Raw genomic sequence first — 55,957 nt, 5'->3', positions numbered from 1 at the left:
GCGTGAGGTCAAGCACAGCAAGGAGCTCCTTGAACAGAACCCTACCTCTGGGGAGGAGGTAGAGCATTACCGCGAGTCTCGTTGGATTTCCGAGGACGTGGTTCTTCGCGAGCTCCTTTAGGTTCATGCTATCACCGCTCTATGGCTTTGAAGGCCGAGTATAGGTAGAGGAGCACGGTGAGTCCGTATGAAAAGGCCACGACGAAGCCCGCCCACACCATCGCTCCTTTCTCCATGTTAACTGCCACGGGTATCACAAGGAGCGGGAAGAGGAAGGAGGGTATCATCTCATAGTGCCCCTTTCCACCGCCCATCACCAGCCACTGACCGAGGAGGGAGACGCCGATGAACGTGAGGAAACCTACCGCCAAGCGAGCCCCAGCGTTCACCCCGATGTTTGTCATACTTGGAATTACCCACCAGCCTATGATTGAACCAACCGCCCAAGACAGGCCTATCATCAGCGCCCCCACTCTGCTTCCTCCCTGGGGGCCTGCAAGCCTTTCTATTCTCTCCCAGAGCTTTATGCTCACGTAGATTCCGAGGATTATTGCCGTTCCCCAGTAGGCGACGCTGACTCCGGGACCAGCTCCTGCTAAGCCAATGATGACGAAGAATAGGCTCATTGCAACGAGCCAGAAGGCGAAGTTCATCGCCCCGTAGACGTTTGCCGCGGCAATTATCTTCCCCTCTACCCTCTCAAGGGCCTCTTTGAGTTCCCTAACCTCCTCCATAGGCATCACCTCAATTTAAAGTAGGCACCGTAGTATTTATAGCGTGGACTCTCTCTGAATTTCAGAGTATCGGTTTAGAGGGGAGTTAGCGTTAAATACCACGACGTCCATACTCCGAAAGGTGATGGGACAATGAAGGTTCTCAGCACTGGTATTCCCCTCTTGGACGAGGCCCTCGGTGGAGGCCTCCTTGAGGACAGCAATCTCTTGATAATCTACGACACATATTCCCGGGGCTGGGCCCTGGGGTTCGAGATAATGAGAAGAAGAATCGATATGGGCGACTTTGGAGTTATACTCGATTCCGTGCTTCCCATAACTCCACTCAGGATGGAGCTGGGGGCAATAAACTTCGACATAGACCGGCTGGGTAATGAAAGAAAAATCACGGTGATTGACATCTTCTCATCCTTCCACGGACTCAAATACCCAGAGGACTACATATACACTGACCCGACGATGGACGCGAGTACGTTCCTTCCCAAGTACGACAAGCTTTACAAGAGGGTTCTACGGGAGAGAATAGGGGATAGAAGACCCGTGGGAATCGACGTAACCGTTGATGGAATGGCCTTTCTCCTCGGGGAGAAGAACTTTATACGTGTATTCCAGCGTCTTATGGCCCTTAAGGAGCGAGCCAGAATAGCTGAGAAGAGGAAGAGGCCGATCAACATACTGCTCCTCAACAAAAACAGGGCCTCAGAGGAGCTCGTATCATGGATGGCCCTGTACAGCCAGTACGTTATCGAGTTCGAGCCAGCCGAAAGTCCCGGGGAGGACAGACTCTTTGTTAGAGGCTCCCCGCTACCGGAGTTCATCCCCTCAGAAAAGGGCTATATCTTCCGCCTCATCCGGGGCAGGGTGGAGATAGAGAAGGCAGATTAGTGGGTGGACCTTTAACCTCCCGCCCTTGCCACCATAAGTTTTTCCATAAAGCGCTCGATTTCGGGAATAGCGCCCCTTATTAGAACAACGTTAAGGGGTATGCCGTTCCTCTCGACCTTTTCGAGGAAAACGAGCTCAACATCTGCCCCGCTTTTCTCGCGGATTTCGTTGAGTTCTCTTAGTGGAATTGGAGTTTCAATGATTCTCAACGGAAAACCTCCACTCTTTACTCCACCCTGAAGGTTATTCCCTTCTCCTTCGCCTTCTTCTCGACCTGGAGGCGGAACTGGCAGGCCTTGCATATCTCTCCCGTTGTCGGCTGGCCGCATATCTTACAGCGGTTGAGCTCGCTCGTCTTTTTTGTGTAGGTCTTCGCGATGAGGGGGAAGAGCTTGTCGTAGCTCCTCAGTATCTGGTACTTCGTTCCAGGGTGCTTCTCCTCCATCTCGTTGAGCCAGTCCCTTATCTCCGCCCTGAAGGCCTCTACCGCATAGGGGCACTCGCTTAAATCGACTTCAATGTCGTTCAGGACAGCGTAGAGTACTATCTCCTTCTCGGGAATCTCGCGGAGGGGCTTTATCCTCGGGACGAGCTCGGGGTGTATCTCCTCGTAGTAGGGACCGGTTCTGCCCAGTCTAGCTATGTCTCCTCGAAGGATGTTCATGAGGAACATTTGAACTTCATCGTCTAAGTTGTGGCCTACCGCCAGTTTATCCGCCTCAACGTCCTTGGCCGCGTAGTTGAGGAGCCAGCGCCTCCAGACGCCGCAGTAGGAGCAGGCACCAACCCTTTCGCCCTTCTCGAAGCTCCCCATTATTTCAACCGTCTCGTCGAGAGTGAAGCCGATGTACTCCTTGAAGGAATATATCCTGTGCTCTATTCCGAGCTTTTTCGCGTTCCTCTTCGCTATCTCAACGCTAGCCGGCCTGTAACCGGCTATTCCCTCGTCAATCGTTATCGCAACCAGCTCGAAGGGGAACCTCTCGCGGAGCTTAGCTAAAAGGTGGAGCAGAACGACGCTGTCCTTTCCACCGCTAACGCCTACGGCTATTCTCTCGCCCTTCTCGATGAGGCGGTACTTCTTCACGGTCTCCTTGAACTTCTTTTCAACCATCTCGTTGAAGTGCTTGTGGCAGTAGTACCTTCCGGTGTAGCGCGCGTGATAAACCGCTGGCCTTCCGCACTTCGAGCACTTCATGGGTGACCCATCCGAGAAAGCCCTTTTAAAATATGGAGATTATCCACCGAGGTTTGCGAGGGCTGGAATTATGTTCAGCGCCAGCAGGACTAGGCCAATCCCTATGGCGGTATACCTAACTGGCCTCGCTATCCCCTGGGGGAGGTACTCCTTGACGACGTCGTCGAACATCCTGCCACCGTCAAGGGGGACGAGGGGGAAGAGGTTCATCAGGCCAATTCCCACGTTCAGGACGTATATCCAGTAGAGGCTGAAGAATATCGGTAGAACCACGCCATCATAGCCTATCTTTGAGATCACGTGTTGCCTCGGGTAGATGCCTATGTAGCCTTTCCCCTTTCTCTGAGGATGTTCCCCTAGTGTGAGGCTCAGCCGAACTTCCTTTCCGTTCCTCAGAACAGTTAAGGTAACCATCTCCCCGGGCCTCGTCCCGTTCATAACCTTGAGGAACTGTTCTATCGTCTTCGTCTCGTGGCCGTTTATCGAGATTATCACGTCGCCCCTGTGGAGGACACCGTAGGCAGGAGAGCCCTTTACGACGTCCGAAACCTCAATTCCGGCCGGGACGAGAAGGGGTGAGACCGCGTAGGCCATAAGGAGGGCTGTGAGTATTGCGGTCACGATGTTGGCCATTGAACCCGCTCCGTAGACCCTCAGCCTGCTCCTCAGGGGAGCCTTTCCGAGGGCCTCTTCGTCGGGCTCGACGAAGGCCCCCGGTATGACTGCGAGGAGGACGAGACCGACGGACTTGAGGGGGAGCCTCTCGGCCCTTGCAACGACTCCGTGGCTGAGCTCGTGGACTATCATGACCACAGCAAGCCCGACGAGACCGTACCACAGGGGTATCGTAACGCCCGGGATTACGAGCTGAACGCCTCCTCCCTTCCCTGTCTGGAGGGTCTTCATGGCTGTTTTTGCAAGGGCGTAGAAGACGTAGGCCATGCCGACGAAACCTACCGCTACCCCTATGTCCGCGTAGACCTTCCAGAACTTCCTGTTTATCCTTGAAAGTCTGTCTATGAAGCCTAGGAGTCTCTTAGTGCGCCACATGGCTATGAACAGGTCAACGCTCAGCCCTTCCTCTTTCTCCTCCTTTCCGAAGAACACATAGAGGAGAGTCCAGAACAGTGTGATTCCAGCGATTAACCATATCCACGTGCTGTTCATGGCCAACACCCTTCAGCCCATTAACCCTCGGGAGGATGGGCTTATAAACGTTCCCGGACAAGAGTGAGGCGATGAGCCTGAGGATAGCGTTCGTTTACGACGTGGTTTACCCATGGGTCAAGGGCGGGGTGGAGAAGAGGATATACGAGCTGGCCAGGAGGCTAGCTAAGGAGCACGAGGTCCACGTATACGGCTACAAGCTCTGGGAAGGAAGGGACGAGATAGAGCGGGAGGGAATCGTCTACCACGGGACGGTGGGAGTTGACCTTTCGAAGCTCTACGTCTCTGGAAGGCGCTCCCCGCTCCCGCCAATCCTTCACTCCCTTAAGTTGCCCCTCCGGATGAAGGGAGAGAGGTTTGACGTCATAGACTGCCAGGCGAGCCCTTACCTTCCCTCCTACGCCCTGAGGTTACTTGACATGGAAAACGTCCTAATAACCTGGCACGAGTTCTGGGGCGACTACTGGCTCGAATACCTAGGACACGCAGGAAGCCTCGCGAGGGAAGTTGAGAGGGGTCTCTTCTCCTTCAAACGGCACATAGCGGTCTCCAGAAAGACGGAGCTCGACCTTCTGGAGGCAGGCCTGAGAAAACCGATAAGAGTTGTCCCCAACGGCATAGACCTCCCGCTCGTTAGGTGGATAAGGCCTGCCGAGCTTGAGTCCGACTTCATCTTCGTCGGCAGGCTCATCCGGGAGAAGGGCGTTGATGCCCTCATAAGGGCCCTCGCGGAGGTAAAAGATGAACTCCCGGACTTCAGGGCAGTCATAGTTGGAGACGGTCCGGAGAGAGCCCGTCTTGAGCGTCTTGCTGGTGAGATGGGCCTCGGGGAGAACGTCATCTTCACGGGCTTCCTGAGGGACTACTCCGACGTGATTGCGCTCATGAAGTCCTCCAGAGTCTTCGCTTTCCCCTCAAGGCGGGAAGGGTTCGGGATGGTTGTCCTTGAGGCAATGGCCTCGGGCATTCCCGTCGTCACAAGCGACCACCCGATGAACGCCTCCCGCTTTCTCGTGGAGGACGGCAAGACCGGCTTCGTTGTCAGCGACAAGAAACTCTCGGGGGCGCTAATTATGGCCCTCGAAAGATGGAAGCGCATGGGGCACTTCGCCTCCCGTCGCGCCGGGGCCTACGACTGGGACAGAATCGTTAAGGAGCTCCTGAGTGCCTACGGGGTGGTTGGATGAGGGTATGCATCATCGTGAGGAGGCTTGACAAGAGGGCCGGTGGAATAGCGGTGTACACCTCGAACCTCATCAGAAGGCTGAGGTGTGAAGGCCATACGGTTGAACTCTCTCCCCCAGAGGGGAGGTCGTACTTTCTCTGGCAGTTCTTCAGGATTCCACTCTGGCTCCTCCGTTCGAAGTGCGACGTTTACCACGCCGCTGGCGTCATTGAGGGAATAACCCTTCCCCTTTTCAAGCCGAAGGCCGAGAAGAGGGTGACCATCCACGACCTAATCCCCCTAAAATACAGGAGGAGGGGACTTAAGGGGTTCTTTGAGCGCTTTTTCATCCGCCTTGGCTTGCTATCGGCCAGAAGGGCCGATGTGGTCTACGCCGTCTCTCACCTCACGAAGCTCGACTTAGTTCGCTTCGCCGGTATTCCCGAGGGCAAGATTCGCGTCCTCCACCAGCCGATAGACGAGCGCTTTTTCACCGAGCCGAAAAAGCTGGGGAAGTTCAGAGAGCCGGGGACGTTCACAGTGGGCTACGTCTCAAGGATGGACTACCACAAGAGGCACGCCCTCCTCGTGGAGCTCTTCAAGGGCTGGCGCAATTCCCGGGCAAGGCTCTTACTGGCCGGGACAGGGGAGGAGTTCGAGAGGGTCAAAAAGCTAGCCGAAGGTGACGAAAGAATAAAACTCCTCGGCTTCGTCCCCGATGAGGAGCTCATCGAGTTCTACGACTCCCTCGACCTCTACATTCACGCCTCCAAATACGAGGGCTGGGGTCTGCCGATAGCGGAGGCACTGGCCAGGGGAAAGCCCGTTGTTGTCTTTGAGGACGCGGAGATACCCAGGGAAATTCGTCAGTGCTGTGAGGTCGTTTCGCCCGAAGAACTGGGCTCTCTTTTGGATGACCTTGACACGAAAAGGCTAATAAAATCTGGGGTTATCTCCCGGCGGAAACTGATGAGACTACTGAGGGGGGCAGAAGAATGAGGATACTCCTCGTGACCTCGGGGTATCCCCCCGAAAAGCTTGGTGGGGCCGGTCTCTACGTCCATTACCTGGCTCTCGAACTGGCCAAACACCACGAGGTTCACGTCTTTACGGTCTCCAGAAGGGGAACCGAATGGAGGGAAAACGGGATACACTATCATGCAATCCCCCCCATCTCCTCTCCATTCAGGGCTCTCTTTATCAACAAGACCTACAAAAACGACCGTGTTGAGAAGAGGTTTCTGGAGGTTCTTGAGGAGATTGGGCCACATGTTGTCCATTTTCATAACCTCTGGGCCTTTCGCAGCGGTCTCCTCCCACTTCTAGCTTCGGAAAGGGGTTATCCAACCGTCCAGACCCTCCACGATTATTGGTTCATATGCCCGATAAACATAATGAGCTTCAGGAAAGAGGGGCCCTGTCCCAGCCCTGAGCCGGCAAGGTGCTCCGAGTGCTGGAACTATGTAATGGCCTCCTACCTATCAAGAAGAGGCATCCCACTGGGAGTATCTACAAGAATCCTTAAACCGTTTAATAACCCCTCTAGGTTTGCCTCTAGGAACGAAGTCCTTCTCAGAGTTCTCAGCTCTGTAGATGTGATAATAGCCCCTTCGAACTTTCTAAGAACGAAATTTATCGAGGCCGGAGTTGACGGGGAGAAGATAATGCACATCAGGAACGGCTATCCCCATTCTATTTTCAGGGGGTTCAAAAAGAGAAGGAAGGGTAATAAGGTAGTCTTTGGCTTTGCTGGGGTTCCAAGTTATCAAAAGGGTGTCCATGTCGCCGTTAAAGCGGTCAAATTCCTTGAAGGGGACTTTGAGCTTAGGATATATGGTGGAGGAGGCGATCCGAACTACGTATCTATGCTGATGAAGCTTGCTGGAGAGGATGAGCGGGTTAGATTTATGGGGCGGTTTGAAGATATCCGTGTTCCCTACTCTTCCATAGATGTTCTCCTGTTCCCCTCTCTCTGTTACGAGAATAGTCCCCTTGTTCTAGCCGAAGCTGCCCTTTCTAGGACACCTGTGATAGCATCAAACCTTGGGGCAATCCCAGAGTTTGTTACCCATGGAAAGACAGGTTTCCTTTTTGCTCCTGGGGATCCCCGTGACCTAGCTAGGTGGATGAGAGTCTTTCTTGAACGTCCGGAGCTGGTTGAGGAGTTTAGCAAGGCTCAGAGGCCTCCTGAGGACATGGATGAGCACGCTATGCGCTTAGTTGAGATTTACAAAGGCCTTCTGTAGGGCTTTTATAAAAGCCTGTGCTCCTAGGATGCTTCTTGAATATCTTTTCCCGGATTTTTTGACTAGTCTCTTTATTTTTCTCAGCGTTTTGGGGTTTGAAATTAGTTCCTCTAGAACTCTTATCAAGCCCGCCCAGTCCCCGGCTTTAACAACAAAACCCGTTTTTCCATTCTCTATAACCATAGATGCCCCCGCCGCGGTCGTTGTTATTACTGGGGTTCCATAGTAGAGGGCTTCGTTAACGACGAGACCCCATGAGTCCCTTAGCGTGGGGAGAACGAAGACATCTGCCATCCTGTAGAGGCAGGGTTTTTCATTTTCGCTGGCGTAACCGTAGAAAACGACTTTTTCTGAGGAAGAATACTTCCGCTCAAGCCTTTCCTTTAGGGGCCCTGTCCCAACGATGAGGAGACAGGCGTCAATCTCGGAAGAAACGAAGGACTGTATGAACTGCTCTATTCCCTTCTCCGGCCTCAGGTAGCCTAGGTAAAGTACTGTCCTTTGACATCCTCCCACTCTTCCTTTAAACCCTTGGCATTCCCCACTAGGAAGAACCTCCTCCGGCATTACCTGCAGTCCCTGGAGTATCTTACCCGGAGACACACCCCTTTTCAGAAGGTATTCCCTCGCTTTCTTGCTGTAGGCCACAATTACATCGGCCAGCGAGAAAAGGACCTTTTCATGCAGTTTTAGGAGGATCCCCTTCAGAAAAGATCTGTCCACTACTTTTCTGTTCCAAGGGCTGTCTATTTTCTCCGACCAGACTATCAGTGGTTTCCCTGAAATCTTTGAAGCAATTGCAACCATCCAGGTTGCGGGGATGTTCTCAACGTTGTCCGCTATCAGGTAGGCATCCCATCCCCGGAGAGCCCTGAAGAGCAGGGCTGGGGTATTGAGTATTATATTTCCAACCCTCATCCCCCTCAGAACTTCCCAGTCAAAGGTGAACTCTCTGAGAAGCTCGGTTTTCCACATCCTGTCCTTGGACTTCAGCTCACAGAAGTATACTGTGATGTCAAAGTTCTCCTTCAATCTTTCGAATACAGGCAGTCGATAGGGGGCAACCTGGTTGTGGAGTAACAGCACGCGGAGCCTTTTCATATCCGAATTCCCCTCCCTATCCCAGACACCATGAGCATCTTTAGCTTCCTCTCCATTTCCTCTACATGGTCCTCGTTTTCTATGGGCTTTGTATCCCGGGGGTCTGAAACGTAGTCGAAGACCCACTTCACACCGTCGCCGGGGGCGTGAAGGAGTTTGTGTTTCCCATCTATGAGGGCCTTTTTCTCGTATCCCGATGAAACACCCTCACTTAAGACCGGCGTCTTTCTCTTCTTAAAAAGGGAAACTCCATCAAAAAATCCCCTTGGGTAGCCTATATCTAGAGTGTCCAGAATGGTAGGAACTATGTCCACGAGGCTCCTCGGAGTGCCCGTTCTTACGGGACTCTCAACGTAACCCCCAATGAGAAGTGGAACGTCTATTATCTCGGCGAAGACGTTGTGGCCGTGTGATATACCGCTCCATCCCTTTGCATGCTTGAAGTGTTTTGCTTCTACCTTTGCGTGCTCCCAGAATTCTTCCCCGTGATCTGCAGTGATTACAACAAGAGTATCGTCCAGAAGTTTTCTCTTTTCGAGCTCACCAACCAACCGTTCCAGAGTATCGTTGACGTATCTCAAAACATTGTCGTACAATAAAACCCGATAAAACCTATATTTCTCAAAGCCTTTGGGATCCTGCTCGCGTTCTTGCTGGAAATTGTAGTTCCAGGTGTCTATGTTTGGCAGATTTTTGACTTTTCCGAAGTAGTTGCGGTATTCTTTTGGCGGGTTGAGTGGTTCGTGGAGGTCGCCAAGGTGCAGGTAGGCGAAAAACGGTCTCTCACCCTTTGAGGTCCACTTCATAAACCTCTGGAATACCTTCTCAGCTGGGGTTAGATAGTGGTGCTGTACTATGTCAACCCTTCCCCTCAGGGAGTATGACACGGGGTCTATTGCCGTTGCCACGTATATCCTGTACCCCCCCATTTCAAGAACGTCCGTTATGAGCGGAACTGAGGATTTCAGAGGCTTTAAGGAGCTCAGCTTTGTAAAGTTCTTGAACTCCCCCCTAAGAAAGGCACCGTGCCTGTGGGGATATAGACCGCTTAGAATTGAGGGGACTGAGGGATATGTCCATGGGGCGGGGGCATGGGCCTTTATGAACTTTCCAAAGCTATCAAATAAAGGCGTTGTGTCCCGCTCGTACCCCGACTGGGATGTGCTCCAGTACCTGAAGCAATCAACAGCGATTACCAGCACGTTTTTTGATGCCCTTCCCATCTCAAAGTCCTTTAAGCTTTTTTCCACACTCCTATTGGGTTTCTTTGCCGGTATTACCTCCTCTTTACTTCCAAGTTTATACTTCAGGAGCATTGCCCTTCTTCTTATCTGATATTTCGCCCATTTCTCCATGTTTTTAATGAGCATAAGTCTCACTCTCGCCCACCCTTTTAGTCCCTTCCAGTTGAATCTTTGAGAGGAGTGATTTGAGTTTTCTCTCCATGATACTTACGGCTTCCCTGTCCGTTATCGGGTTCTCCTCCCAGGGATCCCTCTTTAGATTGAAAATCCACCTAACGTTGTCGTCCGGTGCGTAAAGAAACTTCAGGTCGCCGAGGTATAGGGCCTTTTTCTCGTATCCATACCCGGACGCCTCTATCAGTATTGGTCTCCCCCTCGGTTCCCTTTCCTGGAGGGGAACCCCGTCCAGTGGAAAGAGCGGTTCAACCCCGAGCTCCCTCAGTATAGTGGGTGTTATATCGGTTGATGAGATGGGCTTCCTCTCTTTCAGCCCACTGAAGCCGTGAAGAACCACGGGAACTTCTGCAACCTCCCTGAAAACGTTGTGGCCGTGGCCGTAGCCGGTGCCCTTCCTCGTGTCGTAGAAGTACTCTGCCTCTGTCTTTGCGTGCTCCCAGAACTCTTCCCCGTGATCTGCAGTGATTACAACAAGAGTATCGTCTGAGAGCCCAAATTTTTCAAGTCTGTCAAAGAACAGCTCAAGCCGGTCGTTAACGTACCTCAGGGTGTTGTCGTAAAGGAGAACCCTGTTTTCGACATATTCCTTGAACCCCGGCTTCTCCCAGTCCTCCAGTCTTGTGTAGTCCCACGTCTCTATGTTCCTGAGTCTCTTCACCCTTCCGAAATAGTTCCAGTACTCCTCTGGCGGGTTGAGTGGTTCGTGGGGGTCGCCAAGGTGCAGGTAGGCGAAAAAACTTTTTCCCCTTCTCCCTTCGACCCACTTCAAAAAGTCCCCGAGTATTTTCTCGGCCCTCGTTTCCCCGGGGTACCATCTGATGTAAGGTACCCTCTTCCTGAAGTGAAAACTTGACAACTCAATCGCGGTGGCCATGTACACGTCGTATCCCATGTGAAGGAGAAGTTCAGGGAGGGTGATAACGCTCTGTTTTATGCCCTTTATATGTCCGAGATTGTCGAGGTACTTCTTGCGACTGTGGATGTAAGCCCCGTGTCTGGTGGGATATAGCCCGGATAGAATCGTTGGAACCGAAGGGTACGTCCACGGTGCCCCAGAAACGGCGGTGTAATTCTTCCCGAGGGATGAAAGAAAAGGCGTTGTGTCGCGGAAATAACCGGCTTGACTCGTGTTCTTGAACCTCATGCAGTCCACGGTTACTATTATCACGTTCCTCCTAATGGCGTTTTCAAAATTGTAGTATCTCTCCGGTTTTAAGTTTTTCAGCCTTCTCTGGACTTCTCTTCTTGTAGTCCACGCCACGTATTTTGAATATAGCGGAAACAGCATTTCCTTCAGCTTCGGATATTTGTTAATCACCTTCTGGACGATCAGTCTCTTTGCCCTGTGTAACATGAACAACCCTCTCGGGATGTTGTTAAAAGCTTTTATCGTCCCATTGGGGTCATCAACTATATTCCCTCATCTTCACGTTCATTTCTCCACCCGTCCGAACCTCTCTAGGAACCTTATCAGCGGTTCAGTCCTCAGGCCGAACTTTTTCCCCGCCATCTTTAATAGCTTAATGTCCTCCTCTTCAAGGGCACCTAACACTATTGAGAGGGCGTAAAAGACCAGAGAACTTAAGGCCGTTCCGAGGAGTGCAACGGTTATTGAGTTCGCCCTCATGAGATAGGCAATGCCAAAGGATAAGAGGCCAGCAATGAGAACCTTCAGGTAGGCCCTTCCGAAGGGCACTATCCCGAACTGCGCCAGCCTGAGGCTCTTGTAAACGTTCGTGGCTATGTATGAGGATGCAGTTGCAACGGCTGCCCCTATCATTCCATAGGTTGGGATGAGAAGGTAGTTTAGGATTACGTTGAGGGTCGCCCCGGTGAGGTCGCCCTTCATGTTCTCGGAGGGCTTTCCAATCGTTACCAGGGTGAGGCCGTTTGGGCCCACAAGGGAGTGGAACATGAAGCCGAAGGCAAGTATCACCATAGCCCCCCCGGCAGGGATGTATGTTGGTCCGAAGAGAAGCCTTAGCACTGGGACCGGATAGGCCGTAACTAAGACGAAGAGGGGGAACGTCAAGAGAACGACCCACTTTGTTACAACGGTGTAGAACCTCCCCACATCCTTCAGCTTTCCCCGGGAGAAGAGCCCCGTTGCGACGGGGGTGTATATTACCGTCAGGGATGCCATAAAAACCGGAATAAAGCGTGTTATCGGGCCAGCTGCGTTGTAGAGCCCCACGACCCTCTCCCCGAGGTAGTGGCCCAGCATGAGCGTGTCCGTCCAGTTCATTATAAAGGACATAAGGTTTGAGGTCATCAGGGGAAGGGAGAAGAGTAGCAACTCCCTCGCTATCCCCACCGAGAACCTGAACCTGCGGGGAAGTATTCCGAAGCGCTTGGCATCTCTGCCCAGGAGGAACAGGAGAATTGCGTAGGTGAGGAGGTATGCAACGGCCACGTATTTCACGTTGCTCGTGATTAGAACGGCCACGGAGGCCGTGAGGAAGTAGATGGCCGGGGTGCTTATCTTTCCGTATATGAGGTACTCCCTCACCCTTCCAAAGCCCTGAGTTGTGGATATGAGGGCATTAAATGTGGCGTTTAAAGGAAGGGCGAGGGCAAGTATTCCGAGAAGGCCCACGAGGAGTTTCCCCCCGCCTATGTATTCCGGGAGCGCCTCTCGGATTATCTCAAGGGCTATGAAGCCCAGGAGGGAGCTGATTGCGAGCAGGTGGAGGGCCGTTGAGATGAGTAGGTGGACCTCATCGCGCCTCCTGTTCAGGAAGTAGGCCACCTGTCTCTGGAGTCCCATTGGGAAACCCATCATGACGACAACCAGGGTTATCGTGAAAACGGTCATGGCCAGACTGTAGGTTCCGTAGGCGCTGGGCCCGAGGTATCTCCCTATGACGGCCCTCACAAGAAAGCCGAAGATTGCCGAGCTTATGAGCCCTACGAAAGCTAGGGCGCCTCCTCTGGCCACTCTGCCGAGTTCCCCGGTTATCTCCTCGCTCATCCTATCACCTGCTGAAGTCCGTTATCATGATTGAAAGCTGGCTAAAAAGGTTATCCCGGGCATTGAAAACTTTTAAGCCCTGGGGAGTAGGGAATATGCGCGATGATGAGTGATGGGCGAACCGACTGGTGAGGACGGAAAGGTGATCGCTGAGCGCATACCTTTTTAAGGGAAAGTCCAATCTCCCCTCACGGGATGATGAGTTCAGCCTTGTCCGAGCTGTGACGAAGGAGTGACGGACTGACCGAACTTTTCGGTGGTTCCATGGAGGAGGTTTACAAGCCGATATGGGTCTCCATCATTGGAAACGTTCTGCTCGCTTTTCTTAAGCTAACCGTCGGTTTCCTCTACTCAAGCATAGCCCTTATCTCGGACGGCGTCCACTCGCTGAGCGACGTGGTTACGAGCGTCGCCGGCTACTTTGGATTGAAGGTTGCATCAAAGCCACCCGACAGGAGCCATCCCTTCGGTCACTCTCGCTTCGAGCCTCTCGTGGCCTTCCTGATTGGAGAGGCCCTTTTGATTGTCGCCTATGAGATAGGGAGGGATTCGGTTTACAGGCTCCTGAGGGGAGAAACAATAACGGTAAACTCCACCATGCTCGGCGTTACGGTTTTCTCGATACTCCTCAAGGAAGCCATGTTCCGCTACTCCCTCCACGTTGGCAAGAGACTCAACAGTCAGATTTTGGTAGCAGACGCTTATCACCACAGGAGCGACTCCCTTAGCAGTCTGGCCGTTCTTGCCGGACTGGGCGCTCAAAAGCTTGGATTTAGATACGGAGACGCCCTGGCGGGCCTTGCTGTAACCATCTTCCTCGTCAAGGTCTCCTTCGAGATAATCCTCGAGAACGTGGGCTACCTCACCGGAAAGGCACCTCCCTTCGAGATCTGTGAGGAGATCAAGAGAAGGGCCCTCAGCGTCCCAAAGGTTATCGGCGTCCACGACTTAAGGGCCCACTACGTGGGGAGCAAGCTTCACGTCGAGCTCCACATAGAGGTTCCCCCGGATTTAAGCCTGAAGGAGGCCCACGATGTTAGCCATGAAGTTAAGAAGCTGATAGAGGAACTCCCGGAGGTTGAGACGGCCTTCGTCCACGTGGACTTGAAGGGAACCACGTAAAAATACAACTTGCCCACCATGTCTACTCCAGTAATGAGGGGTGAGTGCAATGGGAAGAAAACTGAAAATCTACATCCCGGGGATAAGGTTCCCCTCCGTTTCGGTCACGGGCAGCGCCTGCGCCCTCAACTGCGCCCACTGTGGGAGGCACTACCTTGAGGGCATGAAGAAGCCGGAGCGGGGAGAACTCCTAAACTACTGCCTCGACCTTGACAGGAAGGGCTACCTCGGCTGTCTCCTCAGCGGAGGAATGGATGGTCGCCTAAAGGTCCCTCTGGATTTCTACGCCGACGAAATCAGGGAGATAAAGCGTCGCACAAACCTCAAGCTCAACGCCCACGTCGGCTTTATAGATGAGAGCGATTTGGAGTGGCTCCGCTGGGTCGATGTCGTCTCCCTTGATTTCGTTGGAGATGATGATGTAATCAGAAAGGTCTACAGAATAGACAAGACGGTCAGGGACTACCTTGGGATTCTCGAACTCCTGACGGAGAACGGGATAAGGGTTGCCCCGCACATAACCATCGGCCTCGACTTCGGGAGAATTCACTGGGAGTACAAAGCAATAGACCTGCTGGCAAACTACCCGATAGACGTCCTCGTTCTGGACGTTCTAATCCCGACGAAGGGGACGGAGATGGAGAACGTCCCGAAACCTTCGGTGGAGGAGAGCCTCAACGTGGTGAAGTACGCTCGCGAGCGCTTTGAGGGCGAGCTGAGCATAGGCTGTATGCGCCCGCTCGGGAAATGGAGGCTGGAATTCGATAGGGGAGCGGTCTTGGTCGGAGTTGACAGACTGACAAACCCGCCGAGGAAAATCATAGATTGGGCAAAAACGATTAGAGAAGTTGAAATAATCTATGAGTGCTGTGTTATGTGAGGCTCACCAAACCTCGCGTCATCACAAAATCAGAAAGGAGAACGCCGATCATCGCCTCAGACCTCTTCCTTCACCGTGACGAACGAGACCATGGTGACGGTCTGTCCCACACCCTTTATCTCCCTGAGCTTGTCGACGACTATCTTTCCGACTTCCTCGGAACTGGGGGCGCGAACCTTTATGAGCAGGTCCCATTCTCCGGCTATTATGTGAACCTCGTAGACGCCGTCGAGGGAGGCTATCTTCTCGGCCACCTCCCTCTGGTTCAGGCCGGAATCGGGGTCGTAGCGAGCAAGAATGAAAGCGGTCGTTCCGAGGTTGAGCTTCTTGTAGTTCGGCTTTACGGTGAACTTCTCTATTATGCCCTCCTCGACGAGGCGCTTTATCCTGTAGTGGACGGTCGTCCTCGGTATGCCCAGCTTCTTGCTCAGGCTGGCGATGTTCTCTCTCGCGTTCTCCCGAAGTTCCTTCAACAGCTTAACGTCGATGGCATCAAGGGCCCCCGCCATTTCAATCCCCTTCGTCATCCGTTCAATATCAATCGCATGAGTTTGTTTATCGGGCTTATTTAAAGGTTTTCCCTCAACCAGCTGGCAAAGGCCTTCAGGGCCCTTCCCCTGTGGGAGATAACGTTCTTCTCCTCCGTTGTCATTTCGGCAAAGGTCTTATCGAAACCGGCCGGCCTGAAAATCGGGTCGAAGCCGAAGCCACCCTTCCCCCGGGCTTCGGTCGTTATCTCCCCGTCCACCCTGCCGGTAAAGATGTGAAGCTCTCCGTCCCAGTAGGCTATGACGCTCTTGAAGTACGCCCTCCTATCCGAGATACCCTCCATGAGCTTTAGTATTCCCTTTATCCCGAGGGTTCTGTAGACGTAGGCCGAGTAAACCCCTGGAAACCCCTTCAGAGCCTCGATGAAGAGGCCAGAGTCATCGAGAAAGAAGGGCTCGTCGAGCTTTTTGGCGAGCCATCTGGCACCGTATTCGGCGACCTCTTCAAGGGTGTCGGCCTGTATCTCCGGATACTCAAAGTGCAGCTGGTAGACCTCAACCCCGAGGGGTCTGAAGTACTTCCTGGCCTCCTCGACCTTTCCGGGATTCGATGTTATGAAAGCCAGCCTCATGAGACCACCAGCGGGAGAAGAGTTGAAGGGAATAAAAAACCTTAGTCAATCGTGTAGCCTATCTTCTCCACCAGCTCTCTCCTCTCTTTCTTCTGCTCCTCGGTTTCAATTCTTGTTGCAGCCTTGCCGTCAACTATTCCAAGGACGCTTCTCCCGAGTTCCGTCTCGGCGACTATAACCTGGAAGGGATTCTCACTGGCCCCGTAGACCATCGCGACTGCAGGGTGGTTTTTAATCGTGTTGAGGACGTTTATCGGGAAGGCGTTCTTCATAAGAATTACGAAGACGTGACCCGCCCCAATTTTCAGGGCATTCTTTGCTGCGAGTTCCTCAAGCTCCTTGTCGTTGCCGGTGAAGCGTGTTAGCTGGGGTTTCGCCTCGTTCATGGCTATGCCAAACTTTATGCCCGGAACAGCCGTGAGGAGGGCCCTGGCAAGGTCATCGACCGTGAATATCGAGAAGTTGCCCTGCCCGATTATTACCTCCACACCCTCGGGCTTCTCGACGTCAACGACCTCAATCTTCACCATGGGACATCACCGGAAGGGTTTAATACTCCCAAGATATAACCTTTCCGGCCCGGTGGTGGCATGGTATGGGCGAGGTAAACGTTGAGGAAATCGAGTTCCTTGTTGAAATCCTCGAGAGGCACCCCCTTGAGAGCCTCAGGAAGATAGCCGCCAAAGAGGGTATAGACTATTACAGGCTCAAAAGGATATACGACAAGTACTATGGAAAATACATGACCGTCAACGCCATCTACAACCTGAGGAGAATAGGACTAAAGAGCTTCGTCGCCTTTCTAAGCGTTCCCGCGGAGAGACTGCTGGAGGTTGGGCGTCGCATTACGCAGAACCCGTTCGTTGCGTACGCAAACCCCGCCTTTGGCTTCAAGAACGGTCTTTCACTCGTCCTCCATATTCCCAAGGAGCAGGTAAAGTACATAGACGAGATGCTCTCCAAGTATTCGGAGGACTTCGAGTACTATGAGGTTCTGGCCTACTCCAAGGGCGGGAAGAGCAGGGGAGAGGAGTGGGGTGAGTGGAACCTAAGCCACGACTACGCGGTCCTCATGGACATACTGAAGTGGGATGCGAGAACAAAAGTTACTGAGATAGCAAGGGCACTTGGAAAGGCACGCCCGACGGTAAGGTTCATGATAAACCGGCTGAAGGAGAAAGGCGTGATAGTTGGGTTCTACGTTACGATCGACATGAACATCCAGGACAGGGGGATAGTGGGACTTGCAAAGGAGCTGGATGAGGAAGTTCTCAACAGGTTTAATGAATACGAGATAAATGTCGGCATTCTGCCCGAGTACGGCTATTTCCTTGAGTGGTTCTTCTCCTCAAAGGAAGACCTTGGGAGCAAGGTTCTTGAGTTCAGCAGGTTCGTGGACAAGATACTGGTCGAGTACTTCGACCCCCTCTTCAAGGAGATGAACGACAGGAACAGCAGAACGAGGTTTTCAAGAATGGTAAAGGAAGACGGGAGCGGTTACCGCTCCATACTGGAGTTCTAAAGTAGTACCGGGCAGTACTCCATCCCGTTTATCTCCCCGGTGGCCTGGTATTCAAGGGCCCTGCAGTCGTGGCAGATGTATTTGAAGGGGCATTTGGAACAGCCGTTCACGCTGTCCTTTGTCATCCTCCAGAAGTCCCTCAGGCGTTTCTTTCTGAGGCCCTCCTTGAGGCCCTTCTCCTTCAGGTCAACCACGACGTAGTTCCTCAGAAGAGGGCAGGGCAGGAGGTAGCCGTCCGCGCTCACCGCGATCGTGCCGGCCAAGCAGTCGTGATATTTTTCCGTCGTCGGGTTCATTATCCTCCTAAGCTCGATTACGTTGAAGTTGAGCCTCCTTGCAGAGCCGGGGAAGAGAACGTCAACGTAAACCTCCATCGGGAGTATTCCCGCCATGGCGGTCAGCTCATCGAGCTTCTCGGGCCTAACCATTATTAGTGCCCCATGAAGCCAGGGATAGCTGAGGAGCCTCTCAAGGGCCTTCCCGGAGTACTCAAGCTCGGCAACGAACTTCACACCCTCCACCGGGGTTACTCTATCAACGTCATCAATCAATACAACAGCGTAAACGTTTTCAACGCCCTCTTCGACGGCCTTCTCCGCGACCTCCATGAGGAGGGACAGATCATCGTAGTTGGTGAGCCACAGCTCCTTTCCGCCGAGCCTCCTGAACTCCTCCACCAGCTCAAAAATCCTTTCCTTTCCCAGGGGCTCCCTCCTGAGGATGAACCTGTTATTCCCTATGCAACCGATTGAGCGGGGAATGCCCTCAACCTCGTAAAACTTCCCCTTCCCTGCCCCGAGATGGACTATCATCCTCTCAAGCTTTCCGCTGTGGGGAACGGAGCTCCAGGGGGGCTTTCCAACAACCAGTGCACCCGAACCACTCCTTACCTCTGAGATTCCAGCCTTGTACGACACCCTCTCCATCTGCACCCACCGAAAAAAGGATGAGTAAAGGGGTATATATACTTTCTCTATTCCGATTTTGCATACTATAGAGAAGAGTTAACAAAAAATGGAGAGTTCAGACGGGTATCTGCCTGTCTCCCTCTATCCAGAAGGTGCCCTCTTCAGTAACTTCCCTCTTCCATACGGGGACGCGCCTCTTGACCTCGTCTATAGCCCACGAGCAGGCCACGAAGGCCTCCTTCCTGTGACCGGCGCTGGCTATTATGAGTATCGTGTCCTCCCCGACTTCAAGCTCGCCGTAGCGGTGCCATATCAGCATGTCGATGATGGGGAACTTCTCTAGGGCCTCCTCCCTTATGCGCTCCATCTCGGCCTCGGCCATCTCCGGGTAGGCCTCGTAGATAAGCCTCTTAACCCGCCTCCCGTGGCTCTCGTTCCGAACCTGCCCGAGGAAGACAACGTAGGCCCCGCTCTCGGGGACGCGGAGAAGTTTAAGTGCCTCATCAATGCTGAAGGGTTCCCGGGTAAGCCTCACCTTCACCGCCATCACCGGTGTAAGTACGAGCCGGACAAATTAAACCTGCCGGAAAGCTTAAGTCTCCCCGGAGGTTAGGGTGATGGGTGAAAGCATGAGGAAGACCCTCGCGGTTCTCATGGTTCTCATAGTCCTCGCCTCCGGCTGTCTAGGGGGAAGCAACACTGCCACCTCACAGTCTTCGGCATCTCCAGCTTCAAGCGCCACGACGGTTCAGCCAACAACCCATTCAAGTGCCCCAACCACCTCCACCACGGAGAAACCCAAGCCCAGTTTCTCCCCACTGGAGTCCCTCAAGGAAATAAAGCGCTTCACCTACACCGAGAATGCCAGCGTAAACATGACCATAGAGATGTCCTTCGCAAACGGCACTCAGTCGAGCAACCTCAGAATTCTCATCAACGAGAGCGGTTACATAGACTTCGAGAAAAGGGTCGCCGGGGTCAACACCACTACGACGACCCTGCCGGACAACGTGAGCGTGACCATAACAACCGTCGTTCTGAACGGAACCGAATACGTAAAGACCCCCGCCGGAACGGCGCGGATGAACGACAGCCTGAGAGTCTGGGAGACCAACCCGGTTTCAGTCGCCCTCGCGGTTCTCAGCTCCGAAAGGCCCGTGGCAAACTACACCGAGAAGGGAAGGCTGGTTCTCGTTTACTCCGTTCAACCGGGGGTTATCATCCCGATGGCGGAGCTCTACTTCACGGGGCCAAAGACGAACATCACGATCACCGACGCCACGATGAGCCTCTACTTCGAGAACGGAACCTTCGTCGGGGCAAAGCTGGCCTACTCGGTTATCGCCGTGAGCTCGATGGAAGACCCCCTCCTGGGGAAGATGACGATAGAACAGCGCGGGGAGTGGAAGGGGGATATAAGGATAACCTCAATAAACCGGGAGTTTGAGGTGAGACCGCCTACCTGAGCTCGACGATGTCGAAGGTGGTGTGGGCGAGGTCTACGATAAGGAGCCTGTTAAGCAACGGCTCCCCGTAGCCCGTCAGGAGCTTTATTACCTCCATCGCCTGAATAGAGCCAACAACGCCGGCGGTCGCCCCGATTATCGGGAACTTTCCCTTCTTTCCCCTAACCCGGGGAAAAATCTCCCTCAGCCTCATCGTCTTCCCCGGGACTATAGTGGTGACCTGACCGAAGGTTCCCTCCACAGCCCCGTGCACCAGCGGTATGCCCCTTTCGTGGACGTAGTCGTCCAGCATGAACCTCGTCTCGAAGTTGTCGAGGCAGTCAACGACCACATCGACGCCGGCGAGAACATCATCGGCATTCTCCTGCGTTAGCCTGCCCACGAAGGTCTCGATTTTTACGTCGGAGTTGAAGCGCTCAAGCTTCCACTTTGCCGAGAGGGGTTTGGGGTTTTTGTTGATGTCCTCCTCCCAGTGAAGTATCTGCCTGTTCAGGTTGCTCAGCTCTGGTTTCTGCTCGTCTATGAGAAGGAGGGTGCCGACTCCAGCAGCAGCGAGGTAATAGGCAACCGGGCTTCCGAGACCGCCGACGCCAACAACCGCTACCTTCGCGCTTTTGAGCCTCTCCTGTCCCTCAACCCCAAAGACCATTATCTGCCTGTCGTAGCGCTCAAGCTCCCTCTCGCTGAGCATCTCAACCACCGCTCACCGGGGGGAAGATAGCTATTACGTCCCCATCCCTAAGAACTTCGTCAAAGCGAACGTAACGGCCATTTCTGGAGACGTTCACATCTGCTAAGTCATCGTCTTCGGCGAAGACCTCGTTCTTAAGGGCCGGATACCTCTCCTTGAGTATCTCGATGAGCTCCCTAACCGTTATTCCGTCTGGAACTTCCAGCTCTTCCTCGCTTTTGCCAACGAGGGAACGGTAGCGCGCGAAGTATCTGACGGTAACCTTCATCCCAACCACCGGGAAAAATTGGAGGGGAGGTTAAAAAGGGTTGCTGGACGATTTTGAAGACTGACCCAGCCTTAAGACAGTTTCTTAAACGCAACGTATCCCACTAGGATGGCTCCCGCAGTGAACACGGCGGATAACAGGGGCCCAATCCCTTCGAGATACGCTAAATAGAGGATTCCCGCAATTGAAAGCAACCACAGAAGGTTCGACTTTTCAGCGCTGTTCTCTTTCCAAAGCCAATACCAAGAAACTTCGTAGGTGCAGAGCATTAGGCCCGTTAAAACCGCCGCAAAGATTAGCCCCTTTACCCCGTTACCGAGCATCCCAAAGTTGAGAAGGAAGAACGTAAAAGCTCCTATGACGTAACCCTCCCTTCCGGGGCCGTTCTTGTATCCGGAGGTTGCAAGCTGAAGGATGCTCATGGCAATTAAATTGAGGAGAGCAACCTGAAGAGCGGTCGAAAATTCCCAGAAGAAACCAATGACTATGAAAAGTAAGAGAAGGGATGAAAGGACGGGAACCATCAAATGCTTGCACTTCATTATCCTTCACCCCACCACTTCGCTAAAGTTTCCAGAGCTTCGTCTTTTTCCATAGTAAAGGACAATTCCTAAGAAAACTCCGGCAGGGTTAGATTCAACTCCCTTAACTTTCACATTGAACTCTGACGGTACCTTTAGGAGTATCCATGCGGATATATAAGCCATCCCTCCACTGAGTAGATAGTCTGCCACAACGGTTTTGGCATCCATTCTCACTCATGAACGCCTAGATCATAAGCAATATGAATCTTTCTGATTAACCGATGTTTCTTTTTAAGCGGGTATAATAAAACGCCCACTTAATCCAAAAAGCCATCCTTTAACTGTGAAGCATCATTTAACCCCCTACCTGTGTTTAACCCCTTTATTTCAAGCTCCAGCAGGATGCTATAGTAAATATCAGCGCCGTAATTACACCCAACTCAGGGGAAACAAACCAGCCAATCACAAAGCCAACCACTGCGTAATAAAAACACGCACTAACAATGAGAACACTGAATGCAGTTTTGCGAGACATTCCGGAGGATTTTAGGATTCCAAAAAGCGGGACTAATCCCAAGGAATATCCAAACAGAAGACCAAGCAGATTGGATTTAGTGTACTCACTGATTCCCTCCGAGAGGATTAAAACGAGAACAAAAATTGATGTAAAGGTTATGAGATGAATCTTTTCAATTCCCCGATTAAGGTTTTCTTGAGAGAATTTCAGCTCAAAAATACCCAATAGAACAAGGAATGCATTAAGGAATACAAATCCAAATGCAAGGCCAAGCCAGTATCCATACTCAATTCCAAGTTTCAGGGCAATCCAGAGTTGACTAAACAGAACCAATGACAGAGCGAAGTCTCTTCTAAAGCCATTGGGTGAAACCCTTCCGACTATGAGAGAAAGAAGAAAAATACCGAAAAGAGCTACACTATTCAGGAAGTGCTCCATGGCTTATCTCCTCCTGATATAATACACTCACTTAACTTAATAAAATACACTCTCTCAAAACAAAAGTCACTCAAGAAATGCCCATGAGAGTGAGACAGGTTGCAGGAAGTCCCATTGACATTCTGGCTCGCTCCGTGGTTTTAACTACTTCTGTAAAGTCTCAACTTCCAGTTTATACCACCCCCAAAGTACAAGGGCATAAGGAACCACGTAAGGAGAGCGCGTCAATAAACCCACGAGAACAATCTGAAAAATCAACAAAGCCAACACCGTACTCCTGCCAAACAAACTAGATGGCAGCTTTTTGGCAATGGAATCGTCATTAAGAATCATAAGAACGACTAGGCCCAGAATGCCAAGGTATACATGGTCATTAAGCAGGAAAAGCAAGACAACAGGAGGCACATAAGAGAATACCAAAAATTCTCTTAAATCTAGTTGCTTCCTACCTGACATCCGACAAACAAGCACATCCCCCATGGCCAACATCCATGCTAAAATGGACATGTATCCAACCCGGGCATCAACGGAACCACCATATTTGAGGGACAGAGCAAAAGATGACCAAGAAACTAGAGTCAGAGCTAGGCCTAAAATACGACTTGAAATAACCCCAGCGCCCACTATAGCAAAGGCAAATAGAAAGAGGAATAAATCCAACACCCCAGCCACTAAAATCACCCGCCAACAATTGTATTGTTGTCAGTTTCACATGGAAAGTGGTCCACATCTAGGAACGTATCTTCTACCCACCATTGGATGTCATTCTCGTGTTTAATAGCCTCAATTAGTAACACTACCCTGAGGTCTTTTGGCTTTGATATAACACCCTTAACTGTTTTATAGAGCTCATATGCAGTCAAACCGCGGTCTAACCAATCACCATTTTCTACATTCTCATAGGTTATCAACACTACGTCCGAAACAGGATAGTTTAGTTCATAAAATTCAACCCTTACAAGATACAAGTATCCTGCAAATTTATCAAGGTATGTCTTGTAAAGCGGTTTTCCAAAGTAGTAGTTTACCAGAGCATCATCGATTTTTATTGAGAATGACAAGCTGTGAGTATAGTGGGGAATCAACTTTATTTCTTCCTGCTCCACCCAGACACTACTTAGATTTACCGGCCACACTTTCTTACCTCCAAACTCAATCTCCTTCAGATGTAGAGTTATATTCTTTTGCTTTACTAAGGTCAAATGAACAGTACAATGGGCTTCATCATCAATGGCCACAGTATCTGGACAGTCCATTGTGACGATAACAGGCCCGGGCTGGACAACATTAACCTTTGCACTAGCCATCTCTACACCCCCAATTATAAGACGTAGAGTCATATTCTTTGAAACGTGCTCTAGAGTAAAGTTCTGAACCATAGTTCTGTCGTGCCCGATAGTGAGTACTCTGCCACTAATGGTATAGTCAGGTTCAAAAATTTCGCAAGGATATGTAATAAGTCCTGCTACAGAATAATCCTTTTTAGGCCATAGGATTAGACCACTGTCATCAACTACCTTGATAGTACCCTGATAAAAGCACTCATTGGAATTATGGTTCTCAACCCTTACTTTCACGTTCACCGTCCCATCAACATTAACAGGATTGGGAGCAACATCAAGCCAAGCGTACAACCCATCAGGGTCCCTGGCAACTTTCAAACTGCCACTCCACGAGTCCTCCCATAGTTCTTGGTTATTAACCAGCCTGTAGAGCTTGACAGTGTAATTGTGTTCTCCAACCTGAGCAAGCCAGTGCAGAGTCACAGACGTTCCAGAAGTACTAACGTTAAGGGGCTTCGAATCCTTAAGCTCACCATCAACATAAAGCTTAACCAAAGCCCTCTCAGTGCTTGAATTCAATCCTTTCTCCCTCAGGCTATGCTTCTCTCTTTCAATTACCATCCCCTTTCCAACTCCAAGCATACTCGGGAATGTTATCCAAAGCCGCACCAACTGAACCTCTATCGTCTGAATGCCTTTTCACATTCTCCTCATTGATGGACTCTATCTCTCCCTGGAACCAGTGAGTAACTATTGCGTAGCTCAAGGCCAAAGGGGTTTTATAAATTCCGACAAGAACCACTGTGGGGATGTACAGAAACACAATACACATCAAATTTATGTTTCTGCATTTGCCTTTAAAATAATACCAGAGGAATACCCACAGGAGAATCAGTGAGTAGCAAACGGAACACTGAGAAAAGGAAATTACGCCAATGACAACGAGGTATGGAACCGAAATAAGGGCGCCTCTGTTTTTGATGTCTATATTAGATAGCCCAAAAAGGTTCCTATGAACATTGAGCAGGAGCGCTCCGATGAGTAAAGTAATGTTTGCCATGGAAATGATAAGTACGTTTTTCAAATTGAATTTTAGTCCAACGTACATCACGAGCCCTACAGCAATAAGAGAAACCAGCGACCTTAGTCCCCTAACTTTTATCGAGATTGCAAAAAGTAAGAGCAACAGAATCAGAGAATAAAAAGAGTAGGATAAAACGCTCATGTTCTCACCTCCCTAACTACCTAGTTTTTCACTTTCCTTTTTTTTCTTCCTAACGGTAACATAATCATCTGCGGGAAAAAGCATACTAGCTAACCAAGCGAATAGATAAGCTATAGGGGTAGATACAACAAACACTATGATTAGCAACCTTATATTAACAACTAGATTTGTCACCCAGATGAGGGTAAAGGCCAATAAATAAACTGAAAGAAGGAACGAAAAAACTTTTTAAATTTCATTGACCATCACCTACAATCATATTATTGTCACCTGTATTTTCATTGATATTTGTTGTGAATGTTTCATATATGGACCATATGTAGATTGCCATTGCTAAAACGGCCGGATTAGTCTCTACTGAAAGTTTCCCAGTGACAATCTCAACTCCAAGTCCCCTGGATTTTCTGAATTTCATTTCCCAAGGTCTTATACCTCCGTATCCAAGGAAAATAAAAATCCAGAAAAGTAAGATAAAAGAGATGCACACAACCAAACACTCCATGTTAACCACCGTCCTCAGAGAGTACGTTTCCATGCACTTTGGACTTCGTAACATGCAAACATCTCCAGCTAATCGGCACATAAGCTCCGAGGGGTAAAGCTATCCACACAATGCTCACATCTATACCACAAATTGATATTGAAACAATCCCTGAAACAATACCAAGAATTATTGCATTTAAGATAATTAACCTAATATCAAGACGAGATAACAGTTTTTTAAAGGCCTCCTGTCTGTTTTTGACCTGCTCGTTTAAAACTAAGGCAATAAAAACCACAACTACTAATATGGCTCCTGCTAGAAAGCCACTTCCCAAAGCAATGGATTCTAGAATTCCGACATAAACAAACAGCAACAAATATGGGAATATTAAAACATACAGGCCTAACTCTGGAAGTTTTTGCTGGATCTCGTTAGTCAATGGTCTCATTCCAGAGAACTTCAACAGTAAGACCACGTCAATGTAGGTAAAAAGAAAAACGAGTAAGGGAACGCACACATCCAACATCCCAACCACCCCCCATAGATTAAGTTTCCCTCATTCATAGTTTTGATTCTCTTGGCACTGTTTATCGCTAACTAATTGATTAACCAATTGAGAGCTGTTCACCTCGCAGTACACTATGAATAAAGAGTAAGTTAAAGGAATCAACGGATATTTATAAAGAAATACCCATGCAAGTATTAGCAGTGCTGAATAATATACTAAAAGAACATTCTTGGTGAGTTTTTGCTTCGATGCATATATTACCAACTCACTTACTACAGATAGAAGTATAACTTTAATAAGAAAATCGAAGAGAGTTGAAGCATGAAGAAGCATAACAAAGACCACCAATGAGATAAGGGGATAATCCAGAAGATTATCAATTTTTCGTGCTCTTGGAGTTTTATCTCCAAGTGTAACAAAGATAATCCCTAAAGTCCATAAAGAGACGCCAATAAATGTATACCCACACCATTCATAGTCAAGTGCATAGGAGCAATATAAGGTGTACAGCATTATTAAGCCATTGATAAAAACTAAAAGGCGGAAAAATGTTCTTTCTATGCCCATAATTTATCCCTCCAATATATTATCACCAATAACGTTATTCCCATCTATATCTGCTGGCATTGGAGCTCTCAACCAGTTAATGAAATCTCTTAAAGTCAACCCCCATGAAATCATGTCCACAACTGGTGTAACTTTTGCTAGAGCACTTCCCAATGGTCCACCGATCACGATTTCTAATTGTCCAAGGCGTTCAACACATCTCTGCGATACTGAGTAAGTTGTACCAATGACTTCAAAGGTGACCTTAGCTTTTTCCCCAAGCGAAGCAGATTTGCCCATTATTTCAATTATGTCACTAGTTACGACATTATCATCAAAGAACACTCTAATCAAGTAAGAATATCCTGCAAGTCTATCAATGTAGGATCCCCATCCAAGTGGTTTTTTATTAAAATAGTAATCTGCCAGCTCATTATTTATTGTTATTGTCACCGTTAAATCTTCCCTCATGTTAGTTAGATTTAAAGTTGTAGCATTTACCGGAACATTAATGCTACTTGGACCGTTAGGCCACACAATCTTACCTCCAAACTCGACTTTCTTAAAGTTTAAAGTAACCGTTTCATTGCTCCTAAGCTCAAGATGGGTAAGACATGTAGTTGATTCCCCCAAAGATATCACATCAGGGTTACATTCCATCCATGCCACCACGTTGCCTTCGGGCTTCACGGTTATAGTCTTATCGTCCACTGGAGTGCCGTTAACGAAGAGGGTGAACATGTATTTTTGAACCGTTCATCTTCCACCCTTTTTGATGAGAAACACCGAGGTATGGCCAGAGATACTCTCCAAAATCACATCGTCAAAACTTCTTTTATCGCCCGAAAACTTCCTGAACGGCATTCATACTGTATGTAACAGGTAAGCAGGTGTAGAAACGCCAAGATTGAACCATATATGGGACTTCCGAGAATATTACCAGAGATGATAAATGGATGAGGCAAGCTTGCTGAAAACATCAAAAGCAAAAGAGCAATTTGATAAAATCTCCTCCATACCATTATAACACCACCAAAAAGAAAAGAGTACAAGAGTAAGATTACGAGATTGTATAAACCATACTCCCACCTCACGTTATTCTGGGGACTATATTTTTCCGAGGCAGTTCGATTTTTAGCCAGAGGAATGTTATGAGGTAGTGCAACGTGATGAGAGGCACCAGAGATACTAAAAACCAAACTGCTCCAGCAGAGTTAAGGGCCAAACAACGGGTAGGGAAGTTTAAGCAGATAATAATATTTTCGGTACTGCGCATCGGGTATTTTCTTTGACTCAAAGTAAAAAAGGAACGCCAGATAAACACCGAAATATCCAATCAGGACGGACGTTATTATTCCCGCCCTAAAAAACAGTGCAATGGCCATTAATGTAACCAACAGAGGCAACATAACGTTCTGAGATTTAATATCTCGCTCCCGCAAACCGGTGTATTTGACATCAAAGAACACCACAGTTATGGATGTGAAAATGGCCACCACGGAGGCACTCAAAAGGGGACTGGCATCATTACGGGAGAATCCCGTCAAAAGGGAAACAAATATCTCACCAAAGATTAAAATTGTCAGCGTCCTGTGGATTGACTTGCTTATCTTTAGATTGACCAGTGAAATGAAAAGAAAGATGTAAAGCAGGTACATCCAAACCATGTACATCACCTTCCTCTGGACCCTTCCACTGCCCTAACAAACGGTATTGAGGGAATTTAAACCTGGCTTTTAAAGTTCTTTTTTGCTTATATTCAGCAAAGCGTTAGAGCGTAGTGGAAAAAGCTCTCCCACCAGATGGTGGGACTTTGTTCGCCATAGTAACAACTGGAGATAATTGAGACGTAAAGTGAGGTAACAAACCAGTTCAAGGCGAGTATCATTAACTCCACCAGCTGATCTTTACTATCCTTCAGTTTTTACCAGTTTTATAATGACCCTCCGAACCCCCTAAAACATCATGCCCGATCCAGAGGGTCATTACGATGTAGTGGATGATTATAAATGGAATTAACCAAATTTGGAGGCTCAGCTGTTCGATTAAAGCAAGAGGGGCGAGTAGTGGGTATGGAATTTTGAATAGATATTGGAACCTAATGCCAGGTTCAAAAATGAGAATCAGAGCTAAATAAACCCCAGTATACGCAACCATTAAAGAGATAACACATCCAAATCCCATTTTGAATAACCCAAAAGCCATGCCACTTGAGAGTGCTATTATACCAATAGAAGCCCCCAGTATCAATAATACGTTTTCTTCTTTGGTAGTGGAATGAAACACCTGAAGCAGGAAAGGATACACGACAAACAACCACAGATACCCTATCCAAAACAGAGATTCAACTATAACCATAACAAGTCCACTATAGCTTTTGAGGAATGCTGCCAACCCTGAAACAAACAATTCCCAGAGGAGTAGTAGAGCAAGTATATTCTGATAGCGTCTATTATGTTTAAGTTCTAAGTTCACCATATTAATCACCTCCGAAGATTCGTTCTTAAATTCTTCATGAGGCTCTTAAATCTCCAGCCGAATGCCCACTTGATTATTAATCATTATCCCCAAGTAAGGAGCACCATTAACCTCTACGTACGCTGATGCCATTATCTCGCCCCTGTGAACACCCATTAGAAAATTCAACCAACGCCAAGAGAGCCGTCCATAAAAATGGGACAACGATAACTTGGAGAATAAAGCCCATGTTGTTTCTTACTTTAACGTAGATGCCGATAAAAATAAAAACCAAAACAGAAAACCGAAGGATTCCCTTCCTACTGTTCATGTCTCTGTATTTCTTTGATAACATAAGGAAGGCTACAAAAACTACCAAATACATCAGAACAATAAAAAACTTGGCCCACAATGACATTGGTGAATCGTTTAGCAACTTAAATGTAAATACCAAGACAGAAAATCCCGTTACAATGACTAAAAACCGCCTTTTCCAAGGGGTTAAGTTCAAAATTACCTTGGCAAGATAACCTGTCCAGTCCACATTTTTAAGGTCCAGGCACAGCAAAAACCACAAAGCAGAGACAACCAAGACGAGGGGCCTGACAATCCATGGAACATTAACAGATAAACCGAAGCCTATCAACCCCAGAAAGAACCATCCAGCAAGAAGTTCCCCAGCAGTCCCTTTAACTCCCATCCACAAAAACACCAGAAGGAGAGCCAAAGGGAATATCCAAATATCAAAAATATAATGAGAGGGCACTTTTTCATGAACTAGAATGAACGTTAAAGATAACTGGAAAACGATAAGAGACGAGAGAGATTTCTTCAGACCCAACCCCTTCATTATCCTTCACCCCAAGAGTCCCATGGATTTACTTATATTTCTCACTCTCCTGCTCAAAAAGAAGGAGAAATAAATTAAGTTATTCTCGGAGGCCTCCACATCCTCGGAAGGTCAAACTTCAGCCACAGGACAAAACAGGCTAAATAAGCAATGAGGAACGGCAATAGCTCCCCTTGAGTCCCAAACTCTTCAATCAGAGCGCCCGAGGACAAAACAATGTAGGGGATTTTAAGAAGATAAAAAGCCCTCCGGTTCTTTCCGTAGTCTATTAGCAACATTAAATGAAACGCCCAATAACTTGCCAAAAGAGAAAGAACCCAACCTACGCCATGAAGCTTAAGGACCAACACTATAAAGAATCCAATGAGATATCCCAGTATAACGTCCCCAACACTTTCATCCCCTTCAAGTCTAGAAAGAGGCCGTTCATACTCAAAGTAGAACAGATAAGAGGACAAGATGGACAAGAAGAACCATGACACAACTACAATAAACGACTCATTGTACTTAATTCCTGCCACGAACGCCGATGAAAACACCAAAATTGCTAAGCCTTGATGGAATGATTTTGTTTTAATTCCTATGGCTGCACCTAGGATAAGGGAAAGATAAAGGAGTAAAATGAGAATTTCCACTCCCATTTTGGATCACCACTTCTTCAGTATTCCCCTTATGAATCCCTGCGCAATCTTAAAAATCTCCCATGCTGTCTTTGCACGTTTGCCTGCCTTCGCCGCAATTATAACCCCTTTTAATGCTTCGCCAGAGGCAACGAACGAGAAAGGAAATATACAAGTCCAATAGTTCGACTTCACTCCCATGATTAGAGAGGAGATAAGGAAGAGAGAAAAACCCCGAGAGGAGATTTTTCGCAAAGCTCATTGCTATCACCCCTATGGCAACCCCAATATTTCGTACGTTACAACTCCAAAGATAAACCCTACCGTAGCCCCAACTAAAGTCCCACCACCCGGAATAGCTGAGCCAATAGCAGCTCCTGTTTCAGTACATTCGAGTATATACGCAGTTACAGCTCCAGCAGTGACTCCCACACTTACACTAACTGCAAAATGCTCTATAACTTTTTGTTTGTTGATCTCTATCTTCACATATTGAGTTGCCGTGTAAGTCAAATCGAGTATACCCTGCGAAGTTTTGACGTATGGATGATCGTTTGCGTAGACCGTGAAGTTCACCTGCACTGGAACCTTAGCCCCTGCCAAGTCCTTCAGTTTCAATCCCGTTTCGATGAACCCACTCTGAGGCAGGACGTCATGGAACTCGAGCTCAAACTCTCCAACTCCCCCAGGTGGGATAGTGTGTGTTATTATCGTCTTAGTTGGCTCGATTGTTAAATCCTTTGTATGCGGTGTCTTGAGTACATGGGCCTCTGTATCAATGCGAGTTATATTCCATTGAACCCCTGTAGGATTCGTAAAGTACACATCACATTTCATGTTTAAGGTCAAATCCCCCTTATTCGCCGATAGTTTTAGATTACTGCACTCCATAAAAGCCTTGGATACTGTTGCAGGCTTAACTTCCACGTACGCCATGGCCATTGTGATTCCGCCGACTTTGAGGTAAAAGGTAGTATTCTGATATACTTCAATCCCCGTAACCATGATGTGAGCTGTCTTATGTGGTTGTATTGTGATAATCCCCTCTGAGAGCGTGTAGTTAGTACCCAAAACGTATTTATCAGGCTCCGGCCACCACACGTTGCCAGTGTCATCCACGAGCTCCACAGGCCAAGTCTGAGCATAATCAGCAGTATTCTCAATAGTTATGAACGCTATCACATTATCACCCGGGTCAACCCTATCGGGAAAAAGAAAAAGGCAGGCGGTATTTTTGGTCAGGGCGTTCTAATTTAGATCCATTTTTGTCGTCTCTTGGGTCTTTGTGGCACTGAATCTAATTCAAAGCTATGACTAATCTTCATTAGGGTATAGCCTTAATAACACTACGGGGTACAATGTAAATGCCAATATGGTAATCAGGAGAACTAGAATATAGTTTGGGTCATAGTAGAGTGCATATGGAATTACAAGCCTGAACCATGTTAGATAGGAAATCAACATTGGTAGGGCCAAGGCATTCCTCTTTGCCAAATTTACTTTGCCTCTCTTCAGATGGAAGTATGTCATGATTATTCCAAGTACAAAAATCCCAGGAGTTATATAAAAGTCAAGATAGTATAGAAAGCTCCCTGACATAGTTTCACACCCCCTAGTTTCTTATTTCTATGTAAACTGCTACTGTTAAAACAATACCTCCTACTATTGCTGTTCCAATTGGTCCTAGCCCCATAAATAGGGCTATATAAGCACTCACTCCTGGCACCAAGAATCCATCTATAAGTGCATAAGCAAATTTTTTAGAGTCTTCCTGCATTAGTTGACTTCCGAAGTAATAGAGGGTTATTGTTTTATTAATGGTTACGTCCTTTTGAGGATATGGCATGTCTATTTGAATGGACAAAGTATAGTTCGTGTCTGTCCAATCGAATGTTCCATCCCCCACGTGAGGATCATATACGTACTGGTAGTTCAACAGTGTTTTGTCTTCTGGGATTTTGATAGGTGCCACGAGTAACACCTCCGTGTGATTTGGGTCAATATTAATTGAATTCTGAATTGGATACTCAATTTTCACTGTCCTTGACTGGTGGAGGTACTCATCATAAGGATGACCGTACAGGAATACATCCTTCGTGTTAATACTGACCCTCTCCCCAAGATTGTTCTTAAGGTATATTCTACAAGTAACAGTTTCTCCAAGCCCCACTCGCTCAGGGCATTCTACCTTTACAATCTCAACACTATCTCTGGTAACATTAACTGTTCCCTCAATAGAATCCTCCCACAGTTCCTGGTCATTAACCAGCCTGTAGAGCTTGACAGTGTAATCATGCTCCCCTGCCTTCGCAAGCCAGTGCAGAGTCACGGAAACACCAGAAGTGGTAACGTTAAGGGGCTTCGAATCCTTAAGCTCACCATCAACATAAAGCTTAACCAAAGCCCTCTCAGTACTCGGATAAGTGCTACCTATTTTGACATTAAAGCCCACGGTATCACCCTCCTTTGGATACTCAGGCTCAGGAGTTACACTGACTATCGTAAGCCTTCCGTTCGAAGGTGCGGGGTCGCTTCCGCTTGAGTTCGCGTTCGAACTGACCACAATATCACCCTCAACGGTCTTTGAAAAGCCCTCGAACTTGAGCACGCCTGAGTAGTGGAATGTTCCGGTTGAGGCGTAGTAAACCCTTCCGGCCACATCAACCCATGGGTCACCTTTCTGAACTATGGTCGAGTTTGAAAAGCTCGCGGTTGCGCTCTCCCCGTCCAGCGGATAGGCAACGTCCAGGGTGTACTCCGCGTTTATCGGCTTGTCGTTGTTGTTTATCACCTCCACCTTAAAGGTCACGTTGCTTCCCGGCCTGACCGTACTGTCGCTCGGGATTATCTTAAACGTTACCTTGCCCGGCTTAATGGGAGTGCCCAAGCGTATCGTCTCGGAGTATTCCTTGTTTACATGCTTTCTATCGTTTGAATCCACAGTTCCGGCGTCCCCCGGAAGGCCTATGGATGTGGGAGTGGCATAGGGAACCGAGTAATAAACATCAACGGTTCCAGAGACGTTGACTGAGCCAGAACCATATATCTTTGAGCTGGCCCTCGTTGTCCACCTGACGACCCCATCGGAGGGAGTTATTACGTTATAGTGCTTTGAATCGCTGAGGCCGTCTCCGTTGACGCTTACGTCAACGTCGGAAACGGAGCCCCCAACGGCCTGAAGGGCAACCGTGACCCTGTAGGTCGCGTAGTTCTCCGTTACATCAGCGGCCGAGACCTCGACGCCGAGGTCAAGGAAGGCCTCGCTTGAGGATGTCCCCTCAACCGCAGGAGGTTGCGGGTCACCCGGAATTGACCTGTGGATAATGGTCGTGGAGCCCCTCCAGTAATGGCCAATCTTTTCAGTCTTGAAGAGACCCGGAAGGGAGTCGGTAAGGTTCGCCTCAAGCTCCCTAAGGTCGGGGTTGCCGTTGCCCTTCTCCACAGCCTCCAGCGTTGATTCAAGGTTCTTGAGAGCCTCAAGGGCTTCGAAGGCCCGCCAGTAGTAAATCGTGTAGTTTTCACCCGAGATTGTCTGGATAGAGCAGTCGTTGAGAACCTTCTGGGATTCCCACTTTCTTCTGAGCTCGACGATGATGTAGTCCCCGCTGACGAATGAGCGAACGGCCAGGGTTTCGTAGTAGTAGCCGGCGCTTCCTGAGGGAAGAGAACCAACCGGTACCGAGTACGTCTGGTTGAGGAGCCTCTTGGAGGTTATACTCGCGTTCCGGAAGAGGTTTCCAAGGAGAGCCGGATCTTTGGTAAGCTGACAGGAGGTCGAACTACCGCTTAGGAAGTTCTTTTTTGAGTAGAGGGTTCTCCACCCACTGCTTTGCCCCATGTCGATGATTTTATTCTCAAGTTTTCTGACAAGGGAAAGCTTTGTCGCGAGATCGGCGTTTTTGTAGAGGCCGGTAAAGTTCTCGAAAGCGTCCCATGCGATTGGAACATTTCTAGCCTCCGGACTCTGGGTTATGACAACGACCGGAACGTCAAGGGAAGAGGCGTTCCGATTCAACAGCTTTTCAAGTCCATAGGCCCAGTAGTGGTTGTACTTGAAGGCAACCCTCATAAAGGCCGTCGAAAAGTTCTGGAGGAAGGCGCTCATGTTGAAATCTCCCGTGATGTTGTCGGCGTTCTTGGCTATGTACTCCTCAAGGGCCTTAATCTGGTCATCGGTCCAGCCCTGGGCTTTAAGCTCCTCAACGGTCTCGTTGGGGAGACCGTTCTCGCTGACGTTCTCCGCCATTTGCCTGAGCTCGTCGGCAGTGTAGTAGAGCTTAACGCCCGAGGACTTCAGCTCCCGGAGGGACTGCCATATCAGCGTTGATATGTTGATGGCGTTTTCAGAGCCGAGGCGTGAATTATCGATGAACTTTTCAACGGCAGAGGAGTTTCCGCCCTCAATCTGGGCGTAGAGCCAGGCCTCCCTGTTCAGTATGTCCCAGAAGGCCTGGTATGCCTCGTTCGTCACAGGCTCTGCCCTTACCGGATGCACCGTTGCAACGCTCCAGCTCAGGAGGATTACCACCATCATGAACCCGAGGACTCTTCTCAAGCCACCTCACCAACGTTAAACTTGCATCCACAATATAAATACTTTTTCTATTCAAATTTCTACTACTTCTTTAAATAGTTAGCAAAAAATGTAGAGTCACCACGGTACGCTCTTCCAGCCGAGCCTGTAGGCGAGGTAGTTGGCCCCCCAGTGGACGAAGGGGGAAACCACTAGGAGGAATATAATCTGCCCGCTGGAGAGGGTCTTAACAGGATAGGCGAAGGCCAAGGCACTTATGAGAAAGCCGAGCTGGTCGAGGCCTATTGCAGGTGCTCCCCTCGGCAGGTTTGCGCGCCTCTTGAAGAAGCTCCCGATCAAATCACCAACCAGAGCTCCGAAGGAGAGGAGAAACGCGAGCTTTAGGGCCGTCGGGAGGTCTCCGTAGAAGCCGGGCGTTATGAAGTACTGGATTAACCCAACGAGCGTTCCAATGGTAACTCCACCGATGAAGCCCCTCCAGGTCTTTCCATCTCCGAGGAGCCTTCTCCCGTCCCTCCAGACCCTACCACCGTCTATCGGCCTCCCGCCCCCGACGAGAACCGGGGAGGCGTTAGCGAAGTAAGCGGGGAGTATGTACCAGAATGCCCAGAGGATCGATGAGAGCCAGCCCATGGAACCACCAGAGAATAGCGGGGAAAACCCTTTATAAGGATAGAGCCCCTAGATTGTAAAAAGGTGGTCGCCATGGGGTTAATCAAAAAGCTCGTCCTGCTCTTCGTTCTCCTTCTCCTCCTCTGGGGAGCCTATGTTGCCTACGCCGTGGTGACAATGGCGCCACAGCTGAGTGCCTCATGGGGCGAGGTTAACGAGAAGGAGACCCAGATCGTTGTCACAGCACACTGGAAAAAGCCCCTCCTGCTACCCCTCGAGGTCAGGTACGCGGTCCTAGACTTCTCGGGTGTGGAAGTTGCGAGGGTCGAGAGGTTCTCCTACGGACCGTTCAGCACGGGAGCAGAGGTCGTGATCGGGATAGACAACCACAACATCGTCAGGGCGCTCTTCAAATACCTCGACAACGGCCAGAGGGGAGAGGCCAGCCTGACCTTTAGGGCCTTCCTCCTCAAGTTCATACCCCTGAAGTTAGACCTCAGTCAAGAGATTAACGAGGACATCCTCGGGCAGATGAACTTCACCGCCGAGAGCACGCCAATCCTCGGTGGCCTCGCCCAGAGCCCGGCCCTCGTGAGCACGAAGGTCGAGTGGAAGGGAGCCACCGGCGAGAGGGGGGAGATGATAGCCTACATGAAGCTCTACAACCCCAACGACTTCCCGCTCCCGGTCGGCAACTTGCGCTTCAACGTCTACGCCAACGGGATAAAGGTCGGCTCGGGCCAGACGGTTGAGAGCGTGGTGATACCAGCGAAGGGCTACAAGGTTCTCCCGGTAGAGACCGTCATATACGGGGACGAGATACCAAAGGCCTGGGTTCTTCATGTAAAGAACGGGGAAACGAGCAAGCTCAGGATAGACCTGTACCTGACGGTAAACGCCCTCGGCAAAGACGTTAACGTCAAGCTCTTCAGCAAGGAGGAGACCGTGAAGACCGACATAATGGAGAGCATCAATCAGGCCCTTCAGGAGGCATCGGAAAGCCTTTCCAGTCTTAGTTCAAAGCTCAGAGGTTGAACCTTTTTAAACCACCCTCCCATTCTTTTTCGGGGAAAGGAATGAAGGTGAGGGAAGTCCACGACTTTCTCAACAGGCTATGGGAGGACGTTTTCGCGCTCAACGAAGAGCTCAGAGAGGAACTTCCGGAGGGTTTTGAGGTAGAGGACGTTGAGGAGGTCTTCGGGGCGTACATCTTCCTCGACGGCGAGTGGAGGCTCATGAAGTATCCGCACCCGGCCTTTGAGATAAAGCCCCAGATAGAGGTAGGTGCAACCCCGGAGAGCTACTACCTCGTTGTGGCGGTTCCGAGGGAGAGGATAAGCGAGAACTTCTTGGGAACGTTCCTTGAGGTGTTTCCGAGGAGCTTCATATACGGCAGTGAAAACTTCCTGAACGACGTCTACAACTGGAGGCGCGACGGAAGGCTCTCACCGACTGAAGTCCTTGAGAGGATTAAAGGGAGCAACGAGAAGGTCTTCCAGTTCGAGGCGAACTTTGGTTCGGCGAAGGCCCTGAAACAGGGAGTGAAGAGACTTATAGACCTCGGAAAGCGCTTTGGAATCTTCGACCTCTGAGGTGTCGCTATGTCCTACAAGGAGGCTTTCCCTGAGGAGCTGAGGGAGTACTACCGGAGGCTCTTCGGGAGCGAAGCCGAGGAGATAATGGCCTCCCTCAGGACGCCGGTTGAGAAGTACTACATCAGGGTGAACACGCTGAAGACGAGCAGGTCAAAGCTCATCAGAATCCTGAGGAGGGAGGGCCTGAAGCCCAGGAGGAGCCCTTACCTGAAGGAGGGCATCTACTTCGAGCGAGAGGGGCCGAACTTTGACGACGACTACGAACCGGGGCTTAAGAGGGTCGTTGCAAACAAGTTCGCGAGCGAGAGCGTCTATCAGGGGGCAATGCTCTACGCCCCGGGAGTTTTGAAGGCCGACAAAGGCATAAAGCCGGGCGACGAGGTCGAAATCCGCGATCCAAAGGGCCTCCTCGTTGGAATTGGAATAGCGAGGATGAGCGCCAAGGAGATGATACTCTCGACGAGGGGATTGGCAGTTGAGGTTACCCTCCCAAAGTTCAGGCTCCCGAGCCTGAGCGAGCTGGAGAGCTTTAAGGAGGGTCTCTTCTACGCCCAAAGTCTGCCCTCCATGGTGACGGCGAGGGTTCTTGAGCCGAGCGAGGAGGAGCTGATAATAGACATGGCGGCGGCACCGGGCGGGAAGACGAGTCACATAGCCCAGCTGATGGAGAACAGGGGTGAAATAATCGCGATAGACAAGTCGAGGAACCGCCTGAAAAAAATGGAGGAGGAACTCAAAAGGCTGGGCGTCAAGAACGTCAAAACCATACGCATGGACTCAAGGAAGCTCCCGGAACTCGGGGTTCAGGCGGACAAGATACTCCTGGATGCGCCGTGCACGGCCCTCGGGATAAGGCCCAAACTCTGGGAGATCAGGACTCCGAAGGACATAGAGGCAACTGCGAGGTATCAAAGGGCCTTCATCTGGGCCGCAATAAAGTCCCTGAGGAAGGGAGGAGTCCTCGTTTACTCAACCTGCACCCTCTCGCTTGAGGAGAACGAGGCAAACGTCAGGTACATACTCGAAAAGGGCCTCAAACTTGAGGAGCAACCCCTCTTTATAGCCTCCCACGGCATAGGTCTCGACAACGTCCAGAGGTTCTACCCCAACAGGCACATGACCCAGGGCTTCTTCATAGCGAGGCTGAGGAAGGTGTGAGGGATGGACTGGAGAAAGGTTGCCCTTATGGGCTTTGGAGTCATCATAATTGCGTTCCTCCTCTGGTGGGCCGGAATAGAGGAAGTCCTCGCCATACTCAGGCGGTCTGACATCAGGTACCTCCTTCTAGCGGGGGCCATGTACGTCCTCGGTCTCCTTTCGTGGGCGGAGAGGTGGAGGGTTCTCATAAAGAGTCTCGGCATGGAGGCCCCCTTTGGAAAGGTTCTGCTCTCCCTGCTCGCCGGCATCTTCGTGAACAACGTGACCCCCGGGGCGAGGGGAGGTGGTGAGCCTATCAGGATGTACTTCCTGGCGAAGGAGATAGAGAAGCCCTACGGACAGGTTTTCGCGACAGTTATGATGGACAGAATCCTCGATCTAGTTCCAGTAGTCTTCATGCTCGCCCTCTCAACTGCGTACGTCTACTACCTAGGATCAGTTTCACTCACGGTGACCCTCGTTGTGCTCGACGCGGTCTTCGGAGCCCTCGTGGCGATCAGCCTTGGAATCCTTCTGAGCGAGAGAAAAACCCGGAGGGCCCTCCTCTGGTTCTACCGCCTTATGGAAAGGTTTCTCCCGGCAAAGGCCGATAAATACCGGGAAAAGTTCCTGAGGATAGTCAGCGTCGACGTCCCGAGGTTCCAGAGCGACTTCCGCTTCCTGATGGGACACAAGGGTGCCTTCCTGCTGGCCCTCTTCTACTCCACAGCCTCGTGGCTCTTCACAATACTGAGGACTTACTGCACCTTCTTGGCGATAGGCTTTCCAGTTAAGTTCGTGGACGTCATGGTCGTCCAGATGGTCGGCATAGTTGTCGGCATGATAAGCGTAATCCCTGGAGGGGCGGGAATCGTCGAGACAATAAACTCCGGCGTCTACGTTCTCCTCGGCATAGATAAGGAGGTCGCCGTCACGGCCACCGTCCTCGACAGGATTATCTCCTACTGGATACCCACGGGAGTGGGAGCCATCGTGACTACCCACATGGGGGCCAAGATAAGGCGGAGGAAAAGTTTAATTGGGTCGGGAGAGAAGAGAGAGAATTAAGGAGGGGAAGAGGTGGCGTCTCTGAAGTTTGGCATAGTGGCAAGAAGGGACAGGTGGGAGGCATTGAAGCTAGCCTACAGGGTCTACGACTTCCTGAAGGTCAGCGGTTACGATGTCGTCGTCGACGAGGAAACCCACAGGCATCTCCCAGAGTTTCATGAGGAGGACGTCCTCCCGCTGGAGGACTTCGACGTGGACTTCATAATAGTTATAGGCGGTGACGGGACGATACTGAGGGTGGAGCACAGAACCAAAAGGGAGATACCCCTCCTCGGAATCAACATGGGCACGCTTGGATTCCTCACGGAGGTTGAACCCCACGAGACGTTCTTCGCCCTCAGCAAGCTCATTGAGGGCGATTATTACATAGACGAGCGCATAAAGCTGAGAACCTACGTAAACGGGGAAAACAGCGTCCCGGATTCCCTCAACGAGGTCGCCATACTGACGGGAATACCGGGGAAGATAATACACCTCAAGTACTACGTCGACGGTGGGATGGCCGACGAGATAAGGGCCGACGGGCTGATAATATCGACTCCAACGGGCTCTACGGGCTACGCCATGAGCGCCGGTGGGCCCTTCGTTGACCCGAGGCTTGACGTTGTAGTTATAGCCCCCCTTGCACCGATAGCCCTCAGCTCAAGGCCGATGATAGTTCCATCAAAGAGCGTCGTAACCGTCAGGAACGTATCCCTAAGGAGGGAACTCGTGCTCGCGATAGACGGGCAGTTCTACACCTACCTCCCGCCGGACACGGAGATAGAGATAAGGCTCTCCCCGAGGAAGGCAAAGTTCGTCCGCTTCACAAGGGAGATATACCCGAAGTACACCCTAAAAATCAAGAAGAAGTTTTGATGAGCTCTTTGAGGTTCTCAATCTCATAGAACTCCCTTTTCAGGAGCCTCTCCTGCTGGGCCTCAAGGGTGTCCTTCTCAAGAACCAGCAGGACGATGGCCTTGAAGTTCGAGGCGTGATCCTTTAAAGCTGTGAGGAACCTGAAGATGGATGTAAAGTCGTTGTAGAGAACCAACGTCTCAACGCAGTCTATGGCAACCAGCTTCCCGCCCTTCCTGAAGAAGTTGACGGCTATGTCGAGGAGGACGTGAATCCTCGTCGGGGCAACGCCTTCATCGCTTGCGTTGGTCACCCAGACTGTCTGGACGTTCTCAAGGCCCTCGTAGAGCCATGGGTCCCTTGTGAACACGAGGGCGGGAACCTTCGACTGCCTAAGGAAACTCGCCAGCTCGGTTTTCTTTCCGAAGTAGAGGAAACCTCCCGAGGATACAGAGCCCCCGAAGGTTCCAGCGGGCCGGGGCATAATCTTCATCTCAACGGCGTGAATGTAGCTTATAACACCGTAGATGACCCCGATGATTGAAACGAAGTAAAGAATCTGCTCCGCCGGTGTAAAGTATGCGCTGGCGTAGAAGTCGTCTATGACATCTATAATTCGGCCAAGGGTTGCAAAGAGCATTGAAACGGCTATTACCGTGACAAAGCGGTTGAACGGCTCTGAGTAGCGGTGAACCCTTTTGAGGGCGTATATGGTGGCGTAACCTATGAAGATGAGAAGGATAATGTCAATGAGGAGTATAAAAGGTGAAACCCTCAGGCCCATACCACCTCAACCTCGTCGGTTCTAAACTTCTGCTTGACGACGGTTTCCTCAAGCCGGAAGGAAATCCCAGCTTTAAACATCCTCAGGCCGGTGTAGGCTATCATCGCCCCGTTGTCCCTGCAGAGGTCGTAGGGAGGGACGAAGAAGTCTATTCCTCTGTCCTCGGCCATCATTCTGAGCATCTCGCGAAGCCTGTTGTTCGCCGCGACGCCTCCGACGAGGACCACCTCTTCCTTGCCCGTGTGTGCCACCGCCCTCTCCGTGACCTCTACTAAAGCTGAAAAGGCCGTCTCCTGGAAGGAATAGGCCAAATCCTCGACGCGGTACTTCCCGGTTCTGTACTTCCTGACCGCCTCGGTGAGGAGGCCGGAAAAACTCAAATCCATGCCCTTTACAGCGTAGGGGAGCTCTATGTACCTCTCCCCCTTTCTGGCGAGCCTCTCTATCTTCGGCCCGCCAGGAAAGCCAAGGCCGATTTCCCTTGCAAAGGTGTCTATGGCGTTCCCTATGCCTATGTCGAGGGTCTCGCCGAAGACCCTGTAACGGCCACCCTCCAGAGCCAGAACCTGCGTGTTTCCACCGCTAACGTAGAGGCCGACGGGATCCTTAACCCCAAACATCTTGGTTATCTCCACGTGGGCGATGCAGTGGTTAACCCCAACTATCGGCTTGCTGTACCTTATCGCCAGCGCCCTCGCGGCGGTTGCAACAACCCTCAATGCCGGCCCGAGGCCCGGGCCCTGGGAGAAGGCTATGACGTCAACGTCCTCCATCCCTATTCCGGCCGTTTCAAGGGCCTTCCTGAGGAGGGGCTTGAGAAGTTTCGCGTGGTGCTCCGCTGCCTCCTTCGGGTGTATTCCACCTTTTTCAGTTGTGAGAGTGTCGAATACGTTGGCGAGCACTCTATCTTCGGTAACGATACCTATGCCAAGGGTGTGGGCGGTTCCTTCAATGCCAAGGGCTATCATGCTATCGAAGCATTCCAGAGTGTAAGGGTATAAAAGGGTTACGTGAGGTTAAGGGGAAGACCTATCGGACAGCCACTTCAGGGCCCTCGCGGCCCTTTCTGGCGTTGGGAAGTTTTTCACCCCGTTTCTTTCAAGGAGCTCAACCCCATCTTTAACGAGCTCACCGGCCATGAAGTTCGCTATAATCGGCTTATCGCAGTCCGCCTCAACAACGGCCCTCGCTATCTCCCCGCTCGGGATGAATATCGGTGGCACGCAGATGACGAGGAGGGAATCAACGTTCTCATCCCGGCAGACAGTCTCGATGGTTCGCTTGTAGCGCTCGTAGTCGGCATCGGCTATGAGGTCAATGGGGTTCCTTACGGAGCACTGCTCTGGAAGGAAGGAGCGGAGTTCCCCAACGGTTTTCTCGCTCAGCTTCGCTATTTCAAGGCCGAGCCTTTCGAGCTTGTCCGTCGCGAGAACACCGGGGCCCCCTGAGTTGGTGATTACCGCCACGCGCTTTCCGGCCATTGGATACATCTCAAAGGCCTTTGCCGCATCGAAGAGTTCCTCCATCTCCTCGACCTCTATAGCTCCAGCCTGCCTGAAGACCGCCCTGTAAATCTCGTAGGAACCGGCCAGAGAGCCCGTATGGGAAGCTGCTGCCCTTGCACCGCTCGCGCTCTTCCCTGCCTTAAGAATTATGACCGGCTTTTTGCCCGTTGCACAGCGGAGGGCCTTAAAGAAGCGCCTCCCGTCTTTAACCCCCTCGATGTAGAGGGCAATAGCCTTCGTGTTCTCGTCGCCCGCGAAGTACTCCAAAAAGTCGCTCTCGTTTAAATCCGATGCGTTTCCATAGGAAACGAAGGCCGAGAAGCCTATCCCCTCATCGTTGCCCATAGCCAATGCCGCTCCGCCAAAGGCCCCGCTCTGGCTGATTAAAGCCAGACCCCCGGGTTTAACGCGAACCTCAAAGGAACCGAAGAACTTCCCGTGAACGCCGAAGATTCCGGCGCAGTTTGGCCCGATAAGCCTTACCCCGTGCTTTCTGGCCTTTTCTACGAGCTCCCTCTCAAGCTCATCGTTCCCTACCTCGGAGAAGCCCGCTGAGATGACGACGGCGCCTTTGATGAGTGGCCCTATCTCGTCTACGAGCGAGGGGACTATCTTAGCTGGAACCGCTATTATGGCAACATCAACCGGCTCGTCGAGCTTGGGTTTTATGGTGAGGGTTTTTCCGCCGACTTCTACGGTTCCACCCTTCGGATTTACCGGGATTATTTTCCCCTCAAAGCCACCCTCAACGATGTTCCTCAGGATTTCCCTGGCTATTGCCCCTTTCCTGAACGACCCAAAGAGGGCGACGCTCGATGGGTAAAAGAAGAAGTCGAGGCTCATTCCCCACCACCGTTATCCTCCTCTACCTCGATAGTGTCCACCATATTGGAGACGTCTCCAACTTTCTCCCCTTTCGATTTCCTCCGCCAGAACCAGAGGGCGATTCCAGCCCCAACGGCCACAGCCAGGAGAACGACGTATGGAAGGTAGTCCCTCTTCTTTTCGGTGTAGGTTATGATGAGCGTTCCGTCGGGTGCGAGGGTGTACTTGCCGTTCCTGACGACGATTCTGTCGAACCTCCCGGGGAGCTTTACGGAGACGAGCCATATCTTCTCCTTCCGGGTTTCTCTGTAGGCAACCTCCGGCTTGGCGACCCCGATTACCTTAACGCCGTTCTTCGTGCTCTGGGCGGATATGCTCATTATGTCCATGCTCTTCCTGAATGTCAGGAGGAGAATGTCCGTCACTGACTCCGGGACGGTCATTCCGGTGAAGGTTGCGTTGAACTGAATATAGCCCTCGTTGGGGTCAAAGGAGACCTCAATCGTCTTCCTCGTTGAGTTTATGAAGGTCTGGAAGAGGTATACCGGGTTATAGAGCTCTATGTAGGGGAGGTAGTCGCCGTTTTCCCAGACGGCAACGTTGCCACTCAGGTCGTTCGGTTTGGGGGCCAGCTCCCCTATCCTGTAGCCCTTCGGGAAGACTATCGTGAGCCTCTCCCAAGAAAAGGAGTAAATCTTGCCCTTGAAAACAAAGTCGAGGGGGCCGTAGTAGGGGCACTTGAGGTAAGGCCCGTCTGGAACTAGGAAGGGAACGATGGAGAACCTAACGACCGCGGACCAGTTGCTGGTTACGCGAACCGGCCCTCCGGGGGGTACGTAGATTATAGCGCTCAGGTTGCTCCCCTCAAGCCTATCGTTCAGATCCTTCTTGAGGTTGCTGTAAACGAGAAGATAAACGAAGTTTGCGAACTGTATCGTCGCGTTCGTCTCGTTTTCCTTTGCAAGATGCCCGAAGTAGGCTCTGTAGTTAGGGTCCTTGAGCTTGACGTATATGTCAAACGTTCCAATCCATGCAAGGGAGCCGTTTATCTGGCTCTGCGAAACCCGGAGCATTATCTTGATGTCAAAGAGCTGCTGGGGGCCAGAAGCAGCGGAAACCGAAGGAGTGGTAACGCTGAAGGCGAGCATCAGGATGATGAGAACGACCAACGCCCTTTTCATGCTCCCACCCCTCCCCAGTTATCGGGGGAATAAAAAAGCTTATTGGTGCTCCCGAGAAGGATGCTCCATGAAGAAATACCGCAAGGTCGTCGTCGGTGGCACCTTCGACAGGCTTCACCTCGGCCACAAGGCTCTGCTGAGGAAAGCCTTTGAAGTTGGCAAATACGTCTACATTGGCCTGACTTCCGACGAGATGATAAGGGAGAAGCCCTACGCCGAGAAAATACTTCCCTACGGGGAGAGGCTTAGAGACCTGCTCAAGTTCTTCGACGTGAACGGCTACACCAACTACCGCGTCATCAAGATACACACGGCCATAGGCTTCGCGGACAGGATGAAGAGTCTGGAAGCGATAGTAGTCAGCGAGGAGACCTACAAGGGCGCGCTGGTTGTAAACCGCGCCAGGGAAGAGAGGGGCCTAAAGCCACTTGAGATAGTCAAGATACCAATAATAAGGAGCCAGATAGGGCCGAAGATAAGTTCCTCCCTCATAAGGGCCGGGCTTATAGACCCCTTCGGCAGACCTCTCCAGTGGAAACAGAACTCCCCGAAAGACGTTTAAGGTAAAGGAACGTAACACCTTCGGTGATATCGATGGGGAAGCTTAAGGAGCCGATAATCGCGATAAACTTCAAGACATACATAGAGGCCACAGGAAAGAGGGCACTGGCGATAGCGAAAGCCGCTGAAAAGGTCTGGAAGGAGACGGGAATAACGATGGTCGTTGCACCCCAGCTGGCCGACCTGAGGATGATAGCGGAGAGCGTCGAGATACCGGTCTTTGCCCAGCACATCGACCCGATAAAGCCGGGCAGTCACACGGGACACGTTTTAGCTGAGGCCGTGAAGGAGGCTGGCGCTGTTGGGACACTCCTCAACCACTCCGAGAACAGGATGATTTTAGCGGACCTTGAGGCGAGCATTAGGAGGGCTGAAGAAGTTGGACTAATGACGATGGTCTGCTCCAACAACCCGGCTGTTTCGGCGGCTGTTGCCGCCCTTGGCCCGGATTACGTGGCCGTTGAGCCCCCCGAACTCATAGGAACGGGAATCCCGGTCAGCAAGGCCAAGCCGGAGGTAATAACGAACACCGTCGAGCTCGTCAGGAAGGTGAACCCCGAAGTAAAGGTTCTCACAGGGGCTGGAATATCAACGGGAGAGGACGTAAAGAAGGCCCTTGAGCTTGGAACGGTCGGGGTTCTCCTCGCGAGCGGTGTAACTAAGGCCAAAGACCCGGAGAAGGCTATCCGGAATCTGGTGTCGCTTATCGTTTGACCCCTATTTTTTTATGGCTTAAGGTTTATAAGCCCGGAGGGACTTTTCCTATCGGGCAGCCCCGTGGTGTAGCGGCCAAGCATGCGGGACTTTGGATCCCGCGACCCGGGTTCGAATCCCGGCGGGGCTACCATACAACCCCGCAATCTCTCTAAACACAGCTCCCATTGCCCTGCTGAATAATTCCATGAAGAATTCCATGTTTTCCGGCAAATAAGGTTCTCCTGACCCTTCTTCATAGTGGGTCGCGGGATCCCACACAGGTCCTGTGACCCTATTGGTTGGTTCGAATTCCCAACTTTTTCTCTTCGTCACCATGGCCGCCACCACGGCGTGCTTTAACGTCCTACGGCCGATTATGGCCATGTGGATGTTGGCCTCCACCTTAAATAAACATAGTGCCTAGCTAAAAATATTGAGTGGAGTGGTTCGAATTTCTGCTGGGTCACGAGACCACATAGACAGTGACCCTAGTGGTTAGTATTCAGCCGCTAACGAAGGTACATCAGTAGAGTCATCTTTCTCGTACCAGGGTGAACGTTCTGAACATATCCAATATGAAATCAACAGTCTGCTCAACGGCCTTTTCGGTATCATTGAGCCAAGCCAGGTTGAACCTCAAAACCTCCAGCATGTTGTTCCAAAGCTGAAGATCACTCCTAAAATCCTGGTAGAGACTGTTAATCTCCCAAAGCTCCTTCCAATTGGCCAGATAGAAGTCATTCTGTTTCTTTGCATCGTACTTGGCATTTATCCTGTAAAACTCAGCACTGGTATCATCGGTAAAATTCACCATTTCATCGTATTTTATCATATCCGCAACCTGAGAGTGAGAATCATTGTCGATTGTGAAAAACTCATACTCTTTTAGTTCACTTTCTAATTTGCTCATAACTTTTGGAGAGGGCATTACTGGCTTTGGGACGTTTAGAAACTCAAAGAAAACCTGATTGAACAGCCTTTCTGAGGGGGTAGTAGGTTGGATGACCCTAACTGGAACAAACCTAAAGATGAATTCCGAAGGACCAATCCGAGCCAAAGGAACAACGCGGTATTTGTCAAACTTCGCGGGACTCTCATACCCCCAGTGGTGGCGGTATTGCTGTTCGATAACTTTTGTTGAATCTTTGATTGTTGAAACAACCTCGTACATGTTTTTTAAGTGTAAGTCTTCAATTATCAGAGGGGTCTCTAGTTTACCGAATACTGACTTAATAAGGGACGTTTTTCCAATGCCCTGACTTCCAAAAACCAAGACTCGAAAGGCAGTGTACTTCGAGTAAAGAAGTGCAATAGCAGCAACCTCATGGTGATTGGGGCTAAGCCTCCAGCCTGCATTTTTGAGTTCTTTAAAGATAAACAGCTTCAGGTCATAGTAGTTTGCTATCTCATTGAAGTCAACCTGGATTAGATTCCTATTGACGAAGCGATATGTGTACGGGTTTTCACTGATTAACTCAATGACTCCGTCTTCCACTAGTTGGGATAACATCTTTGTCAAGGTTTTGCCCGTGATTCCAGTAGCTCTCATTATTTCATTTCTGGTGGCTATCCTAACGTCAGAGAGATAATTAAGTATTTTAGAGCGGTAATTTTGTCTTTTGTCCATATTCATCCCCCAACAGGAACTCTAACATGGTGAACATTAAATTCTGCTATCAGCAAAATTTGAATTCCAAAACCATAGAGCGCTAAATAATGCTAAAAAAGCCGTGTAGAATGAGATTTGTTAATTTGGAAGCGCTGGGCATGTTTGAAAAGCTTTGGGAGGGTTTGGAAACCAGTTCCACGGATACTAAACATTGAACAAACACACAGGAGAAAGGACAGTTTTAAGTCGCAGATAAATCGCAGAGCAGACTTAATCAACGACGTATTTGTGTATGTTCTTATTGCCTCTAATCCTTCTATTATGTTGTGTTTTTGATCTTTATTAATTTCTATTCTTTTCTCTATCTATTATGGTGACCAAAGTGCCCAAAAGTTCCTATCCTTAGCTAAGCAGAATGTAACTGCCCAAAGATTGCCCAGAGACACAAAATTCCCCCGATTTGAATTCTCTCCTGTTTCCTCTCCATAAACGGAGAATTACTGCCGTGCTGGAGCCCTAAAATTGGAATGTTCTCAGCATTCTTTTCTGGATAAAACAGCTTAAAACTTCCCCATACTAAAATTTAAGGAAATGGGCACGACTAAAAATAAAAAGAAGGATTCAGTTATTCAAGAAACAATCAAATGTGGCATACGTCACAACCGCAATCAGTATCGAAGTTCCGTTGTAATAGACTTCAATTTTATTATGTTCTGCTAAGACGGCATTTATCATGCTAGCCTCACTGATCATGCCCCTTTTAACTAGCTCATTTTTGATAAAAGATACTACTGCGCCTATTGTATGACGGTCAACGGCTTTCATAAGCCTCCTCCGTTTAACGAGTCTTGCTAGTTCATTCTTGGTGTGAGTCTCGATTCGGAGGGTCCCTTTCGGGTTGTGGTACCAAACACATTTGAAGTATTTAACACAGTCCTCAGACATGGGACCACCCCCATTGTAAGTATGGGCATCGAAAATTAAATTCAGCTGAAGAATCCGTTATGTCGAATTATTTATTCTGATTTCATTTAACTTGAAGAAAATTCTGAGAAAACAACATCCTCTATGTGCACGACCTTCCTAGAAGCTTTAGGGCCTTTTCAAATTTCCTCTTTAGATTTCTTCCAAGCCTCCATTTGTTTCGTTTAAGGTAATCAGCAATCTGTTGGCATGATAATGCCTCAACGAGTATGAACTCGTTGATTTCAGTCCTCACGTACTCCCAAAGTTTGGTGTATCCAACTCTACCTGTTAGGCCCGGAAAGGCTTCATTGAGTTTCTCCAGTCTCTCCTCCCGGTTCCTAGAAGTGAACCAAATCCTAGCAAGGATTACTTTAAATTCACGCTCAATCTCAAGGCGTTTCAAATAGGAAACTGAATCTTGATTAGTTACCTCGAGATAGGCCCTGAAAACATCTATTCGTCTTGCCCGTTTTTTCTTTGAAACTTTTACTTCCACGGGCTTTTTATGAAGGGAATTCTCTGGTTTAAGTACTTCTTTTATGGCCTTCCGAACAGCCGGGATTAGTTTCCGCTTCCTTTTTTGATAGACCTCCAGAATCTCCTCTCTCGAAAGAATACCCAGCTCAAGGACTCTTTGGATATCATTCGGTTTTGTTTTCTTCAGGAGTGCCCGGAAGGCATGCCTTGTCCGCGGAACTGGGCTTTTGCACCATCTTGGCATTTCTCTAATGGAATAGTCGCTGCGAACAAGTCTTAGAATATCCTCTACAGTCTCAACATTAAGACGCTTTTTTCGCTTACAAAAATAAAGGTAGAACTCACGGAGGTCTCTCAGGAGATTCTCCACCACGTCTTCCCATGTTAGCCTCAGATCGAGGTAGTATTTAAGAACTAGGAGTATCAGCTCTCTTTCTGCATTTTCAATATCATCTGAAGTTAGTTCTCTCAGTTTCTTACCTGTACAGTACATCGCGTAATATTCCGATAATGAGGGCTTTTTGGTCCTTATTTTATTTAAACGTCTTTTCATATGATATTTCGAAATTAGCTGCAGGATACGAACCACGATAGACCCCCAGCAAATGTTTGAGTAGAAATAGAAATTAACTTCAGCTATGATTGGGGTATGATGCGGGCTATAAGCTTGAAAAAAGAAAAAATCACGACTCAAAGCCATCTTTGTCATCTTTTTGCTGTTCTTGATTCTCATTCCTAGCAACGACATTAATCTCAATACTTTGAGGATCAATAAGGCGAATAAGTTGTTGTTTTAATGCTTCTACCCCGTCTTCAAAGTCATTTCTAGGTTCAGTGCCATGAACTACCCCATTCAGATATTCTAGCACATGGGACTCCAATACTTCCTCTGCAGCCCTTTCAATTAACTCCCTGAGCTCAACTGTGACATAAGAGCTTCCAAGGAGTATCCCCTTGATTTCCATGTACGCTTCAGCCTTCCCCAGATAATAAGCCAACTCAATCTCATTCTGACACTTTTCTCTTACATTCCGTGCAGTAATACTATCCATAGCATACTTATTTACTTTCTTTTTGGCAGCCTTTATTCTAAGCTCTAAAACCGCTAAAATATCCCCACTCATAAGTTAACCACCGCTAAGATTCTTTTCATTTCCAAAATTCAATGTAATGGATTAACGAGATTTCAACGAGAATTTCAGGTAAAAACTCAGAGTTTAATATTTGAATGCTGAATCCCAAACTGTGAAACAGTATTTGTAACTTGACTCGTTTTGAGCTTGAGTGAGTATTTGTGAGATTTTCTTCTCTTTCCTTTTAGCCCAAACAATGGAATAAAAAAAGAAGTTAGTTCAAAAGACCTGTGTAAACCATCATTTGAGTTCTCATTGTTGCTTCTTGGTGTTGCATGGGAATGTTTGCATCCATGCTCATCACACTACTATGCTTAGGGGCTATCACAGGTTTTAACACGGCTTTTTCTTCTACTAAGCCTACCATAATTATCTGTTCTTCTGTAAGCACGCTCAAATTGTAATAAAGCTCTTTGTAGTATTTCCAGAGCTCTATCTTGGTTATTTTGGCATAATTTATCCTGTGCACATCATTCGAAGGTCTGTGCCCAGTTAATTTCCTAACAGCTGCGAATACTTTCTCGTTGTTCAGTCCCTTTTTCTCGGCCTGTCTTTCCCACTCCTGCGCGAACAACTTTCTAAAGTATTTTAGTTCAAACCTATGTATTCCATCGCTAACAATAAAATTCAAATTTGCCCCCAAGTACTCTAAGTCCTTACTCTTTTTGATTATCTTGTGCAAAAAAGTGTCTTTCAAGCTTCTTTTCCCAGGTTTCATAAATAAGTATCCCTCCTGTCGTCTAATTTCATTATCGTTAAGTCTCAAGTAGTATTTGAGCACGTATTCTGCTTCTCTTGTCATGAACACAACCTTATGACCTTCTATTCCGAGTAATTTACCCTCCTTTGTCTGGCTAGCCCGGATCCTAATAGTGTGCGTCTTAAAGTCAATGTCCTCTACTTTAATTTGCACTACTTCGCTAACTCTCCTGCCAGTACTAAACAGGAGTATTGCAAACGCTAATGCCTTCACATATTGCTTCTTCTTCAATCTCCTCATTTTAAACAGCATTTCTAGCCTTTTGAAGAACTCTCTAGCATCTTCAAGCGTGAGGCTTGGAGTATTCTCCTCCTGCTCAATTTTTCGAGCAATGTTCGCCTGCCTCAAAGGGCCTTTCAATACGTCCACAAATACTTCCGATACTCCCAATCTTCTCAGCACAATAACAACTGCCTGCAATCTTTTAGTCAGAGATGAGTTTGAGTACTTCTCTTTGCTGAGAGCTTTTACGTATTCTACCAAAACTTCCCGCGATATCACGTACTTCTCTCTTTCAGAGGGAGCTTTTATTCTACTTCCTGATTCGAGCCTTCCAGTTTTTACGAACTTTAGGAACTGCCAAACATATCTCTCAAACTCCTTCATGTATGCTTCCGAGACGTCGTGTGTTGAAGCGTAGTCGGCGAGTAGCTGTTCGACATCTTCACTAGTGAATACATACTTGAGCTCCTCCAGTTGATATTTTAGTTGGATTACACCCACCCTACGCATACATAGCTCCCACCGTCCTTTGATTCGTCATTTAGCCTTTTAAACGCACCTATTAACAAAATAATGTCAAAAAATCGTTTAGATTTTTGACCGGTATGTTTAAATAGTTTTAATTTCGAACTTACTCTTCTGAGTAGTGTTAAAGAAGTTGAAATAGTACCCAGGAAGAAAATCTTTATTGAGGCATTCAACATAGATTATTGTGGTGACTCACAATGAAATACTGGCTCTGCATTACTAATCGCGACAACTGGGAGGTTGTTAGAAAGAAGAACGTCTGGGGCGTTGCCAAAAGGCACAAAAACACCATCGCCAAGGTCAAGCCCGGTGATAAACTCGTCTTCTACGTCAAGCAGGAGAGGAAGAACAAAGAGATTCTCGAACCCAAGATCGTCGGCATCTTTGAGGTCGTTAGCGAGCCCTACACGGACTCAAGCAGAATCTTCAAGAGCCCGCCCCACCTCAACGAGACTTACCCAATCAGGGTAAAGATTAAGCCGATAAAGCTTGGCGAGCTCGACTTCAAGCCCCTCATTCCGAAGCTCAACTTCATCACCAACAAGAAGCGCTGGAGCGGCCACTTAATGGGCAAAGCGATGAGAGAAATATCAGAAGAGGACTACAAGCTGATTGAAGCTCTGCTTTAAGCCGACAAGGAAAGTTTAGAAAACATTGAAAGGACACCAAACCGTCTGCTTCAACACCGACTCATTCCCCTTCCGGGGCCGCAGTAGGGGACAGGCGGGAGAACCTCACCTATTCCCAAATAATGAAGAGTCGTTCAATATTAATAAACGGTTTGCCTAACCATTTAAACTTTGCATACCCTAAATCTGTTCCATCATGAGATGGAACAGCACAATAAAACAAAAGCAAACTAGTGAAGACATCTCCCTAAACCCCAGCCTTCCGCAAAATTTCCCTGTACTCCTTTTCTTTGATGTATCTTCCCGAGACTGCTATGAACCTTGGCGGCTTAACAGGCTTCGGGTACTTTCTGATGTTTTTCAACCTGAGCACCATCCACGGCCTTGGCCTCCTCCCACGGGAGTGCCACTTTTGGCGTTCCCGCTCGTACTCCTTTAGCTCTTTTGGGGTAAGGAAAAGCTCTTTTTCGTACTTCTTAATAATTTCCTCGACACTATTGAGGAACTCAACGCTTTCAACTTCCGCCTCCCCGAGCCAGGCCTGACACTCTCTGGACGCGTAGAAAACGAGCCTCATTCCGGGCTGAACCCTCAGCGTGGAAGGCTTGACGAAGACCCTCTTTCCCTCCTCGAGTATCCTATCCAGAAACCACTTTGGGACTGGGAAAGTAACACCAACAACTTTTTCCTCCATCTTGCTCACCAACCTCATAGTTGTGACTAAAAGGTTAAATAATGTTTCTGGAGAAATGAAAAATTAGAACCTTAACTCTCCTCACCATTGGGAACGAAGAGAAGCCCCGCGACTATGTGCGGTTTAACCCCCTCCATCCTGCGCTTTTTAATTTCCTCTTTGACTGCCTTACGGCGTGCCGCTATGCCAAACCGCTCAACGAGCTCTTGGCAGAGGTTTACCACAGTATCCCTGGAAGTTCTTTTTGTTACTTTGGCCTTAAGCAACGCGTTCTTGAAGGGTTCATGGTTCAGATAGCCCCAGTACACCAAATCGCGGAGCTGACTGAGATACTCCTTTTCCCCAGGGTTCTTGGTTCTTGCGATTTTCTCGTCGATTTTTCCGAGTATGAGTTTTATCTGAGAGGGTATCTTTGAAGGTTTCCTGTGGGTGTACTCAAGCTCGCTCTCGGCAATCTTTAGCAATTTCTTGAAGTCGGATAATGCCTTCTCGGCGACAACGCGGTAGGTTTTCATGGCTTCACTGCTGTTGTACGGGGGCGTGTTCTCCTCTAAGCCAGTATCTTTTAACAGTTGTTCGATCGGAACGTTTTGGGGTTTCCACCCACCGTCCACAAGGCGGTAGACAAAATATTGGGACATCACTCCATTACTGCAGACAAAGAACGCCATTGGGTCACCTCTTTTGGGAACCTTTGCAATGCTTCTCATTGAGTACCTTTTGATGATTTCATTGAACCTTTCCTCATTTGCCTCCCTGTAATCCCTCAGGAGCTTCTCCGCAAACGTTGTAACAGATAATAATGAACCGCTGAATTCATCCTCTATTTTTTCTATCTCTTCAGTTCCGTAGATTGCCCTTATTGCCGAAGGATTCCACTCCTCTTCCTCCTGGAGGATTTTTCCATCTGTTCCAAGGGCTCTACTGAACTCTTGAATTCTTCTCTCGACCTTTTGGAGGAGCCCAAGGTTCTCCTCAAGCTTCCTCTCGGGGAAAAAGTTGTAGACCAGAATCTCATCGTGCTCCGTCCCAATTCTATCGACCCTACCTATCCGCTGGATGAGCTTAATTGGGGTCCAGTGAAGGTCGTAGTTTACGACCACGTTGGCATCCTGGAGGTTGAGACCCTCGCTGAGAACATCGGTCGCTATTAAGATGTGGAGTTCCTGAGACTCCTCAATTTCTTCCCCGTATCCGTTAGATCTCGGAGCAAAGCGCCTTATTTTGTTGGCTATTCCCTTGGTGTTAGAGCTCACGTATTCCATCTTTTGAGCGATATCCTCGGGGAGTATCCTCTTGAGGCCCCAGTGAACCCACTGAACTGTCTCCTCGAACTCGCTGAAAACAAGGACTTTCTTGCCCCCCCGTCTCAGTTTCACAATTTCCTCCGCCAGTTTCCTGAGCTTCGGATCTTTCTCCGGATTCTCATCCAGTTCCTTTTTGAGGGGCCTGAGTGCCTTTTCCATTGACTCCAAGATTTCCACGTCGTGTTCTAAATCCTCGAGAAGTTTCTTAATCCTGAAGGCACCCGCCTTGTAAGTGACTTTGTTCTCCTTCTTGTATTTCTCGATAAGGGTCTTCACTTCATCGTCCTCGAGAACTCTCTCTTCATTACCCCCAACCTTTCCAAGCAGGACATCGTCGAACTCGTCTCCCGCTGGAATGAAGTTATTCTGAACGAATTTAATGAAGTTCTTGGTCTTTATTAGGTCCCTACTCAAGGTCTGATACATCGCATACCAAGAGCTCTCCAAGCGTTTCAGATAGAGAATCCTCATGATACCCCTGAGTCCTTTACCAGCGGAGGATAAGCTCCTGTACGGCTCAGCGTCCTGAAACTGGGGCAGAACGTAGTTGTAAAGGTCAAATCTGGCGTAGTTCATGGAAGAAATGCCGTTCAAAAGCAACTCGTAGATGTCTTCGGGATAAACTTCTGAGATTGTGTACGTGAGCACCGACAGCTTTCTCTTGGGGAAGCAGAGCTTTTTGTTTTTCTTTACCTTAATACAGTTGCCCTCTCCCCCATAGAGTTTGAGAATGTCGTATCTGGTTCTTCGTATCAGCACCTCCCTGAATACGTATGACGGGTCTATTTCACCCCGTTCCATGGCCTTAGTTAGCTCATCCCACGTCTGCGGCGTTATCGGGAAGGGGTGCCGTCTCTCCGGGAGGAAAAGGCGAATCTGGCTTATTATGTCCTTGTACCTCTTTCTGTACGGTGTCGCCGTCAGAAGGATAAGCCTTTTGCCAGCGACGAGCTCCTGGAGGTTTTTGTAGGATTTTGTGCTTGGATTTGAGTAATGATGGGCCTCATCCACTAAGACCGTCCCAACGCGCTTGATGTAATCCTCCATTTCCTTGTACTTGTCGGGCGATAACTCCCTGCGGGGCAACAGGCCGGATGAAAACACTCTCCCAGGAATGTTGTATTCCCACAATAATCCTTCCCAGTAGCGGACTAGGCCTGGAGGAGCTATTACCGCGACTTCCCGTGGGCGTCCATGGAGAAGGTCCAAAAGTGAGAAGTGCTCCAAGAGGGCTAAGCCTATGTAGCTCTTACCCAGACCAACGACATCGCTTATTAGAACTCCTCCGTACTTGTTAACGATGGATATTGCCCTCATAACGGCATCCTTCTGGAAGTCATAGAGCACATTTTCCAGCTTTCTCAAGAGAAATCCAGTGTCCTTTTCTAGTACCTCCTTGTAAAGCTCGTACAGACCCCTAATCAGGACTTCCCACGGCGAGGGCAGGTTGCCAGGAACCTGGCCCGCCCAGCTATTTTCTATGATCTTGAGGAGCTTTGGGTTGAACGGAAGGGCCTCCTCCCAAATCTCATTGTACCACTCTTTTAGGCTCTCGAAGTGCGTTGACTGCACGATGGCGTTTAATTCAGTGTTGCCTGAGAACCCCGCCAGCGTGAAGTTGCTTGACCCCACAAGCCCCATTCTGGTTACGGACGGCCTTGAGGGATAGAAAAGATACGCTTTGGCGTGCATGAACTCTTTGACGTAGATTTTAATCTCAAGTTTCTCGTTCTGAATCCAGCTCACAAGTCTCCTTAGGAACTGCTCATTCTCCTCGGTCTGCTCCATGAAGTTGGCGTTCTTTTCGATGTCCTTGCTCTGTTGGTCAAAGTTCGTTTCTATGCTTTTCTCACGGCGTTTTATCCTTTGGAGGGTCTCAAGGGAGTGATAAACCATGCTAAGCTGCTCGAAGGTTTCCCTGTTCGTTTGGTTACCTATTACAATTCTCATCTTGCCCCCCTTCGAGAAGAACTCCTCAAG

General features: G+C 49.4%; 61 protein-coding genes and 1 tRNA gene (1 of these 62 cut by a window edge). 17 read left to right on the top strand and 45 right to left on the bottom strand.

Annotated elements, in window-relative coordinates; all coding sequences use genetic code 11:
- Positions 1-127: the start of a transcriptional regulator gene (locus MVC73_RS09365; RefSeq protein WP_297510184.1), read on the bottom strand. 167 nt of this gene lie to the left of the window's left edge; only the first 127 of its 294 coding nucleotides appear in the window; it begins with the start codon at positions 125-127; its stop codon lies beyond the left edge, outside the window.
- Between the two features lie 4 nt (positions 128-131).
- Positions 132-740 (bottom strand): hypothetical protein, encoded by a 609-nt coding sequence (locus MVC73_RS09360; protein WP_297510181.1) that lies wholly within the window; start codon positions 738-740, stop codon positions 132-134.
- A 126-nt stretch (positions 741-866) separates the two neighbouring features.
- On the opposite strand from MVC73_RS09360, the gene MVC73_RS09355 reads away from it, so the two are divergent.
- Positions 867-1,619: a hypothetical protein gene (locus MVC73_RS09355; protein ID WP_297510178.1), complete on the top strand. Its 753-nt coding sequence runs from the start codon at positions 867-869 to the stop codon at positions 1,617-1,619.
- 11 nt (positions 1,620-1,630) lie between these two features.
- Here the strand turns inward: MVC73_RS09355 and MVC73_RS09350 are convergent, their stop codons facing one another.
- From MVC73_RS09350 to MVC73_RS09340, 3 genes are read right to left on the bottom strand one after another with little or no spacing between them, the layout of a single operon-like run.
- The gene (locus MVC73_RS09350; RefSeq protein ID WP_297510175.1) at positions 1,631-1,828 is read right to left on the bottom strand and encodes a TIGR04140 family protein; all 198 of its coding nucleotides are present in this window, start codon (positions 1,826-1,828) and stop codon (positions 1,631-1,633) included.
- A 17-nt stretch (positions 1,829-1,845) separates the two neighbouring features.
- On the bottom strand, positions 1,846-2,817 hold the full coding sequence (locus MVC73_RS09345) for a TIGR00269 family protein (protein WP_297510172.1): 972 nt from the start codon (positions 2,815-2,817) through the stop codon (positions 1,846-1,848).
- Between the two features lie 39 nt (positions 2,818-2,856).
- Entirely contained in the window at positions 2,857-3,984 is a 1,128-nt protein-coding gene (locus MVC73_RS09340; protein ID WP_297510257.1) for a site-2 protease family protein, read from the bottom strand.
- A gap of 71 nt (positions 3,985-4,055) precedes the next feature.
- Here MVC73_RS09340 and MVC73_RS09335 point away from each other — a divergent pair, with 71 nt between their 5' ends.
- The 3 genes from MVC73_RS09335 to MVC73_RS09325 are packed head-to-tail and all read left to right on the top strand — an operon-like array spanning position 4,056 to position 7,395.
- Positions 4,056-5,171, top strand: coding sequence for a glycosyltransferase family 4 protein (locus MVC73_RS09335; RefSeq protein WP_297510169.1), 1,116 nt, complete (start codon positions 4,056-4,058; stop codon positions 5,169-5,171).
- Entirely contained in the window at positions 5,168-6,148 is a 981-nt protein-coding gene (locus MVC73_RS09330) for a glycosyltransferase (protein ID WP_297510166.1), read from the top strand. The genes MVC73_RS09335 and MVC73_RS09330 overlap by 4 nt, the downstream gene beginning before the upstream one ends.
- A complete protein-coding gene (locus MVC73_RS09325; protein ID WP_297510164.1) occupies positions 6,145-7,395 on the top strand; it encodes a glycosyltransferase family 4 protein in 1,251 nt (416 codons plus the stop codon). Before MVC73_RS09330 ends, MVC73_RS09325 begins: the two co-directional genes overlap by 4 nt.
- Here the strand turns inward: MVC73_RS09325 and MVC73_RS09320 are convergent.
- From MVC73_RS09320 to MVC73_RS09305, 4 genes are all read right to left on the bottom strand, one after another.
- Positions 7,366-8,496, bottom strand: a complete 1,131-nt coding sequence (locus tag MVC73_RS09320; protein WP_297510161.1) for a glycosyltransferase family 4 protein — start codon at positions 8,494-8,496, stop codon at positions 7,366-7,368. The two genes, MVC73_RS09325 and MVC73_RS09320, sit on opposite strands and share 30 nt — an antisense overlap.
- Positions 8,493-9,866: a sulfatase gene (locus MVC73_RS09315; RefSeq protein ID WP_297510254.1), complete on the bottom strand. Its 1,374-nt coding sequence runs from the start codon at positions 9,864-9,866 to the stop codon at positions 8,493-8,495. Before MVC73_RS09315 ends, MVC73_RS09320 begins: the two co-directional genes overlap by 4 nt.
- Positions 9,856-11,271 carry a sulfatase gene (locus tag MVC73_RS09310; protein WP_297510158.1) on the bottom strand — a complete coding sequence of 472 codons (1,416 nt, stop codon included), beginning with the start codon at positions 11,269-11,271 and terminating at the stop codon, positions 9,856-9,858. Before MVC73_RS09310 ends, MVC73_RS09315 begins: the two co-directional genes overlap by 11 nt.
- 78 nt (positions 11,272-11,349) lie before the next feature.
- Positions 11,350-12,888, bottom strand: coding sequence for a flippase (locus tag MVC73_RS09305; protein ID WP_297510155.1), 1,539 nt, complete (start codon positions 12,886-12,888; stop codon positions 11,350-11,352).
- A 264-nt stretch (positions 12,889-13,152) separates the two neighbouring features.
- Between MVC73_RS09305 and MVC73_RS09300 the strand changes: the two genes are divergently transcribed.
- Both MVC73_RS09300 and MVC73_RS09295 read left to right on the top strand, forming a co-directional pair.
- Positions 13,153-14,010: a cation diffusion facilitator family transporter gene (locus MVC73_RS09300; RefSeq protein WP_297510153.1), complete on the top strand. Its 858-nt coding sequence runs from the start codon at positions 13,153-13,155 to the stop codon at positions 14,008-14,010.
- 49 nt (positions 14,011-14,059) lie between these two features.
- Positions 14,060-14,890: a radical SAM protein gene (locus MVC73_RS09295; RefSeq protein WP_297510151.1), complete on the top strand. Its 831-nt coding sequence runs from the start codon at positions 14,060-14,062 to the stop codon at positions 14,888-14,890.
- Positions 14,891-14,946: 56 nt separating this feature from the next.
- On the opposite strand, the gene MVC73_RS09290 is transcribed toward MVC73_RS09295, so the two are convergent.
- Genes MVC73_RS09290 through MVC73_RS09280 form a run of 3 tightly spaced genes read right to left on the bottom strand, consistent with a single transcriptional unit; the run spans position 14,947 to position 16,540 of the window.
- The gene (locus tag MVC73_RS09290; protein ID WP_297510148.1) at positions 14,947-15,399 is read right to left on the bottom strand and encodes an Lrp/AsnC family transcriptional regulator; all 453 of its coding nucleotides are present in this window, start codon (positions 15,397-15,399) and stop codon (positions 14,947-14,949) included.
- A gap of 59 nt (positions 15,400-15,458) precedes the next feature.
- A complete protein-coding gene (locus MVC73_RS09285; RefSeq protein WP_297510145.1) occupies positions 15,459-16,010 on the bottom strand; it encodes an XTP/dITP diphosphatase in 552 nt (183 codons plus the stop codon).
- A 41-nt stretch (positions 16,011-16,051) separates the two neighbouring features.
- A complete protein-coding gene (locus MVC73_RS09280) occupies positions 16,052-16,540 on the bottom strand; it encodes an adenosine-specific kinase (RefSeq protein WP_297510143.1) in 489 nt (162 codons plus the stop codon).
- A gap of 65 nt (positions 16,541-16,605) precedes the next feature.
- On the opposite strand from MVC73_RS09280, the gene MVC73_RS09275 reads away from it, so the two are divergent.
- Positions 16,606-17,532 (top strand): Lrp/AsnC family transcriptional regulator, encoded by a 927-nt coding sequence (locus MVC73_RS09275; RefSeq protein ID WP_297510140.1) that lies wholly within the window; start codon positions 16,606-16,608, stop codon positions 17,530-17,532.
- Here the strand turns inward: MVC73_RS09275 and MVC73_RS09270 are convergent.
- Complete coding sequence (locus MVC73_RS09270) at positions 17,529-18,458, bottom strand: SPASM domain-containing protein (RefSeq protein WP_297510137.1); 930 nt, start codon at positions 18,456-18,458, stop codon at positions 17,529-17,531. The two genes, MVC73_RS09275 and MVC73_RS09270, sit on opposite strands and share 4 nt — an antisense overlap.
- Positions 18,459-18,555: 97 nt before the next feature.
- On the bottom strand, positions 18,556-18,981 hold the full coding sequence (locus MVC73_RS09265; protein WP_297510251.1) for a molybdenum cofactor biosynthesis protein MoaE: 426 nt from the start codon (positions 18,979-18,981) through the stop codon (positions 18,556-18,558).
- Between the two features lie 76 nt (positions 18,982-19,057).
- Here MVC73_RS09265 and MVC73_RS09260 point away from each other — a divergent pair, with 76 nt between their 5' ends.
- Entirely contained in the window at positions 19,058-19,906 is an 849-nt protein-coding gene (locus tag MVC73_RS09260; protein WP_297510134.1) for a hypothetical protein, read from the top strand.
- Here MVC73_RS09260 and MVC73_RS09255 read toward each other — a convergent pair.
- The 20 genes from MVC73_RS09255 to MVC73_RS09160 all read right to left on the bottom strand — a co-directional run bounded on the left by MVC73_RS09255 (position 19,899) and on the right by MVC73_RS09160 (position 35,484).
- A complete protein-coding gene (locus MVC73_RS09255; protein WP_297510130.1) occupies positions 19,899-20,597 on the bottom strand; it encodes a ThiF family adenylyltransferase in 699 nt (232 codons plus the stop codon). The genes MVC73_RS09260 and MVC73_RS09255 overlap by 8 nt on opposite strands.
- 1 nt (position 20,598) lies before the next feature.
- The gene (locus MVC73_RS09250) at positions 20,599-20,865 is read right to left on the bottom strand and encodes a ubiquitin-like small modifier protein 1 (RefSeq protein ID WP_297510248.1); all 267 of its coding nucleotides are present in this window, start codon (positions 20,863-20,865) and stop codon (positions 20,599-20,601) included.
- Positions 20,866-20,936: 71 nt separating this feature from the next.
- Positions 20,937-21,389, bottom strand: a complete 453-nt coding sequence (locus MVC73_RS09245; protein ID WP_297510127.1) for a hypothetical protein — start codon at positions 21,387-21,389, stop codon at positions 20,937-20,939.
- A 24-nt stretch (positions 21,390-21,413) separates the two neighbouring features.
- On the bottom strand, positions 21,414-21,623 hold the full coding sequence (locus MVC73_RS09240; RefSeq protein WP_297510123.1) for a hypothetical protein: 210 nt from the start codon (positions 21,621-21,623) through the stop codon (positions 21,414-21,416).
- Positions 21,624-21,771: 148 nt separating this feature from the next.
- Complete coding sequence (locus MVC73_RS09235) at positions 21,772-22,344, bottom strand: hypothetical protein (protein ID WP_297510120.1); 573 nt, start codon at positions 22,342-22,344, stop codon at positions 21,772-21,774.
- Between the two features lie 144 nt (positions 22,345-22,488).
- The gene (locus MVC73_RS09230; protein WP_297510117.1) at positions 22,489-23,016 is read right to left on the bottom strand and encodes a hypothetical protein; all 528 of its coding nucleotides are present in this window, start codon (positions 23,014-23,016) and stop codon (positions 22,489-22,491) included.
- Between the two features lie 5 nt (positions 23,017-23,021).
- Positions 23,022-24,248, bottom strand: coding sequence for a hypothetical protein (locus MVC73_RS09225; RefSeq protein ID WP_297510114.1), 1,227 nt, complete (start codon positions 24,246-24,248; stop codon positions 23,022-23,024).
- Positions 24,238-24,852 carry a hypothetical protein gene (locus MVC73_RS09220; RefSeq protein WP_297510111.1) on the bottom strand — a complete coding sequence of 205 codons (615 nt, stop codon included), beginning with the start codon at positions 24,850-24,852 and terminating at the stop codon, positions 24,238-24,240. The genes MVC73_RS09225 and MVC73_RS09220 overlap by 11 nt, the downstream gene beginning before the upstream one ends.
- 235 nt (positions 24,853-25,087) lie before the next feature.
- Positions 25,088-25,354, bottom strand: coding sequence for a hypothetical protein (locus tag MVC73_RS09215; RefSeq protein WP_297510109.1), 267 nt, complete (start codon positions 25,352-25,354; stop codon positions 25,088-25,090).
- 1 nt (position 25,355) lies between these two features.
- Positions 25,356-25,871 (bottom strand): hypothetical protein, encoded by a 516-nt coding sequence (locus tag MVC73_RS09210; protein WP_297510106.1) that lies wholly within the window; start codon positions 25,869-25,871, stop codon positions 25,356-25,358.
- A gap of 543 nt (positions 25,872-26,414) precedes the next feature.
- Complete coding sequence (locus MVC73_RS09205) at positions 26,415-27,131, bottom strand: hypothetical protein (RefSeq protein WP_297510103.1); 717 nt, start codon at positions 27,129-27,131, stop codon at positions 26,415-26,417.
- Between the two features lie 473 nt (positions 27,132-27,604).
- Entirely contained in the window at positions 27,605-28,057 is a 453-nt protein-coding gene (locus tag MVC73_RS09200) for a hypothetical protein (protein ID WP_297510100.1), read from the bottom strand.
- Positions 28,058-28,307: 250 nt separating this feature from the next.
- Complete coding sequence (locus MVC73_RS09195; RefSeq protein WP_297510097.1) at positions 28,308-28,868, bottom strand: hypothetical protein; 561 nt, start codon at positions 28,866-28,868, stop codon at positions 28,308-28,310.
- Positions 28,869-28,974: 106 nt separating this feature from the next.
- Positions 28,975-29,697 carry a hypothetical protein gene (locus tag MVC73_RS09190; RefSeq protein ID WP_297510094.1) on the bottom strand — a complete coding sequence of 241 codons (723 nt, stop codon included), beginning with the start codon at positions 29,695-29,697 and terminating at the stop codon, positions 28,975-28,977.
- A 74-nt stretch (positions 29,698-29,771) separates the two neighbouring features.
- Positions 29,772-30,338, bottom strand: a complete 567-nt coding sequence (locus MVC73_RS09185; RefSeq protein WP_297510091.1) for a hypothetical protein — start codon at positions 30,336-30,338, stop codon at positions 29,772-29,774.
- 6 nt (positions 30,339-30,344) lie between these two features.
- On the bottom strand, positions 30,345-30,518 hold the full coding sequence (locus MVC73_RS09180) for a hypothetical protein (RefSeq protein ID WP_297510089.1): 174 nt from the start codon (positions 30,516-30,518) through the stop codon (positions 30,345-30,347).
- Positions 30,519-30,590: 72 nt separating this feature from the next.
- Positions 30,591-31,499, bottom strand: a complete 909-nt coding sequence (locus MVC73_RS09175) for a hypothetical protein (protein WP_297510087.1) — start codon at positions 31,497-31,499, stop codon at positions 30,591-30,593.
- A gap of 132 nt (positions 31,500-31,631) precedes the next feature.
- Complete coding sequence (locus MVC73_RS09170; RefSeq protein WP_297510084.1) at positions 31,632-31,916, bottom strand: hypothetical protein; 285 nt, start codon at positions 31,914-31,916, stop codon at positions 31,632-31,634.
- Positions 31,917-31,929: 13 nt separating this feature from the next.
- On the bottom strand, positions 31,930-34,872 hold the full coding sequence (locus MVC73_RS09165; RefSeq protein ID WP_297510081.1) for a hypothetical protein: 2,943 nt from the start codon (positions 34,870-34,872) through the stop codon (positions 31,930-31,932).
- A 96-nt stretch (positions 34,873-34,968) separates the two neighbouring features.
- Positions 34,969-35,484 carry a CDP-2,3-bis-(O-geranylgeranyl)-sn-glycerol synthase gene (locus MVC73_RS09160; RefSeq protein ID WP_297510078.1) on the bottom strand — a complete coding sequence of 172 codons (516 nt, stop codon included), beginning with the start codon at positions 35,482-35,484 and terminating at the stop codon, positions 34,969-34,971.
- Positions 35,485-35,556: 72 nt separating this feature from the next.
- On the opposite strand from MVC73_RS09160, the gene MVC73_RS09155 reads away from it, so the two are divergent.
- From MVC73_RS09155 to MVC73_RS09135, 5 genes are read left to right on the top strand one after another with little or no spacing between them, the layout of a single operon-like run.
- Entirely contained in the window at positions 35,557-36,498 is a 942-nt protein-coding gene (locus tag MVC73_RS09155; protein ID WP_297510245.1) for an LEA type 2 family protein, read from the top strand.
- A gap of 41 nt (positions 36,499-36,539) precedes the next feature.
- Positions 36,540-37,055 carry a DUF3201 domain-containing protein gene (locus MVC73_RS09150; protein WP_297510075.1) on the top strand — a complete coding sequence of 172 codons (516 nt, stop codon included), beginning with the start codon at positions 36,540-36,542 and terminating at the stop codon, positions 37,053-37,055.
- 9 nt (positions 37,056-37,064) lie between these two features.
- Positions 37,065-38,216 (top strand): RsmB/NOP family class I SAM-dependent RNA methyltransferase, encoded by a 1,152-nt coding sequence (locus MVC73_RS09145; protein WP_297510073.1) that lies wholly within the window; start codon positions 37,065-37,067, stop codon positions 38,214-38,216.
- A 3-nt stretch (positions 38,217-38,219) separates the two neighbouring features.
- A complete protein-coding gene (locus MVC73_RS09140) occupies positions 38,220-39,263 on the top strand; it encodes a lysylphosphatidylglycerol synthase transmembrane domain-containing protein (protein ID WP_297510070.1) in 1,044 nt (347 codons plus the stop codon).
- A gap of 21 nt (positions 39,264-39,284) precedes the next feature.
- A complete protein-coding gene (locus tag MVC73_RS09135; protein WP_297510242.1) occupies positions 39,285-40,121 on the top strand; it encodes an NAD(+) kinase in 837 nt (278 codons plus the stop codon).
- On the opposite strand, the gene MVC73_RS09130 is transcribed toward MVC73_RS09135, so the two are convergent.
- Genes MVC73_RS09130 through MVC73_RS09115 form a run of 4 tightly spaced genes read right to left on the bottom strand, consistent with a single transcriptional unit; the run spans position 40,105 to position 44,395 of the window.
- The gene (locus tag MVC73_RS09130; RefSeq protein ID WP_297510068.1) at positions 40,105-40,884 is read right to left on the bottom strand and encodes a DUF835 domain-containing protein; all 780 of its coding nucleotides are present in this window, start codon (positions 40,882-40,884) and stop codon (positions 40,105-40,107) included. The genes MVC73_RS09135 and MVC73_RS09130 overlap by 17 nt on opposite strands.
- A complete protein-coding gene (locus MVC73_RS09125) occupies positions 40,875-41,852 on the bottom strand; it encodes a bifunctional N(6)-L-threonylcarbamoyladenine synthase/serine/threonine protein kinase (protein WP_297510065.1) in 978 nt (325 codons plus the stop codon). The genes MVC73_RS09130 and MVC73_RS09125 overlap by 10 nt, the downstream gene beginning before the upstream one ends.
- A gap of 48 nt (positions 41,853-41,900) precedes the next feature.
- Positions 41,901-43,232 carry an acetate--CoA ligase family protein gene (locus MVC73_RS09120; RefSeq protein ID WP_297510062.1) on the bottom strand — a complete coding sequence of 444 codons (1,332 nt, stop codon included), beginning with the start codon at positions 43,230-43,232 and terminating at the stop codon, positions 41,901-41,903.
- Positions 43,229-44,395 carry a hypothetical protein gene (locus tag MVC73_RS09115; RefSeq protein WP_297510059.1) on the bottom strand — a complete coding sequence of 389 codons (1,167 nt, stop codon included), beginning with the start codon at positions 44,393-44,395 and terminating at the stop codon, positions 43,229-43,231. The genes MVC73_RS09120 and MVC73_RS09115 overlap by 4 nt, the downstream gene beginning before the upstream one ends.
- 67 nt (positions 44,396-44,462) lie before the next feature.
- Here MVC73_RS09115 and coaD point away from each other — a divergent pair, with 67 nt between their 5' ends.
- From coaD to MVC73_RS09100, 3 genes are all read left to right on the top strand, one after another.
- Entirely contained in the window at positions 44,463-44,957 is a 495-nt protein-coding gene (gene coaD, locus MVC73_RS09110) for a phosphopantetheine adenylyltransferase (RefSeq protein WP_297510057.1), read from the top strand.
- A gap of 32 nt (positions 44,958-44,989) precedes the next feature.
- The gene (tpiA, locus tag MVC73_RS09105) at positions 44,990-45,670 is read left to right on the top strand and encodes a triose-phosphate isomerase (RefSeq protein ID WP_297510055.1); all 681 of its coding nucleotides are present in this window, start codon (positions 44,990-44,992) and stop codon (positions 45,668-45,670) included.
- Between the two features lie 57 nt (positions 45,671-45,727).
- Positions 45,728-45,803 (top strand) — tRNA-Gln (locus MVC73_RS09100).
- A gap of 381 nt (positions 45,804-46,184) precedes the next feature.
- Here MVC73_RS09100 and MVC73_RS09095 read toward each other — a convergent pair.
- The 5 genes from MVC73_RS09095 to MVC73_RS09075 all read right to left on the bottom strand — a co-directional run bounded on the left by MVC73_RS09095 (position 46,185) and on the right by MVC73_RS09075 (position 51,329).
- Entirely contained in the window at positions 46,185-47,285 is a 1,101-nt protein-coding gene (locus MVC73_RS09095; protein WP_297510052.1) for a winged helix-turn-helix domain-containing protein, read from the bottom strand.
- Positions 47,286-47,882: 597 nt separating this feature from the next.
- On the bottom strand, positions 47,883-48,206 hold the full coding sequence (locus MVC73_RS09090; protein ID WP_297510049.1) for a hypothetical protein: 324 nt from the start codon (positions 48,204-48,206) through the stop codon (positions 47,883-47,885).
- A gap of 121 nt (positions 48,207-48,327) precedes the next feature.
- The gene (locus MVC73_RS09085) at positions 48,328-49,293 is read right to left on the bottom strand and encodes a hypothetical protein (protein WP_297510046.1); all 966 of its coding nucleotides are present in this window, start codon (positions 49,291-49,293) and stop codon (positions 48,328-48,330) included.
- A 94-nt stretch (positions 49,294-49,387) separates the two neighbouring features.
- On the bottom strand, positions 49,388-49,828 hold the full coding sequence (locus MVC73_RS09080; RefSeq protein ID WP_297510043.1) for a hypothetical protein: 441 nt from the start codon (positions 49,826-49,828) through the stop codon (positions 49,388-49,390).
- 223 nt (positions 49,829-50,051) lie between these two features.
- Entirely contained in the window at positions 50,052-51,329 is a 1,278-nt protein-coding gene (locus MVC73_RS09075; RefSeq protein ID WP_297510040.1) for a site-specific integrase, read from the bottom strand.
- Positions 51,330-51,544: 215 nt separating this feature from the next.
- On the opposite strand from MVC73_RS09075, the gene MVC73_RS09070 reads away from it, so the two are divergent.
- Positions 51,545-51,976 carry an EVE domain-containing protein gene (locus tag MVC73_RS09070; protein WP_297510036.1) on the top strand — a complete coding sequence of 144 codons (432 nt, stop codon included), beginning with the start codon at positions 51,545-51,547 and terminating at the stop codon, positions 51,974-51,976.
- A gap of 247 nt (positions 51,977-52,223) precedes the next feature.
- On the opposite strand, the gene MVC73_RS09065 is transcribed toward MVC73_RS09070, so the two are convergent.
- Both MVC73_RS09065 and MVC73_RS09060 read right to left on the bottom strand, forming a co-directional pair.
- Positions 52,224-52,670 (bottom strand): DUF365 domain-containing protein, encoded by a 447-nt coding sequence (locus tag MVC73_RS09065; protein ID WP_297510240.1) that lies wholly within the window; start codon positions 52,668-52,670, stop codon positions 52,224-52,226.
- Between the two features lie 71 nt (positions 52,671-52,741).
- Positions 52,742-55,957, bottom strand: a 3,216-nt coding sequence (locus MVC73_RS09060; RefSeq protein WP_297510033.1) for a helicase-related protein, incomplete at its 5' end; no start/stop codon positions are given.

The sequence above is a fragment of the Thermococcus sp. genome, from assembly GCF_027052235.1.
Taxonomy (GTDB): domain Archaea; phylum Methanobacteriota_B; class Thermococci; order Thermococcales; family Thermococcaceae; genus Thermococcus.
This window is presented reverse-complemented; position numbering and strand designations above follow the sequence as displayed.

Bases quoted from the DNA above. Each gene is read 5' to 3' on its own strand.
- MVC73_RS09315 (WP_297510254.1), bottom strand. From the start codon at position 9,866: ATGCTCATTAAAAACATGGAGAAATGGGCGAAATATCAGATAAGAAGA.
- MVC73_RS09120 (WP_297510062.1), bottom strand. From the start codon at position 43,232: ATGAGCCTCGACTTCTTCTTTTACCCATCGAGCGTCGCCCTCTTTGGG.
- MVC73_RS09070 (WP_297510036.1), top strand. From the start codon at position 51,545: ATGAAATACTGGCTCTGCATTACTAATCGCGACAACTGGGAGGTTGTT.
- MVC73_RS09255 (WP_297510130.1), bottom strand. From the start codon at position 20,597: ATGCTCAGCGAGAGGGAGCTTGAGCGCTACGACAGGCAGATAATGGTC.
- MVC73_RS09155 (WP_297510245.1), top strand. From the start codon at position 35,557: ATGGGGTTAATCAAAAAGCTCGTCCTGCTCTTCGTTCTCCTTCTCCTC.
- MVC73_RS09250 (WP_297510248.1), bottom strand. From the start codon at position 20,865: ATGAAGGTTACCGTCAGATACTTCGCGCGCTACCGTTCCCTCGTTGGC.
- MVC73_RS09300 (WP_297510153.1), top strand. From the start codon at position 13,153: ATGGAGGAGGTTTACAAGCCGATATGGGTCTCCATCATTGGAAACGTT.
- MVC73_RS09260 (WP_297510134.1), top strand. From the start codon at position 19,058: ATGGGTGAAAGCATGAGGAAGACCCTCGCGGTTCTCATGGTTCTCATA.
- MVC73_RS09125 (WP_297510065.1), bottom strand. From the start codon at position 41,852: ATGATAGCCCTTGGCATTGAAGGAACCGCCCACACCCTTGGCATAGGT.
- MVC73_RS09185 (WP_297510091.1), bottom strand. From the start codon at position 30,338: ATGGGAGTGGAAATTCTCATTTTACTCCTTTATCTTTCCCTTATCCTA.
- MVC73_RS09200 (WP_297510100.1), bottom strand. From the start codon at position 28,057: ATGGTTTGGATGTACCTGCTTTACATCTTTCTTTTCATTTCACTGGTC.
- MVC73_RS09080 (WP_297510043.1), bottom strand. From the start codon at position 49,828: ATGAGTGGGGATATTTTAGCGGTTTTAGAGCTTAGAATAAAGGCTGCC.
- MVC73_RS09205 (WP_297510103.1), bottom strand. From the start codon at position 27,131: ATGTTCACCCTCTTCGTTAACGGCACTCCAGTGGACGATAAGACTATA.
- MVC73_RS09335 (WP_297510169.1), top strand. From the start codon at position 4,056: ATGAGCCTGAGGATAGCGTTCGTTTACGACGTGGTTTACCCATGGGTC.
- MVC73_RS09325 (WP_297510164.1), top strand. From the start codon at position 6,145: ATGAGGATACTCCTCGTGACCTCGGGGTATCCCCCCGAAAAGCTTGGT.
- MVC73_RS09310 (WP_297510158.1), bottom strand. From the start codon at position 11,271: ATGTTACACAGGGCAAAGAGACTGATCGTCCAGAAGGTGATTAACAAA.
- MVC73_RS09340 (WP_297510257.1), bottom strand. From the start codon at position 3,984: ATGAACAGCACGTGGATATGGTTAATCGCTGGAATCACACTGTTCTGG.
- MVC73_RS09290 (WP_297510148.1), bottom strand. From the start codon at position 15,399: ATGGCGGGGGCCCTTGATGCCATCGACGTTAAGCTGTTGAAGGAACTT.
- MVC73_RS09145 (WP_297510073.1), top strand. From the start codon at position 37,065: ATGTCCTACAAGGAGGCTTTCCCTGAGGAGCTGAGGGAGTACTACCGG.
- MVC73_RS09140 (WP_297510070.1), top strand. From the start codon at position 38,220: ATGGACTGGAGAAAGGTTGCCCTTATGGGCTTTGGAGTCATCATAATT.
- MVC73_RS09215 (WP_297510109.1), bottom strand. From the start codon at position 25,354: ATGGAGTGTTTGGTTGTGTGCATCTCTTTTATCTTACTTTTCTGGATT.
- MVC73_RS09285 (WP_297510145.1), bottom strand. From the start codon at position 16,010: ATGAGGCTGGCTTTCATAACATCGAATCCCGGAAAGGTCGAGGAGGCC.
- MVC73_RS09065 (WP_297510240.1), bottom strand. From the start codon at position 52,670: ATGGAGGAAAAAGTTGTTGGTGTTACTTTCCCAGTCCCAAAGTGGTTT.
- MVC73_RS09090 (WP_297510049.1), bottom strand. From the start codon at position 48,206: ATGTCTGAGGACTGTGTTAAATACTTCAAATGTGTTTGGTACCACAAC.
- MVC73_RS09075 (WP_297510040.1), bottom strand. From the start codon at position 51,329: ATGCGTAGGGTGGGTGTAATCCAACTAAAATATCAACTGGAGGAGCTC.
- tpiA (WP_297510055.1), top strand. From the start codon at position 44,990: ATGGGGAAGCTTAAGGAGCCGATAATCGCGATAAACTTCAAGACATAC.
- MVC73_RS09305 (WP_297510155.1), bottom strand. From the start codon at position 12,888: ATGAGCGAGGAGATAACCGGGGAACTCGGCAGAGTGGCCAGAGGAGGC.
- MVC73_RS09095 (WP_297510052.1), bottom strand. From the start codon at position 47,285: ATGAATATGGACAAAAGACAAAATTACCGCTCTAAAATACTTAATTAT.
- MVC73_RS09180 (WP_297510089.1), bottom strand. From the start codon at position 30,518: ATGGGAGTGAAGTCGAACTATTGGACTTGTATATTTCCTTTCTCGTTC.
- MVC73_RS09160 (WP_297510078.1), bottom strand. From the start codon at position 35,484: ATGGGCTGGCTCTCATCGATCCTCTGGGCATTCTGGTACATACTCCCC.
- MVC73_RS09150 (WP_297510075.1), top strand. From the start codon at position 36,540: ATGAAGGTGAGGGAAGTCCACGACTTTCTCAACAGGCTATGGGAGGAC.
- MVC73_RS09225 (WP_297510114.1), bottom strand. From the start codon at position 24,248: ATGGTAATTGAAAGAGAGAAGCATAGCCTGAGGGAGAAAGGATTGAAT.
- MVC73_RS09330 (WP_297510166.1), top strand. From the start codon at position 5,168: ATGAGGGTATGCATCATCGTGAGGAGGCTTGACAAGAGGGCCGGTGGA.
- MVC73_RS09190 (WP_297510094.1), bottom strand. From the start codon at position 29,697: ATGAAGGGGTTGGGTCTGAAGAAATCTCTCTCGTCTCTTATCGTTTTC.
- MVC73_RS09270 (WP_297510137.1), bottom strand. From the start codon at position 18,458: ATGGAGAGGGTGTCGTACAAGGCTGGAATCTCAGAGGTAAGGAGTGGT.
- MVC73_RS09130 (WP_297510068.1), bottom strand. From the start codon at position 40,884: ATGGGCCTGAGGGTTTCACCTTTTATACTCCTCATTGACATTATCCTT.
- MVC73_RS09295 (WP_297510151.1), top strand. From the start codon at position 14,060: ATGGGAAGAAAACTGAAAATCTACATCCCGGGGATAAGGTTCCCCTCC.
- MVC73_RS09220 (WP_297510111.1), bottom strand. From the start codon at position 24,852: ATGAGCGTTTTATCCTACTCTTTTTATTCTCTGATTCTGTTGCTCTTA.
- MVC73_RS09195 (WP_297510097.1), bottom strand. From the start codon at position 28,868: ATGGTGAACTTAGAACTTAAACATAATAGACGCTATCAGAATATACTT.
- MVC73_RS09245 (WP_297510127.1), bottom strand. From the start codon at position 21,389: ATGGTTCCCGTCCTTTCATCCCTTCTCTTACTTTTCATAGTCATTGGT.
- MVC73_RS09170 (WP_297510084.1), bottom strand. From the start codon at position 31,916: ATGTCAGGGAGCTTTCTATACTATCTTGACTTTTATATAACTCCTGGG.
- coaD (WP_297510057.1), top strand. From the start codon at position 44,463: ATGAAGAAATACCGCAAGGTCGTCGTCGGTGGCACCTTCGACAGGCTT.
- MVC73_RS09275 (WP_297510140.1), top strand. From the start codon at position 16,606: ATGGGCGAGGTAAACGTTGAGGAAATCGAGTTCCTTGTTGAAATCCTC.
- MVC73_RS09280 (WP_297510143.1), bottom strand. From the start codon at position 16,540: ATGGTGAAGATTGAGGTCGTTGACGTCGAGAAGCCCGAGGGTGTGGAG.
- MVC73_RS09235 (WP_297510120.1), bottom strand. From the start codon at position 22,344: ATGGAGCACTTCCTGAATAGTGTAGCTCTTTTCGGTATTTTTCTTCTT.
- MVC73_RS09115 (WP_297510059.1), bottom strand. From the start codon at position 44,395: ATGAAAAGGGCGTTGGTCGTTCTCATCATCCTGATGCTCGCCTTCAGC.
- MVC73_RS09345 (WP_297510172.1), bottom strand. From the start codon at position 2,817: ATGAAGTGCTCGAAGTGCGGAAGGCCAGCGGTTTATCACGCGCGCTAC.
- MVC73_RS09320 (WP_297510161.1), bottom strand. From the start codon at position 8,496: ATGAAAAGGCTCCGCGTGCTGTTACTCCACAACCAGGTTGCCCCCTAT.
- MVC73_RS09360 (WP_297510181.1), bottom strand. From the start codon at position 740: ATGCCTATGGAGGAGGTTAGGGAACTCAAAGAGGCCCTTGAGAGGGTA.
- MVC73_RS09355 (WP_297510178.1), top strand. From the start codon at position 867: ATGAAGGTTCTCAGCACTGGTATTCCCCTCTTGGACGAGGCCCTCGGT.